This window comes from Cloacibacillus sp. An23 (assembly GCF_002159945.1).
GTDB lineage: Bacteria > Synergistota > Synergistia > Synergistales > Synergistaceae > Caccocola.
This window is the reverse complement of the sequence record NZ_NFJQ01000001.1, coordinates 1-57671: the sequence shown is the minus strand read 5'-3', so window position 1 is coordinate 57671 and position 57671 is coordinate 1. Positions and strand designations below refer to the sequence as shown.

Sequence of the window (57671 nt, the reverse complement as noted above, 5' to 3'; positions counted from 1 at the left end):
TGTGCCTGCCGCAGCACAGATACACGGAAATTTCCCAGATCGCTGCCAAAGCGGAGGCGGTCGGCTACATTATACCAGGTTTTGCGAAAAAGTATAATTATGTCGAGCTTGTCGACCAGGTGGCCGCCGAGCTTCCCTACATGAAATTCAAGATGATCGCGGGCGAGAACCAGGAAATCCCCGCGGGCTACCACTACATCAACGAACTGCTCAAGACGCCCGTCGAGGGCGAGGACGACGCGGAACTCCTCAGAAGCTACCTGCCCGACCCGCACGACGTCTGCATCCTTCTCCTCTCCGGAGGAACCACCGGAATACCCAAGCTTATCCCACGCGAATACAACGCCTACCGCTACGTCGCGGAGGAATCCAGCCGTGAGCTCGGATACAACATGTACACGGTGCAGCTCGCGGTCGCCCCGGTCGCGCACAACATGGTGCTCGCGGCCCCCGGAATCCAGGGCGCTTTCAGCTTCGGAGGAAAGGTCGTCATGTCCACCTCGCCGAAGACCGAGGACATCTGCAAGCTTATAGAAAAAGAAAGAATCACGCACGTCCCGATGGTTCCGGCTATGATCATCAATATGCTGAACTTCGAGGACAGGCCGAAGTACGACCTCTCTTCCTGGAAGATCGTCGTCAACGGCGGTTCGAAGATCGAGCCCGTCGTCGCGGCGCGCGTCTATCCTGAGCTCGGCTGCCGCCTCATCTCGCAGTTTGGTATGTCCGAGGGTACGATCACGCAGACGAGCCTCTTCGACGACGACGATGTGACTTACAACACGATAGGCCTCCCGGTCTCTCCCGCCGACGAGTGGAAGATAATAGATAAGGATGACGGACACGTCATCGCCGAAAGCGTACACGACGGCACCGCCCGCTGGAAGGGCGAGGCCGAGGTCCCCGGAGAACTGATCTTCCGCGGTCCGTACACGATACGCGGCTACTACAACGCGGCCGAGCATAACAAAAAGGCGTTCACCGAGGACGGCTTCTATCGTTCCGGCGACCTCGGCGCCATGCACGAAAGCGGGAAGGGCTTCGTGATAATGGGACGCATCAAGGACGCCATCAACCGCGGCGGAGAGAAGTTCAGCTGCGAAGAAGTCGAGAACCTCGTCCTGAAAAACGAGAAAGTCCACGACGCGGCGCTCGTCCCGATGCCCGATCCGGTGCTCGGCGAGAAGGCCTGCCTCTTCGTATCTCTCAGAGAGCCCGGGCTCACGATCACGCTTGAAGAGATAAACTCGTTCCTCGACGGCAAGCTCGCTAAGTTCAAGATGCCTGAGCGTCTCGAAGTCCGCGACGACCTGCCGCACACGAACATAGGCAAGGTCAAGAAAGAGGAGCTCCGCCAGGAAATCTACGCGATAATGGCGGAAGAGGAGAAGAACAAGCAGTAAAGACAGTCCTCCCGACTGTACGGCCACGGTGCGGAGACCGGGTGTTCTCCGCACCGATTATAAAAATTGGAGGTAGCTTTTATGCAGATATTAGAGCCTGTAAAATTTAGAAATCTCGAGCTGAGAAACCGCCTTGTCTGGCTGCCCGCGGTCACCTGCATGGCCGACGAAATAGGCTTCGTCACCGATCCCCTTATCGAGCGCCACGTCGCGCGCGCGAAGGGCGGCTTCGGACTCATCGACGTGGAAGCCTGCGGCGTCCTCGACAGAAAGAGCCCCCACCTTCTCCGCATATGCGACGACAAGTTCATCCCCGGACTTAAAGAGATGACCGACGCCGTCCACGCCGAGGGCTGCAAGATGACGCTCCAGCTCATCCACTACGTCAAGCAGTCGGTCCGTACAGGCTGGAAGCAGGCTATCGAAGACCTCTCCTATGAGGAAATAGACGAGATCAAAAAGCAGTTCGTAGACAGCACCGTCAGGGCCCGTAAGGCCGGATTCGACGGCGTCGAGCTCCACGTAGCGCACGGCTACACGCTTTCATCATTCATTTCGCTCCTCAACAAGCGCACCGACAAGTACGGACGCAACACCGAAGGCCGCTGCCGCATCGTCACCGAGATAATGGAAGACATCCGCAAGGAAGTCGGCGACGACTACTGCGTCGGCTGCCGCATCTCGGGCGAAGAGTTCGTCATCGGCGGCAACACGCTGAAGCAGACGACCGAGATAGCGAAGATATTCGCGCAGGCCGGAATGGACTTCATCAGTGTGTCGGCGGGCGGAAAGACCGAGGACGGCCCGTGGTACACCGGATACAGCGGAAGCCGCTGCATGGCGACCGCGAACCTGCCATACGGATGCCACGTCTATCTCTCGAGAGGCATCAAGAGGGCGCTGCGCGAGATCAACTCCGATATCCCCGTCATCGTCTCCGGCAAGATCAAAGACCTCCAGCACGGCGAAGAAGTATTCCAGGCCGGCGACGCCGACCTCATCGGAGTCTGCCGTCCGGCGCTCGCCGACCCGGACTGGATTAAGAAGCAGGTCGAAGGCCGCGAGAAGGAAATAATCAAGTGCGTCTACTGCAACGGCTGCCTCGAGCGCGACCAGCGCCACGAGATAGTCAACTGCGTCATCGCCGACAAGATCGCCGAGCGCAAGGCGGCGCAGCAGGCGAAGCAGGACTAGCGGCGCACAAAGGCGCTTTTACGGAAGCGCGGCAACGGGAGGTATGCCATGGATATTCTGGGCAAAGTAAATAAAGTACCTGGCGGTATAATGGTAGTACCTATGATCATAACCGCTGTCATAAACACCTTCGTGCCCGGCGTGCTCAAGATAGGCGGCCCGACGACGGGAGCCTTCAGCGGAGCCGGAGCGATGGCCTTTATCGGCGCGCTGCTCTTCACGGCGGGAAGCCAGGCGAAGTACAGCGACCTTCGCGCGATCTGCTCGCGCGGCGGCGTCCTTGTGGTGGTGCGCCTCGCCGTGGCCTACATCGGCTCGTGGCTGACGATAAAGTTCTTCGGCCTCGACGGCTTCTGCGGAGTCTCCGCGATGGCGATAACGATAGTCCTGGCGAACTGCAACCCCGGCGTCTACGCAGGGCTTATGCAGTCCTACGGCGACAACATCGACAAGGCCGCGATGGGCGTCATCAACCTCATAGCGGTCCCGGCGACGCCGCTCGTCATCCTCGGTATAGCCGACGGCACCGGCTTCGACTATATGAGCGCGATATCGACGCTCATTCCGTTCTCGCTCGGCATGATACTAGCCAACGCCGACGAGAAGATCAGGAAGATGTTCTCGACCGCGACGCCCGTCGTTCTTATGTTCGTCGGTGCGTGCCTCGGCGCGAGCATCAACATGAAGGCGATATTGAACGTCGGCATCGCTGAGGTTATCCTGATAGCGATACACCTCTTCATATTCATGCCGATCATGATAGCGACGGACAGGTTCATCCTGAAGCGTCCCGGATACGCTTCTGTGGCCGCGACCTGCCTCGGAGGTTTCGCCGTGGTCGCTCCGCGCGTCATCGGCGAGCGTCTGCCGCAGTATCAGCCTTATGTGGAAAGCGTTACGGCGCAGATGGCCGTGGTGCTGGTGTTCTCGATAATAGTCTTCCCGTACATAACGAAATGGATAGTCTCGAAGTACGGGAGCGGCGTGCAGGCCGCCCAGCAGGCGCCTGCGAAGTAAGAAGTTTTAATCGTCCCGCCGTCCTTCACGGGCGGCGGGAATTATGGGGCAGTTGGGGGGAAACTTATGAGTAAAGTGATTTCTTCGTCTGCGGCAATATCACTAATTAGAGATAATTCTGTGATAGGCATCGGCGGTTTCGGCGGATTTTCCGCGCCGGACGAGTTGCTGCGCGAGATGGCGAAATCATATCTTACGCATGGAACGCCCAAGGGGCTTCACGCCGTCTGCGGCGTATCGCCCGGCGACCTCACCGAGGACGGCTGGGGATTGAGCATAATAAAGGCTCCCGGGCTTCTTTCCTCCATCTACGCCTCGCATGTCGGCATGCCGCCCGCTATCGGGCGCGCCGTCAGCTCCAACGAGATAGCGGGCTACACGGTGCCGCTCGGAGTTTACGGGCATCTTCTGCGCGCGATGGCTGGTAAGACGCCCGGCGTTATAACGCGCATAGGACTTCACACCTTCTGCGATCCGCGCCTCGAAGGCTGCAGGGTCAATGAGCTTGCAAAAAATTCGGGACGCGAAGTCGTCTCGCTTATCAACATAGACGGAACGGAATATCTTCATTATAAGCCGTTCCGTATTGACGTCTGCATAATACGCGGTAGCTACGCCGACGAATACGGCAACGTTTCGCTGGAGGAGGAGGCGCTCTACAGCGAGCAGGCGGCGATGGCGGCGGCGGTGCATAACAACGGCGGCACCGTCATCGTGCAGGTCAAGGGGATATTCAAGCGCGGCGTCCTCGACCCGCGTCACGTGGCTATACCTGGCGCGCTCGTGGACTACGTAGTGCTCGCTAAGCCGGAGAACCACCCGCAGTGCTACGACGGCTCGCCGTTCCGCCCGGAACTTATCGGCGACGTGCGAGCGAGGCTCGACCTGCTCAAGCCGATGGCGCTCACGCCGCGCAAGATTTGCGGAAGGCGCGCCGCGTCCGAGATAAAGGGCGGCTCTTACATAAACCTCGGCATAGGGATGCCCGACAGCGTCGCGGACATAGCGAACGAAGAGGGGATAAGCCACCAGGTCACGTTCTCGATAGAGACAGGAGTCTGCGGAGGGCTGCCGGTGCGCGGCGTAGGCTTCGGCGCGGCGTTCAACCCGGAGGCGATCCTGTCGATAACGGATACTCTCGACATGTACGACGGCGGCGTGCTCGACGCCGCGATCCTGGGACTCGGCGAGGCCGACGAGGAGGGCAACGTCAACGTCTCCAAATTCGGCACGCGCTGCACTGGGCCAGGCGGCTTTATAGACATCACTCAAAGCACGAAAAAAATCTGCTTCATCGGAACCTTCACAGCGGGAAAGCTGGAATATAAGACCGGCGACGGCAGATTGGTCATAGAAAAGGACGCGGAAAAGACGAAATTCCGCAAAAAGGTCCAGCAGGTCACCTTCTCGGCGCGTTACGCGCGTGAGATGGGGCAGGAGGTGCTCTATATAACGGAGCGCGCGGTTTTCCGGCTCGGCGCGGACGGAGTGGAGCTGGTTGAAAGAGCTCCTGGCGTCGATGTGGAGCGCGACATCCTCGCGAGGATGGACTTCGCGCCGAAGATATCTCCGAAGCTGAAGCTGATGGACGAGCGGATATTCACAGACAAAAAGATGAGAATAAGCTTCATCGACGAATGAAGCCCGAATATACAAAAAGGCAGAAAGGGGAAACAGACAAATGTCGGAAGAGAAGAAACATACGACGCTGTCGGGGTACGAGCTTAAGCGCGTATACACAGAGGAAGATATAAAGGGAGAGGATCTCAAGGCCCAGCTCGGCGAGCCGGGGCACTATCCCTTCACGCGCGGCATCCGCGAGAATATGTACCGCGACGGCAAGCTCTGGACGATGGGGCAGTACGCGGGCTTCGCCTCCGCCGAGGAAGCCAACAAGCGCTTCCGCTACATCATAGAGCAGGGAGGCACAGGCTTCTCGGTCGCGCTCGACCTGCCGACGCAGATGGGCTACGATTCCGACGACCCGATGTCCGAGGGCGAAGTCGGCAAGGTCGGCGTCGCGATAGATTCGCTCGCCGACATTGAGGCGCTCTTCAAAGGCATCCCCTTTGAAAAGGTGCGCCAGATACGCACGACGGCGAACGCGAACTCCATAATCATGCTCGCCTTCTACGTCGCCTTCGCGAAGAAGAACGGCATCGACCCGAACTCGATAGGCTTCTTCCTCCAGAACGACATACTTAAGGAATATATGTGCCGCGGCACCTACATCTTCCCGCCCGCGGCAGGCGTCAAGCTTTCCGTCGACGTCCTTGAATACTGCGGCAAGCACCTGCCGCACTGGACGCCGATAGCGGTATCCGGCTACCACATCAGGGAAGCCGGGGCCACCGCCGCGATGGAGCTCGCCTTCACGCTGGCGGACATGATCGAGTACTACGACGCGGCGGTAAAGCGCGGAGTGGACATCGCCGCGGCCACGGCGAACAGCTACTTCTTCCTCGCCGCGCAGCTCGATTTCCTTGAGGAAGTCGCGAAGTACCGCGCCGCGCGCCGCCTCTACGCGCGCATCATGAAAGAGCGTTATCACGTTACCGACGAAGAGACGCAGCGCCTCAAGATATTCGCCTTCACGAGCGGCTCCGCGCTGACCGCTGAGCAGCCAATCAACAACGCCGTCCGCGTTACGATACAGACGATGGCGGCGGCCGCCGGCGGCATCCAGACCTTCCACGCGTCGTCCTACGACGAGGCCATCTCGCTGCCGACGCAGCAGGCCGTCACGCTCTCGCTGCGCACGCAGCAGATAGTCGGCTACGAGTCCGGCCTCACCGAGACCGTCGACCCGCTCGGCGGCTCCTACGCAGTCGAAGCTCTCACCAACGCGATAGAGAAGGACGTCCTCGAATTGCTCGACACGATAGAGAAGAAGGGCGGAGCGATGAAGTGCATCGAAGAGGGCTTCCAGCAGAGGATGCTCGCCGACAACGCCTACAAGTATCAGAAGGCCGTCGACAACAAAGAGCGCATCGTCGTCGGAGTCAACGAGTTCAAGGACGGCAAGCCCATTGAGCCCGCGCAGTTCACCGTCTCCGAAGAGGTCGCCATCAAGCAGACCGAAAAGCTCAACAAGCTCAAGGAAACGCGCGACAACGAGCGCGTCGCGAGAGCTCTCGCCGCCATCAAGAAGGCCGCTCAGAACGACGAGAACCTCGGCGACTACATGATAGAGGCCGTCGAAGCATACGCCACCATCGGAGAAATATGCGGCGTGCTCAAAGAAGTTTACGGCAAATACACGCCGATGAAGATTTACTAAAGGAGGAACCGTCATTATGAAAGTTTTGATAGCAAAACCCGGACTTGACGGACACGACCGCGGCGCGAAGGTCGTCGCGCGCGCATTCAAGGATGCCGGAGCCGAAGTCATCTACACGGGGCTCCAGGCGACGCCAGACGAAATAGCCGACATAGCGGAGAAGGAGCACGTAGACGTAGTCGGAGTGAGCCTGCTCTCCGGCGCTCACAACACGCTCATGCCGAAGGTCATAGACAAGGTGAAGGCCAAGGAAGGCATGGACAAGACCGTCTTCATCCTCGGCGGCATAATCCCGCAGCAGGACATACCGGCGCTGATGGAAAAAGGCGTCAGCGGGGTGTTCGGCCCCGGCACGCCGCTCGACGAAGTCGTAGACTTCACCTTCGAGCAGGTGGCTATGGCGAAGGCCGAAGAGCTCGCTGAAAACGCCGCGCAGGATATGACTAACAAAGCTTCCAACATCTAGTCGTATAAAGAATTATAAAAGGAGGAAAACAAATGAAAGGAATACTTGACGGAGTAAAAGTCCTCGGACTTGAGCAGCAGGTCGCAGGCCCGACCTGCACCATGATGCTCGCCGACCAGGGCGCGGAAGTGCTCAAGGTCGAGCGTCCGGGCATGGGAGACACGGCGCGCGAAATGGCGCCGCTGCTCAAAAACGACCACGGCGGAGTGCAGAGCGGATACTTCGCGCGCTTCAACCGCGGCAAAAAGAGCATCACGGTAGACATGCAGTCCCCCGACGGACAGGCCGTCCTCTGGGACCTCATCAAAGAGGCCGACATCGTTATAGAAAACATGAAGCCCGGACTCATGGACAAGCTCGGCTTCACCTATGACAAAATCAAGGAAGTCAACCCCGGCCTCATCTACGTCGCGATAAGCGGCTTCGGACGCTCCAAGAAATACGAAGGCCCCTACGCGAAGCGCCTCGCATACGACATAATAGCGCAGGCTATGGCCGGCCTCATGTACACCTGCGGAAGCGACCCGCAGGGCCCGCCGACCTGGCTCGGCTTCGCGCTCGGCGACTCCGGCACCGGCGTATACGCCGCTTACGCCGCGATGCTCGGCTACGTCAACAAGCTCCGCACCGGCAAAGGCGAATTTTTCGACGTCTCGATGTACGACTGCATGGTCGCGCTCGCCGAGCGTTCGCACAACGTCTACGCCTTCACCGGCAACGTCGTAACGAGAGGCCCGGACAAGCTAATCGCTCCGTGGGGCCCCTTCAAGTGCAAGGACGGCTACGTCGCCATCATCGTCCCGACTGAATCCATGTGGAAGAAATTCCTCACCGCCATCGACCACCTCGAGCTGCTTGAGAACCCCGAGATACAGTCCGGCCCGGGACGCGGCAAATACATGGAAACGCTCATCCGTCCCATCATCAACGAATGGCTCGCCGACAAGACGAAGGTCGAAGCCTGCGAGATATTCATGTCGCACGGGCTGCCCTGCGGACCGGTGCAGAGCTCCGAGGACGTGGCGCACGACGAACACACCAAGAAGCGCCAGATGATAGTCACTCTTCCCGACCCGATCATCGGCGAGATATCGATGGTCGGCTGCCCGATAAAGATGGAAGAGCACGAGCCGACCTACAAGCCGCTCCCGAACCTCGGCGCCGACACGGACGAAGTCCTCAAGAAGATCGGCTACAGCGACGAAAAGATAAAAGAGCTCCACGAGAAGAAAGCCATATAACCGAAGCTTTTTAAAAAGGGGATATTGAAAATGGAAAACGTAGTCATCGTATCCGCAGTCCGCACCCCGTTCGATAAATTCGGCGGAGTTATGAAAAACGAAAACACCGTAGCCCTCGGCTCCTTCGTGGTCAAAGAGGCTATGGAGCGCGCCGCGGTAGACCCCGCGGACGTCGAGGAGACCTACATAGGCATCAACATGCCGACGGCGAACCGCTCGATAGCGCGCCAGATATCCCTCGCTTCCGGCATGCCGCCCGAGGCGAACTCGACCACGGTCGACCGCGCCTGCTGCTCCTCGATGGTCGCCATCGCGATGGCGAAGCGCGCCATAGAGCTCGGCGACGCGAAGATAACCGTCGGCGGCGGTTCCGAGAACATGAGCAACGTCCCCTACTTCCTCGAAGACCTCCGCTGGGGCAAGCGCATGGGCGACGTCGTCCTCAAGGACATCATGATCGTCTCCTGCCCCTACACCGGCGAACCGCGCGCGAAGCAGGCCGGCGACGTCGCGCTCGAACTCGGCATTTCGAGAGAGATGCAGGACGAATGGGCCTACCGCAGCCAGATGTACTATCAGGAAGCCTTCAAGGCCGGCAAGTTCAAAGATGAGATAAAGCCCTACACCGTCCACACGAAGAAAGGCGACATAGTCATCACCGACGACCAGCAGCCGCGCCCCGACACGACGCTCGAAGGCCTTGCGAAGCTCAAGACCGTCAACCAGAGCCCGACCGTCACCGCGGGCAACGCCCCGGGACTCAACACCGGAGCCAGCGCCCTCGTCCTCATGGCCGAGAGCGAAGCAAAGCGCCGCGGCATCAAGCCGCTTGCGACGATAGTCTCCCACGCGCAGGCCTCGGGACATCCGAAGTACATCGCGACCATCCCCGCCTTCGCTGCGAAGAAAGCGCTCGACAAGGCCGGAATGACCATCGACCAGATGGACGTCATCGAAATCAATGAAGCCTTCGCCGTCATGCCGCTCGCCTCGACGATATACCTCGGCGACAGCGACCCAGCGAAGGTCGAAGCCATCCGCGCCAAGACCAACATCAACGGCGGAGCGATAGCGATCGGACACCCGACCGGAGCCACCGGCGGACGCCTCGTCATGACGATGGCCTACGAGCTCCAGCGCCGCGGCGGCGGATACGGACTCTGCACGATATGCGGCGGAGTCGGCGAAAGCGAAGCGTTCATAATCAGAGTGTAACTTCTCCATACACTCCACACATCCTGTGCGCCGGCCTCGCGCCGGTGCACAGCTTATAAGGGAGCAGCCCCGCGGCCAGCGCAGCCGGAGCGGGGCCGGAGAGAGCAATAGAGACCGAATCGTCTACAGCGAAGGAGGCCCGCACAGCTATGGAATTCCAGGACATACTGTACGAAAAATATAACGACAGGGCGAGAATCACTATAAACAGGCCCGACTGCATGAACATGTTCACCAACCGCACTCTGCACGAGATGATAACGGCTCTCCAGAGCGCGTGGACGGACAAGGAGGTCGGGGCGGTCATACTGACCGGGGCCGGTACGCGCGCCTTCACGATAGGCGGAACGCCCGCCGAGACCGACGCCGACGCCCTGCCCATCGAGAAACTGCCTATGCCGAGCCTTTTCACGCAGCTCCTGCACACGATACGCACGATACCGAAGCCCGTCATAGCGGCGGTCAACGGCTACGCGATAGGCGGCGGGCACGTGATCCAGGTCGTCTGCGACCTCACGATAGCCTCGTCCTCCGCGAAGTTCGGACAGGTCGGCCCGAAAGTCGGCACCTTCGACGCGGGATACGGCAGCGCTTACCTCGCCCGCATAGTCGGCGAGAAGAAGGCCCGTGAATTCTGGTATCTCTGCAAAAAATACACGGCCGAGGAATGCCTGCAGATGGGCCTCGTAAACGCCGTCGTCGAGCCCGACAAACTGATGGAAGAGACCGACAAATGGGTCGATACCATCGTCAAGCACAGCCCGACGGCCCTCGCCGCGCTCAAGGCGTCCTTCAACGCCGACAGCGCCTCGATATGGGGCATACAGTCGATGGCCGGCGTCGCGCTCGGCATGTACTTCGGCACGGACGAGGCGAAGGAATGCGGCAAAGCCTTCGCCGAAAAGCGCGACGCAGACGTCGCGCGGTTCCGTTAAAATAGAACACGGTATCGGCCTCGCGCCGGTTTTTTGATTTGAAAGGAGAGTCATAGAATGGCAATCGCAGCGGGAGACAGAACCCCGAAAACCCCTGACGAAAGAGGATTTCAGATAATAGACATACACGCGCATCCGTTCATCCGCGGAGGATACCCGCCGGCAATGAAAGCGATGCTCGCATCGAGAAAGTACACGCAGCCCCACTGGCGCGGCAAATCCGGCAACGCCACCCTCGAAGACCTCAAGGCAGAGTTCGACGAGACCGGGCCGGAGGTAATGGCGAACGACGCCAAGACCCACGGCGTCAAAATGCAGCCCGTCGCGTGGGACGCGACGAGCGGAATGGGCGAGCCTCCGACGAGCAACGAGTTCGTCTACAACCTCTGGCAGCAGTTCCCCGACTCCTTCTTCGGAGCGTGGGGCTCGGTAGACCCGTGGCAGGGACAGCAGGCCCTTCACGCCGCGGAGCACGCGCTCGTAGACCTTAAGCTCATAGGGCTCAAGTTCCAGCAGTGCACGCAGAAATTCCGCGTCAACGACCGCCGCTTCTTCCCGCTATGGGACCTCTGCCAGCAGCTCGGCGCCCCGGTGCAGTTCCACATCGGATACACCGGCATGGGCAGCGGCGCGCCCGGCGGCGACGGCCTCTACAGCATGACCTACTGCCAGCCGCTCGACGTCGATGAAGTCGCGGCCGAGTTCCCGCGCCTCAAGATAATCGCGCTCCACGTCGGAGAGCCGTGGCCCGAAGTCATCAACCACGTCGCCATGCACAAGACCAACGTCATGCGCGAGACCTCCGGCATGTGGCCCAAGTACTTCCCGCAGTGCATGCTCTACGAGATGAACCGCCGCCTGCAGGACAAATTCATCTTCGGCTCCGAGTGGGGAGTCTTCAAACTCAGCGAAATACTCAAAGAGTGGGAAGAGCTCGACCTGCGTCCGGGAATCATGGAAAAGGTCATGTACAAGAACGCACTGAACTTCCTCGGCGAACGCTTCGAGCAGTGCGGACTCGACCTCAGCCCGTGGAAAGGGTTAATGTAAGCTGAAAACCGGCTGAAACGATTTTGCGCGCCGCGCACCGTTGCTCGCGGCGCGCGCCCGGCCTGCCGGGGGGACCCTCCGGCGGCCGTCGTCTTTATATTTTATATGCTGATTTATAAATTTTACGGCGCGGAGCGCTCGCAACCTCTTCCGGTTCGCGTCCCGCCCATAGGGAGAGTGGACAATGAATAAAAGCCTTCAAACAATGCTCGATATGAAAGCGCACATCATGCTCCAGGGCGGGCAGGAAAGAATAAACAAACAGCACCTCAAGGGCAAGCTCACCGCGCGCGAGAGGATAGACCAGCTCTTCGACCCAGGCACATTCGTCGAATACAACATGTTCGTCAAACCGCGCGCGACGCGCTTCGGCATGGACAAAGTCGACGCGCCGGCGGACGGCATCGTCACGGGCCACGGCCTCATCAACGGACGCCGCGCCTTCGTATACTCGCAGGACGCCACCGTGCTCGGCGGCTCGATGGGCGAGATGCACGGCCTCAAGCTCGCGCGTATGCAGGAGCTCGCGCTTGAAGCTGGAGTCCCAATCATCGGCCTCAACGACTCGGGCGGCGGACGCCTTCAGGAAGGCCCCGGCGCGTCGGTCTACGGCACAGTCTTCTACAACAACGTCAACGCATCCGGCGTAATACCGCAGATATCAGCCATCATGGGAAGCTGCGCCGGCGGAGCCTGCTACTCGCCTGCTCTCACCGACTTCGTAATAATGGTGGACAAGACCAGCAAAGCCTTCATAACGGGCCCGAAAGTCATACAGCAGGTGACGGGCGAGGTCGTAGACCTTGAAACTCTCGGCGGAGCGGCGACGCACAGCACGAAGTCCGGCCTCTGCCAGCTCGTCGCGGTAGACGACTACGACTGCATATCGCAGATCAAATGCCTTCTCAGCTTCTTCCCGGACAACTGCTCGCAGCTTCCGCCCGTCGTGCCGTGCAGCGACGACGTGAACCGCAGAATAGAAGAGCTCAACGACATAATCCCAGAGAGCAAACGCAAATCCTACGACATGAAGAGCATCATATCGAAGATAGCCGACAACGGCTTCTTCTTTGAAATATCGCCGATGTACGCGCGCAACATAATCATAGGCTTCATCCGCATGGGCGGAATGCCGGTAGGCGTCGTCGCGAACCAGGCCGCCTGCATGGCCGGCTGCCTCGACATCAACGCCTCATGCAAGGCCGCGCGCTTCATCCGCACCTGCGACGCCTTCAACATCCCGCTTCTTTCGATAGTGGACGTTCCGGGCTACCTCCCCGGCGTACAGCAGGAACACGACGGCATAATACGCCACGGCGCGAAAATGCTCTTCGCGTGGGCGGAAGCGACCGTGCCCAAAATAATCATGCCGATAAGAAAATCCTACGGCGGCGCTACGCCGGCCATGTGCAGCATAGACATGCACGCCGACTTCGTAATGGCGTGGCCGACCTGCGAACGCGCCGTCGTCGGAGCCGACGCAGCCGTCGCGGTGCTCTACAAGAACGAGATAGAGCAGGCCGCGGATCCCGCCGCCGCGCGCGAGATGTATAAAAAAATGTACGAGGACGAGTTCCTCAACCCGTACCGCTCGGCCGAGCTCGGCAAATTCGAAGACGTCATAGAGCCCGCGGAGTCGAGAAAAAAAATAATACAGACGCTGCGCATGTTCTGGGGCATGAAAAAAGAACGCCCCGCGCGCAAGCACGCGAACGTCCCGCTCTAAAGCGGCGCTTCGCGAAAGCGCGGCGGACATTGCGCCGCGCTCCCAAAAAGACTAACTTCTTCACCAACCCCACCCCATCCTGTGCGCCGGAGCCGTTTCCGGCGCACAGCCATATCGGGGGGGCGAAAGGCAAGCGAAAGCGCGCCGTCGCGCGTGCGGCCTCAGCGCCGGACGCAGCGTGAGGATACGCATACACCGCGGCTTTCCCATTTTTCACGCACTCTCATTCGGAGTCTGCGGAGCCGCGCGGCATTCGCCGTCCTCCGCGCGCATGGGAGTTTTTGAGACGCCGCGCTCCGCGTCATGCGCGCAGCGGCGGCGGGTAAGCGCATGAAATCCCGCAGCGGCTTCGCCGGTTGTTGCGGCGCGGCGCGAAATGTGCTAATATTTGCCAGTTGGCGAACGTCAATGGGTTTCAAGCAGAGGAATGCGCCTCTCGCCCGTCGGTTCAGTTTACTGCCGGGCCCGCCCTGATGAGAAGATTCAGGCCCGAGTGCATTCTTATGCGCCCGGGCCTTTTTATTGTAAGGAATTTTAACGGGAGGTGTAATGCCATAGCAAACACGAAAGACGACGAACCGCGCGTAAATTCGGAGATCCGGTCTCCCGAGGTGCTTCTCATCGACGAGATGAACGCGAAGCGCGGAGTAGTCAGCATCCAGGAAGCTCTGAAATTGGCCGAGGCCGCCGAGCTCGACCTCGTCGAGGTCGCGCCGCAGGCGAAGCCGCCGGTATGCCGCATTATGAATTACGGCAAGTACCGTTTCCAGCAGCAGAAGCGCGACAAGGACGCCCGCAAGAAGCAGAAGAACCAGGTCGTCAAGGAAATCAAGATGCGTCCGAAGATAGACCTGCACGACTACGAGTTCAAGGTGAAGGCGATCAAGGCCTTCCTGCAGGACGGGCACAGAGTCAAGGTCTCGATTTTCTTCCGCGGGCGTGAGATGGCCTTCCTCGACAGGGGGCGCGACGTGCTGAACAAGGTGCTTGAGGCCGTCTCCGACTACGGCAAGATCGAGATGGAGCCGCGCATGGAAGGCGCTTATATGCGCATCATGATAGCTCCGGCCGCGGACGCGCAGACGAAGAAGCAGGCGCAGAAGAAGCTGCAGAAGCCGGCGGGCGATCAGTCCGATGCTCCGGCGCAGCCCGCGCAGGCGAAGCCGCAGAAGGTCAAGAAGAACGTCCTGCCCGATGCAGACCAGATATAAGAAATTGCCTCAAGTGGCAGAGAAATTAGAGGAGGAACCAAACAATGCCTAAACTGAAGACACATTCCGCTACGAAGAAACGTTTTAAGGTAACGGGCACCGGCAAGATAAGCTATAAGAAAAGCGGACGCGGACACCTTCTTTCGACGAAGAATTCGAAGCGCCTCCGCACGCTGAGGAAGAAGGGCATTCTCCTGCCGGGCATCGAGGCCCACGTCAGGAAGATGCTCCCCTACGCCTAGGCGCGGGGAAGCCGTTTATCTTAAAACAATTCTCAAGGAGTGACTTATAAATGCGAGTAAAGGGTTCAAGCGCCAGCCGCAATAAGCATAAGAAGCTGTTCAGCATCACAAAGGGATTCTGGGGACGCAAGAAGAACGTCTACCGCCGCGCGCGCGAGGCTTACCTGCACGCGCTGACGAGCGCCTTCGCGGGCCGCAAGAACAGAAAGCGCGACTTCCGCAAGATGTGGATCATCCGTATCAACGCGGCGGCGCGCGCCAACGGAATCGCCTACAGCGCGCTCATCAACGGCCTCAAGAAGGCGAACATCACGATCAACCGCAAGATGCTCGCCGACCTCGCGGTGAACGACGCTCCGGCTTTCACCCAGCTCGTGGAGAAGGCTCGGGCCGCTCTGTAGCATCCGTGGCCTTCGGGCCGGGGTTGTGCCGAATTGCAAATACACACCTCTTATAAAGTAGAGAGAGTTATCGTTTTAGGCTTCCTGCTGGTAATATTGGCGGGGGCCTTTCTCTTATGGCTCTCCAACAACTTTATCCACGGGCTGCCGCTCTCGCCGGTAGACGCTCTTTTCATGGCGACTTCGGCCGTATGCGTGACGGGGCTGAGCGTCCTTGATCTTTCAAAGGATACCGGGATAGTATCGCAGCTAGTGCTTCTCGCGCTGATTCAGATAGGCGGCCTCGGCATAATGACGGGCATGATGCTTCTGTCCATCGTCGTCGGGCGGCGCGTCGGGATAAAGGGTCGCATATTTTTCCTCGGCGGCCTCGGAGTTGACGGCCTCCAGGGCGCGGTGAAGCTTTTCTTCACCGTAATAAAGTACACCTTCGCGGTCGAAGGGATAGGCGCGCTCGTGCTTCTCGCGGGCTTTCTGCTCGACGGGCAGGGCGCGGCGCGTTCGCTCTATCTCGCGGTGTTCCACTCTGTCAGCTCGTTCTGCAACGCGGGCTTCTCTCCATGTCCGGGCGGGCTGCAAGGCTACCGCATGTCGATCATCGTGCCTGGGGCCGCGATGCTGCTGATAATCCTCGGAGGCATCGGCTTCCCCGTCGCGGCGGACTTCGCCGCATGCTGGAAGGAGCGCGGGCGCAGGCTCACGGTCTACTCTAAGCTCGTCGTCATCATGACTCTCGGGCTCGTCTTCGGCGGAGCCGCGCTTCTGCTGCTCTCCGACTGGAACGTCGCGCTGCGCGGGCTGCCGGCGTGGGCCAAGGTCTGGAACGCGCTGTTCGCGAGCGTGACGACGAGGACGGCGGGCTACGACACCGTCGCGCCTGGGACCTTCTCCGGGCTCGGTCAGGCGCTTATGATCGTGCTGATGCTGATAGGAGCGTCGCCGGCTTCGACCGGCGGCGGCGTCAAGACGACGACCTTCGGCGTGCTCGCCGTCTCCGTATGGAGCGAGCTGCACGGACGGTCTGAATCCACCTTCCTCAACAGGAGCATTTCGCCCGCGACGGAGCGCCGCTCGCTCTCTGTCGTCGCGGTCTACCTCATGACGATGCTCGCGGGGACGGTGCTTCTCACCTTTACGGAGAACATGCCGTGCTCGGCTCTGATTTTCGAGACGGCTTCGGCTCTCGCGACGACGGGGCTCAGCGTCGGCATCACGCCCGACCTCTCAACGCCGGGCAAGCTCATAGTCACGACTCTCATGTTCTGGGGGCGCGTAGGCCTCTACACATTCATTTCGACGCTCGTAGCCGTGGACGGCGGCTCGGAGATACGCTATCCCGAGACCCACGTCCCGATTGGATGACGAAAGGACGTTTTCTGAAATGAACGAAAAAGAAGAAAAGAGCTATCTGATAGTCGGGCTCGGACGCTTCGGCACCGCGCTCTGCGAAAAGCTCGCCTCTCTGGGGCAGAACGTCATCGGCGTAGACGATGCGGCCGCGCCCGTCGCCGAGATTGCAGACAAAATTTCCGTCGCGGCGCAGATGGACGTCACCGACGAAGCCTCTCTGATAAAGATAGGGGCGAAGGAGGTCGACGTCGCCGTCGTGACGATAGGCGAGGCCGTGGAGCCGAGCGTGCTCTGCACTTCGCTGCTCGTCGAGTTGGGAGTGCCGACGGTCATAGCCCGCGCATCGAACAGGCTGCACGCGCGCGTGCTCGAACGCGTCGGAGCGCACAAGGTCATATCGCCGGAGTACGACATGGGCGCGCGCATCGGCGAAGCTCTCGTCTACCCGTGGTACTCGTCGTTCACTCGCATCGGGGGCAGCGACTTCGTGATAGGCAAGATCCCACCGCTGCCTGAGATGATCGGGCGCAGCATGGCGGAGCTGAAATTCTCACAAAAATACAAAGTTATTGTTATACTTATGGAATATGACGGAAAGCAGCATATCCCCGACCCGATGCGCCCCATCGAGGAAGGCGACATGCTGTGGGTACAAGGTACGGTGGACGGCATCGACGCGCTGATTGGGCGTGATTCGTAGACGCGCCGGAGACTCAGGATAAAATCGCCCGGCGGCCTCAGCGCGCGCCGGGGCAGGAGGCATAAATATGCAGGAAAACGACGGTTCGAAGGCGCCGCAGTGCGGTGACGGCGGCCTTCTCGAAAGGCTGGAAAGGATAAAGGCGTCCGGGCTGGAAAGGATAGCGGAGAGCACGCAGCCCGAGCAGCTTCAGCTCGTGCGGGCGAATCTTCTCGGACGCAAGGGCGAGCTGACGGACATTCTGAAAAGCGTCGGACAGGCCGCGCCGGAGATGCGCAAGGCTCTCGGGCAGGCGGCGAACGAAGTGAAGCAGATTCTCTCGGACGCCGTGGAAAAGCGCGGCGCGGAGCTTCTCGACTCTCTCTCGGCGTTCGAGGGCGAGGCTGACATCACGGTGCCGGGCGTCATGCCGTTCAGCGGCGGGCTCCACCCGATCACGCAGATGTGCTACGACCTCAACGACGCCTTCCGCTCGCTCGGCTTTGAGATTTTCTCCGAGCCCGAGATCACGAGCGAGAAGTACGCTTTCGACAATCTCAACTTCGCGCCCGAGCACCCGGCGCGCGAGAGCATGGACACATACTGGCTCAAGGGGCACGACGAGGAGCGCGGAGCGAAGCGCCTCTGCCTGCGCCCGCATCTTACGGGAGCTTCCGTGCGCTACTTGATGGAGCACGGCGCGCCGGCGCGTTTCGTATACCCGGGGCGCGTTTACCGCAACGAGACGACCGACGCGCGCCACGAGAGAGCCTTCTTCCAGTACGAGGCGCTCATCGTGGACAAGGACTTCTCCTTCGCTTCGGGGCGCGTGCTCATCAAGACGATACTCGAAAAGGTTTTCGGACACGACGTAGACGTGCGTATGCGCGTAGGCTTCTTCCCGTTCGTCGAGCCGGGCTTCGAGATAGACATGAAGTGCCAGGTCTGCGGCGGCGCGGGCTGCAAGGTCTGCAAGCACGTCGGCTGGATAGAGGTCATGCCGGGCGGCACGCCGCACCCGAACGTGCTGCGCGCGGCGGGGCTCGACCCGGCGGTGTGGTCGGGCTTCTACATCAACATCGGACTCGACCGCCTCGTAATGATGCGCTACGGCGTGGACGACGTGCGCCTCTTCCACAGCGCCGACCTCCGCTTCCTTCAGCAGTTCAAGTAGGAGAATGAAATCATGAAGCTTTCTTTGAATTGGATAAAACGCTACGTCGACCTCCCCGAGGATCTGACGATGGAAAAGCTCGCCTACGACCTCACGATGTGCACCGTCGAGGTCGAGGACGCCGTGAATCTGGGCGAGAGCCTTTCCGGCCTCGTCGTCGGCAAAATACTGACCGTCGAAAAACACCCCGACGCCGACAAGCTGCGCGTCTGCACCGTGGACGTCGGCGATCCCGAGCCGTCGCTCATCGTCTGCGGCGGAGTGAACCTCGCGCCTGAACAGCTCGTCGCGGTCGCGAAGCCCGGCGCGTGGGTGCGCTGGCACGGCGAGGGCGACCCAGTCGAGATAAAGCCAGCTAAGCTGCGCGGCGTCATGAGCTACGGAATGATCTGTGCCTCGGGCGAGATCGGCCTCGCGGAGCTATTCCCGACTACGCAGCCGGCGGAGATAATGGACATCACCTCCTTCGGCGCGGCCCCCGGCACGCCGCTCGCCGACGCGCTCGGCCTGAACGACGTTATTCTCGAAATAGACAACAAGTCGATGACCAACCGCCCCGACCTCTGGGGCCACTACGGAATGGCGCGCGAGCTCGCGGCGATATACAAGCGCCCGCTGAAGCCCATAGAGCCCGCCGTCCTGCCCGAGATGAGCGAAGAGCTGAAGGTCGTCATTGAGGACGGCGAGCGCTGCACTCGCTACACAGGTTTCATCATCAAGGGGATAAAGAACGTCCCCTCGCCCTTCGAACTTCAGAGCATGCTCTGGCGCGTAGGGCAGAGGCCGATAAACCTTCCGGTAGACATCACAAACTATATAATGTTCGCGACCGGCCAGCCGTGCCACGGCTTCGACCGCAAGCACATCACGGGCGGCATCCACGTCCGCCGCGCCTACGAGGGCGAACAGCTCGTGCTGCTAGACGGCGAGGCGCTGACGCTCACGACGGAGGATCTAGTGATAGCCGACGAGAAGTCGCCGGTCGGCCTCGCCGGAGTCATGGGCGGCAAGCTTGACTCTATACTCGAGGACACGACCGAGCTTATCCTCGAAATAGCGAACTTCAGCCCGCTCGGCATACGCCGCACCTCGCAGCGCTTCGAGCTGCGCACCGACGCCTCGTCGCGCTACGAGAAGGGGCTCGACCCGCAGCGCATAGACGACGCGGCCTCCGTGGCGCTGGCCGCCTTCCGCGAATATTTCCCCGAGTCCGTAGTCACCGCGCACACCGACGTGTATCCGCGCCCGCTCGAATGCGCCGTCGTCGACGTAGACCTCGGTTTCCTGCGCAAGCGCCTCGGACGCGATCTTTCCGCCGCCGACGTCACCGCCATACTCGACACGCTCGGCTTCACGACTGAAGAGCTTGACGGCGTCCTTCGCGTCACGGCTCCGTCGTGGCGCTCGACCGGCGACATATCGCTGCCGGACGACATACTCGAGGAAGTTGCGCGCCTCATAGGCTACGAGAACTTCCCGTTCGTCGCGCCCACCGTCACGCTCGACCACGCGATAAACCAGCGCGGGCCGCAGCTCGAGCGCGCGATACGCGAATATCTCGCCTTCCGCTGCAACATGCAGGAGATATTCACCTACCCGTGGATAGAGGATTCCTACATAGAGGCGAGCGGAGCCGATACCTCGGCGATGCTCGAGCTTTCGACGCCGCCCGCGCCGGAGGAACGCCGTCTGCGCTCGACGCTCGTGCCTGGGCTTCTCAAGGCCGTCGTGACGAACCTTCGCTACTTCTCAGACTTCCGCATATTCGAGATGACGCAGGTGTTCTTCGACAGGAATTACCACAGCGTCAACTCCGAGGACGAGCTGCTGCCGGAGATGGCGCGCCATCTCGGCGCGGCCTTCGTCGGAAGCGACGCGCGCGCGCTGTTCCGCGAGGCGAAGGGCGCGCTCGAGTACATGCACCGCGCCGTGCAGATGGAGCCGCTGGGCTTCGTCCAGAGCGAAAAGCCGTCGTGGGCCGACGAAAAGCTCTGGGTCAACGTCACGCGCGGCGGCGAGGTGATAGGCTCGCTCGGTCTCGTCTCGCCGAAGTGCGCGAAGGCCGCGGGCGTCAAGCGCAGCCTCGTGACAATATTCGAGCTGGACGTGGAGAAGCTCGTGCCGCTCGCCTCGCGCCAGAACGAGTTCGTCCATCTGCCCGAGTACCCGCTCTCCGACTTCGACCTCTCGATAATCTTCGACGACGAGGTCGCGTGGAGCGACATCGAGGCGATAGCGCGCAAGGCAGACCTTGTGCGCGACGTGCGCTTCATAGACGAATACCGCGGCAAGCAGGTCGGCGATGGCAAGAAGTCCGTCTCGTTCAGAGTCTGGGTCGGCTCGGACAAGGGCACGCTCACCTCTGAGCAGATAGACAATGTAGCCAGACAAGTGACCAAAAAGATAAACAAAAAATTCGGCGGAGACGTGCGCGGAGCGCAATAGTCTGCTAGACTTATGCGGGGAGGGCTTCCTCCTTCCCCGAACGCCTTAGCGGCGCGAAGAACACGGAGGTGTTTTGCAATGATGGAACAGTTTGAGAAATTCAACGAGGCCCTCGACCGCCTCGAAGCGATACTGACGGAAATGAAGAACGACAACGAAGCTCTCCGCCGCGAGAACGCCGAGCTCAAAGGCGTGATAGAGGACAGGGACCTCGAGATACTCCAGCTCCAGGAGGACGCGGAGAAGGCGGCCGCCGCCGCGAAGGCCGAAAAGGACGAGATCGGCAGCACGCTCGACAGCCTGCTGGGACGCATGGGACGCCTCGCCGCGCAGCCTAAGGAGGCTCCCGCGGAGGAGCAGTAACGCGCATTAGCGTCCGCGCATCCCTCTTATGGATGAACTGAACGAGATAAAATCGCTCGGCGACGGAAGGTACTCCTTCTGGGTCGGGCGGCAGAAATATACTCTCTCGACGAAGCTTGAGCCGGCGCGCTTCTGCCGCATCGCGGAAGGCGTCAGCTCGCTCGTCGCGGGATTCCCTCCGAATCTGAGCCAGGACGAACGTCTCGTCCTCGCGCTGATGGCGCTCGCCTTCCGCCTCGAGGACGTAGGGGAGCGCGTCGAGGGGCTTTGCTCGGAGTTCGGCGGAGGGGCGGATAAGGCTTGAGCGTCGCCGGATTCAGCTACTGGGATATATTCTTCGCCGTCCTCGGACTCTACTTCGTAGTCCGGGGACTTTTCCGAGGCTTTGTCGGCGAGGTCGTCTCGCTCGCGGGCTTCATCGCGGCCTTTTATTTTTCATTTCATTACTCCAAGGGATTCGGCGGCTTCATAGAGTCCGCCGCCGGCGTTAATCCTTACGTCGCGCAGGCGGTCGCCGGCGTTGTGATATGGCTCTCGGTCTCTATGCTCGCCTCGGTCGTCCGCATGGTCTTAAAAAGCGTCATACGCGCCGTCAGCCTCGGCGGCCTCGACAAGCTGCTCGGGCTTTTTTCGGGCGTGCTCAAGACCGTCGTCGTCATATTCGCGATAATGACGGCCGGCATACTGCTCGCCCCGGTCGCGAATCCGACGTGGATGTCGGACAGCGACGTGCTGCGCTACGCGGGACGGAGCTGGCCCCAGTTCCGCTCCATGCTCATCGGCCTCGGCCTTCTGCCGGACGACACGGCGCTGCCCGACGGCACTCTGGAAGAGATACTTCGTCCGTACCGGAGCGGCGGCGAATGGCCCGAGGGGTACAACTACGATTACGACTACAATCACGGCGGCGGCCAGGCGCCGGGGGAGGCTTCGCCGAATTACGAGGAGGGGCTTCCGACGGAGTTCGGAACGAGCGGCGCGTAACGCTGCGCACGCGCGCCTATTTTCTCATAAATTTACAGGACGGACATGTATATAGAACAAGCAGCCTACAACAGCCTTGAAATATCTAAGATAACGGCTCTGGTGGCGCGCCGCTGCCGCAGCGAAATCGGCGCGCTCGTCGCGGAGAACACAGCGCCCGCCTCGGATATGGGCGAGCTCTCCAAGCGCCGCGAGCTTTTCGGCGACGTGGAGAGTTACCGCGGACGCAAGGGCGACCTTCCGTGGGCCGACGGCCTCGTCTCGGTCGCCTTCATGCTCGAATTCGCCGAGGAGAACGGCCTTTTGTCAGGCGAGGAGCTCGTCAAGATAAGGCTCATGCTCACGCTCGCGGGGCGTATGCGCGAGGAACTTTCCGAAAACCGTGAGGAATACCCGTCGTTTTCGATACTTCTGCGAAACATGCGCGACTTCGCCGAAGAGACGGAGATGCTCTCCGTCATAGACGACGAGGGGCACCTATACGACTACGCCTCGGAGAAGCTGGCCGCAGTGCGCCGTGAAATGCGCGGGCTGAAGGAGACTCTGCGCCGCCGCGGGCACGCGCTGCTCAACGACCCGTCGATAGCCTCGATGCTCCAGGAGCGTGTGCTCACGCTGCGCAACGGACGGCACGCATTCCTCGTGCGCCAGGACGCCATATCGCAGTTTCCCGGCGCCGTCATCGAACGCTCCGGCTCGGGCAGCAGCGTCTACATGGAGCCGCACAGCCTCATGAGCCTCAACAACGAATACAGCCGCCTCTACGGCGAAGAGATGCTCGAAGAGACGCGCATATTCCGTGAATTCACGGCGCGCCTCATAAAACGCAAAAAAGGCATACTCGACACCGAGAACGTCCTCGGGACGATAGACCTCTTCTACGCCCTCTCAGAAATGACGCGCCTTTACAAATGGCGTATGCCGGAGCTGTCGAAGCGCACGGAGTTCTCCTTCGTCCGCGCGCGCCACCCTCTGCTCGGCGACAGGTCCGTGCCTATAGACATCAGGTGCGGCGGCAAATTCCGCATACTCGTCATAACGGGGCCGAACACGGGCGGCAAGACCGTCGCGCTCAAAACCGCGGGCGTATGCGTCTACTTCGGCTGGCTCGGCTTCCCCGTGCCCGCAGGCGAAGGCTCCGTGCTCGGCGACATAGGCGAGCTGTTCGCGGACATCGGCGACGAGCAGAGCATAGAGCAGAGTCTTTCGACCTTCAGCGCGCACATCACCCACGTCACCGGCATACTCGACAGGGTTACGCAGCGCTCGCTCGTCATGATGGACGAGCTAGGCGCGGGCACCGACCCCGAGGAAGGCGCGGCGCTCGGCATCGCGCTGCTCGACTGGCTGCGCGAACGCGGCGCGCTCGTGCTCGCGACTACTCACCACAACCCGATAAAACGCTACGCCCTCGCCGCCGACGGCGTCGAGACGGCGAGCGTCGAATTCGACGCGGCGACGCTCTCGCCGACCTACAGGATACTGATAGGAATCCCGGGGCGCAGCAACGCGCTGCTCATAGCCGGAAAGCTCGGCATGAAGAAAGAAATAATCCGCCGCGCCGAAGAGGCGATAAACGGGCGCGAAGTCTCGATGGAAGACCTCATAGGCGAACTGCACGAAAAACGCGCGGCGCTCGAGCGCGAGGCGCGCGAGGTAGAGCGTTCGCGCCAGAAGCTCGCGGCGCTCGAAAAGGACTACGAATCGAAGATAAAGGCGATAGAGGAAAAGCGCGACGCGCTCATAGCCAAGGCCGACAAAAAAGCGCTCTCGATAGTACGCAACGCCGAGGACTCGGCGCGCGCCCTCATCAAGAACATGGCGAACGCCGAGGCGGAAGCGCAGGCGCGCCGCGAGCTTGAGAAAAAGCGCAGCCACTTCCAGAAAATAGAAAAATCCGCGATAAAGCGCGAAGAAAAGAAAGAAACGGCGGAATCCGTCGTCGCGACGGGGCAGGAGCTAAAGGCCGGCGACACTGTGCAGCTCATCGGCACGAGCAAGAGCGCGACCGTCATCGAAGTCTCCGGCAAAAAAGCGCGCGTCCGCGCCGGTATAGCCGAGGTCGAAGTGCCTCTGACGAAGCTCAAGGTCATAACGCGCAAAGCCGCGCCGCCGCAGCCGACGGTGCAGATAAAGGTCAGCCGCCCCGTCGGCGTGCCGTCTTCGATTATGGTGCGCGGCATGACGATAGACGAGGCTATGCCGATGGTCGAGCAGTACCTAGACCAGGCCTACTGCGCCGGATACGACGCGGTGACCGTCATCCACGGACGCGGGCAGGGCATACTGCGCCGCGAAGTGCAGGAACTCTGCAAACGCCTCCCCTACGTCGCCGAACACAACCTCGGCGGCCCCGGCGAAGGCGGCTACGGCGTCACGGTGGTGAAGTTCCGCCGCTGAGCGCGCGGTTTTTACGATTAAGTATTCTTTTTGTAATGACGACGGACAGTATCATACTGTCCGTCGTCATTACAATAGGAAGGAATTCGTCTGCATACTCGCGGGGTATCCCGACGAGATGTACGCGATGCTCGACATGAACCCGGGGATGCGCGGGCGCGTGCAGTTCTACATAGATTTCCCTGACTACAGCGCCGGCGAGATGCTCGATATATTCGACTCTATGTGCCGCGCGGACGGGTACGCCGTAAGCGGCGGCGCGCGAGCCGCGCTCGCGGGATTCTTTGAAAAGCTGACGCACGAGGAGGACTTCGCCAACGGCAGGACGGTGCGCCGCGTCTTCGAGCAGATACGCATCAAGCAGGCCGTTCGCAGCGAGCAAATGGATGTCGAAGAAGAGGACGTGCGCGCTGTGATCGATGTAATGCCGCTCCGGGGGACTCCGCAGGTCAGGACGATAGGCTTTCTCGACGTGGCGTAAAGTCCGCCTCGCGCCCGCGGCCCCGGCGGAGCCGTCCGGGCGGCGTGTTTACGATGAGGCGCGGCGGTCCTTCCTCTGCACGGCGCGGTACATCGCGACGCAGACGGAGGCCACGGCTACGTCCATCATCGGCTGCACCGCCATTATGCCGTACATCGGCCATACCGCGTTCATCAGGACCATCAGCGGGATGTCTATAGGCCCTTTGCGCAGGAAGGAAAGAACGAGCGCCGGCTTTCCGCGTCCAGTCGCCTGGAAGAAGGCTATGATGAGCGATATTATCGACAGGAACGGGATGGAGACGCAGTGCAGCCGCAGGAAGACCGAGCCGGCTGAAACGGCGTCTCCGTCTTCCATGAAGAGGCGTACCAGGAAGGCCGGGACTGACTCGCACATGGCGAGGTAGGAGAGAGTGACGGCGAGCGAACAGAGCCCCGCGAAGTAAGTGCAGCGCCACAGCCGCTTGTAGTTCCCCGCCGCGTAGTTGTAGGCCAGCAGCGGAATGACGCCGCTGCATATCCCCTGCACGATGTAGGTCGGCACCTGGTCTATTTTCTTGACGATGCCGACCGCAGAGAGAGCGCCGGCCGCGTAGGCCGACATCAGATAATTCAGCACGATGTTGGAAAGCGTGTTCATCACCAACTGTATCGAGGCGGGCAGGCCGACGAAGAAAATCTCCCCCGCAGTGCTCCCAGTGAGCCGCACGTGGCGCGGCGACAGAGAGATTATATTCTCCTCGCGCGGGCGCAGCAGATAATACAGAAGATAGAGCATCGCTATGAGATTCGAGAGCGCCGTCGCCATAGCCGCGCCCTTCATCGCGAGGCCGAGTCCCCAGTCGTAGATGAATATCGGGTCGAGCGCGACGTTCAGCACGCCGCCGAGGCTCACGCCGAAGCTCGCGCGGCGCGACTGTCCTTCCGCGCGGATCAGGTGCGCGAGCACCATGTTCATAATAGTCGGCAGGCCGCCGACGGTCACCGTCCAGAAAAGATAGGCGCTCGCATGAGGCAGGGAATTTTCGTCGGCTCCGAGCGTGGAGAGCAGCGGCTCGCGCCAGACGAAGACCGCGAGAGAATATAGCAGCGACGCGGCCGCCGCGAGCCACGCCGCCGAAGCCCCGGCTTTTTTCGCCATTTCGTAGTCGCGCCGCCCGAGCGAACGCTATAGCAGGCTCGCGCCGCCTATGCCGAAAAGGTTCGCGACCGCGGAAAGCATCAGAAACGCCGGGAAGACGAGCGTCACCGCCGCCATCATTCCGGTGTCATTGAGCTGCCCGATGTACCACGTGTCCGCGATGTTGTAGACTATCGCGATTATCTGGCTGACGACCGTAGGCACCGCGAGAGCCGCGACGGCCCTCGGCACCGGCATCGTCTCGAAGATTTCTATTTCCCTTTCGCTGAGCCGGCTTTTCATCTTTCGCTAAAACATGCCTCTGCGCGCCGAAACCATGTAGACCGCCGCCGCGAGCGGCACGGCGAGCGCGAGCGCCGGATAGAAAAGAGAGAGCGGCGCGTGTCCGAAAAGCAGACCGCCGCAGACCGGGCCGAGCATCATGCCGAGGTCGAAGCCGATGTAATAGGTGCTGTTTGCGAGCCCGCGGTGTTCCGGCCCCGCGGCGAGCATCGCGGCGGACTGGCAGACGGAGCTCATTATGCCGTAGCTTCCCGCCATGAAGGCCGCGGCGAGAAGAAGCAGCGCGTCGCTTTGCATCAGAGAAAGACAGATGATAGCCGCGAGCGTGCAGAGCGAGGCCCCGGTCTGGAACACCCTGAACGGAAGCTTGTCGAACAGGCTCTTGAGGCAGAGGCGCAGCACGAGCAGCACCGCCGCGTAGAACGGAAAAAACAGGCCGACCGAGACGTGGAGGCCGCGCGCCTCCGTATAGCCGACTATGAAGGACTGCGTGGCGCAGTACGGTATCGCGAAAAGCATAATGATAAGCGCCGCCGGCACGACTCTCGGATAGATGAAGCTGAAGCCGCGGCTCCTCCTGCTTTCTGCCGCGCGTTCCTTCTTCGACGGCTCGCCGCCCTTCTTGATGAGCATTATGACGAAAGAGCTGACGAGTGCGGAAAGCATTGCCACGCCAAACGCGGCGCGGTAGCCGAAAAGCCTGTAGGTGAAGATCCCGAGCGCCGGAGCCAGCGCCATTGCGAGCGCGTTCATCGCGCCGTAGAGCCCCATGCCGGAGCCGATCTTGTCGCGCGGAAGCAGATTCGACATCCACGTCGCCATGCAGACGGAGCAGCAGGCGAAGCCAATGCCGTGTATCACGCGGAAAGCCGCGACCGCGCGCGGCCCGAGCGCGAGCATATAGCCGAGACAGGCCGCCGCCATCATCCACGTCCCCGCTATCGAGAGGCGGCTTTTGCTCACGACGTCCGCGAGATTGCCGGCGAACGGGCGGCAGAAGAGCGAGCAGAGATTCATCATGCCGCCGATAAGCCCCATCAGAGCCGCCGAAGCGCCCAGCGAGCCGGAAAACCCGGTAATTATAGGTGTTACCAGCATCGGGCACGAAAAATAAAAAAAGCTCGCCGTCAAAATCAGAAGAACATCCTTAGAATAAAGCTTGCCGTCGGCCATCCGCCGCGTCCCCCCAAAACCGCCGTCCGGTTTAGGCGTTTTTTCCGAACTCGCGGAGCATGTGTTATGTTATAGTATTCAATCGCCGCTTTGTCAAAGAACGTGCGCGCCGCGTCTCAGCACGGCGTCATTGACTTGTCCCGGAAAGCATAATATCCTGTACCGGAACACGAATCTATATGAGGGAGAGTGTCTGCAATGGAAACAAGAGAATATTCCGCCGGCATAGCCGACGCGGTTAAAAGCTTCCTAGAGGGAGAAAAATGGAACTTCGATTTCGACGAAGAAAAAGGAGTGTTTACCTTCGGGCTGAACCTCGACGGCAAAATCAAAGAGGCTAAATACTTCATCACTGTGGACGTCGACGACTACACCGTGTACGCACGCTCCCCGATCGGCGCGGATAAAAACGACGAAAAAATGATGACGACGATGGCCGATTTCGTGTGCCGCGCCAACTACGGACTGAAAAACGGCAACTTCGAGTTCGACATGCGCGACGGCGAGATACGCTACAAAAGCTTCGTGGACTGCGAGAGCATGATCCCCAACCAGGACGTGATAAGAAACAGCATATACTGCCCGGCCTCGATGCTCGAGCGCTACGGCGCGGGCATAGTGGACATAATATGCATAAACGCCACCGCCGAAGACGCGATAGCGAAGTGCGAGGATTAAAGATTCTGAAAAAATCAAGTAAACGGCGCGCAGGTAAATCTTCGTGCCGTTTACGCAATGGAGGAATTACAAAAGGTACCGTTGTTGTTGGTTAGATATGATGTAGTTGTACCCGTGTAGCTTTGCTGGGGCTTTATAGATAAGGGAAGGACGTGCGGAACTTGAAATTACTTCAGAAAAAAGATCCATCCATCCATCCATCCATCCATTCGAAGGTAATACTACTGTAAACTTGGCTCTCACTATTTACGATCCAGACGGGACTTACGCGCGTCACGCAGGCGTTGTTATCGCCTCTGTCCTTCAGAACACGAGCGCGCATGTGTTTTTTCATGTGCTGCACGACGAAACGCTGACGGAATGTAATAAAATAAAATTGGAGGAAACATGCGCCGCCAATTCGCCTTCTGCGCGTGCTGATATCCGTTTTATCGATATATCCAACCACTTCAATAGGTGTCTGACTCCTGATATAGACGATGCTTGTTTAAGATTTACCCGCGGCTCTCTATACCGTTTATGTATGCACGAGATGTTGACGGATATAAGAAAAGTTCTATATCTAGACTGTGATGTAGTTGTAACTTTGGATATCTCTGAACTTTGGCACGAATTCGCGGAAGACGATGAACACAGCGTGTGCGGGGTTTGCTGGGAAAAAGTTCATTCACTCCCTGACATAACGATCCCTAAAAGTGATATAAAAACGGACTCACGTGGACTGAACTACGAACGCTATATCAATTCAGGTGTCTTAGTCGTAAATCTTGATAACATGCGCTCAAAATACGGAAAAGATTTAACAATGGCAAAAAACGCCATAGCATACATTAAGCGCTATAGTCCAAAGACTCCGGATCAGGATTTCATAAACGCGGAATTTATAGGGGATATTTTGTATGTGGATAGAAAATATAATTTCGCGCCTGACAGGGTATACGATGATTTATTTTCACTCAGGCGAATCTGGCATTTTTACCTCAAAGGCAAACCGTGGCAAATGGTGACGGTCAGCAACGCCGATATGCTGTATTGGCATTATCTTCTGTTCACTCCGTGGAAAGAGGAGATCGTTGAATCTTTTTATAAAGCTGCGGTCAATGACAGATACTACCACAGACATTCCTGCGACTGCATACGCAGACTTTGGCGACAGTTCACGGACAACATCAGAAATATCAAAAAGATTACCAAATAACGCTAGGCGCCTCGCAAGCATCGATATATACCTGGTGCTATGCAGGTACGAAACAAGCGCCCGGACGCGAAATAATGGTTATCCGTCTTTTTCCCTTGCCGCGTCCGGCTTTTTTGGCGTTTACATTACCGTTACATTTCGTACACACATCGTTAACCGCTCGGGAATATACTTCCAAGTACACTATTTATAGGAGGAGTACCTATGAAGAAAGTACTTAGCGCATTAGTTGCAACATTGGTTCTCGGAGCGGCCTCGGCGGCGATGGCGGCTCCTATCGTAATGGACGGTTCAACGACGGTCCTTCCCTTCGGGCAGGCTGCCGTCGAGCAGTATATGAAAGAGCATCAGGGCGTGCAGTTCTCGGTCTCCGGCACCGGCACCGGCAACGGCTTCAAGTCCCTCGCCGACGGCGCGGCGCAGATAGCCAACGCTTCGCGCTTCATCAAGGATTCTGAAGTCCAGAACTGCATCAGCAAGAAGGTCTACCCCGTTCCCTTCGCGGTCGCGCTTGACTGCATCGTTCCCATCGTCCACAAGGACAACAAGGTCGCCGACCTCACGAAGGCCCAGCTGAAGGACATCTTCTCCGGCAAAATCACCAACTGGAAGGAAGTCGGCGGAGCCGACGCCCCGATAGTGGTAGTCGGACGCGACACCAGCTCCGGCACCTACGGCACGTGGCAGGAAATGATCATGGACGCCGGCGAGAAGACCCGCGTGACGGCGAAGGCCCAGGTCACGGCTTCCAGCGGCGCTATGCTCGCCACCGTCAGCAAGAACCCGAACGCCATCGGCTACGAAGGCATGGGCTACGTCAACAACACCGTCAAGGGGCTTAAGGTCGAAGGCGTCGCCGCGAGCGCCGCGACCGCGCGCAACGGGCAGTATCCGCTTTCCCGCTTCCTCTACATGTTCACCAACGGCTGGCCGCAGGGCGAAGTCCTGAACTTCCTTATGTATATGCAGAGCGACGCCGGACAGAAGATAGTCAACAGCACCGGTTACGTCTCGCTCCGCGAAGTAAAGTAGCAAGGTTCTGAAGGAAGAAGGCGGACAGCCCTTATGAACAGCAGCGCAAACAAAACGGCGTCCATAGCCTCGCAGGGGTTCGGGGGCAGAGGAGACAGGATAATGTCGCGCGTAGTCTTCTGCGTGGCGGTGACTGGAATCGTCGTCCTGATCTTCATCCTCGGGTTCCTGGTGGCGAACGGGCTGCCCGTCCTTGAATCTACGTCGCTGGGGGAGATGTTCTTCTCGAAGGACTGGTACCCGACGGAAGAACCCCCGGCGCTGGGAATGGCGGCCCTGATAGCGGGAACGCTCGCGGCCACCGTCCTCTCGAGCGTGATGGCGATCCCGGTCTCCATCGCGCTCGCGATTTTCTCCGCGGAGATAGCGCCGCGCAAGGTTCGCCAGTTTTTCAAAGTTCTCTTTGAAATGCTCGGCTTCCTGCCGTCGATAGTCCTCGGATTTATCGGCATGATGATAATAGCTCCTTGGATGCAGGTGGCTATAGGCATCCCGAGCGGGCTGAATCTGCTCAACTCTTCGATTTTGCTGGGGTTCCTTATAATTCCTTCGGTAGCCTCGCTTTCTGACGAGGCGCTCGCCGCGGTGCCGGGCGAGCTGCGCGACGCCTCTTACGCGCTCGGCGCGACGAGGCTCGAGACGATTTTCAAGGTCGTTTTCCCGAGCGCGCTCCCGGGAATAATCGCCGCGACTCTGCTCGGCGTGATGAGGGCTCTCGGCGAGACGATGGTCGTCCTTATGGCGGCGGGCGGCGCGGCTATACTGCCCACTATGTTCACCGACCCGATACGCCCGCTCACTTCGACGATAGCGGCGGAGATGGGCGAGACGCCGGTGGGAAGCACGCATTATCACGCGCTTTTTTTCGCCGGACTGATACTTCTGATAATGACTTTGGCTATAAACCTAGCTTCGTTATATATAGAAAAAAGAGGTGAAAAGAGATGAACCGTACATACGGACGCAGGGTTCTCGACAGGCTCTCGACGGCTCTTTTCTGCCTCGTGGCGTTCGCGCTCGTCGCGGTCATCGGAGCCGTGGCGCTCTATCTGCTCAAGAAGGGCGCGGGGACTCTCTCGATAGAATTTCTGACGCAGCCGCCGCGCGACGGAATGATGGCGGGCGGCATACTGACGCCGCTCATCGGCACGATGCAGCTCGTCGTCGTCTCGATGGGGGTGGCTCTCCCGGTCGGCGTAATCACGGGGCTTTACTTCGCCGAATATGCGAAGGATACCTGGTTCGTGCGCCTCATGCGCATCTCGATAAGGTCGCTGGCGGGGGTGCCGTCGGTCATCTTCGGCCTCTTCGGGCTCTCGCTCTTCGTCGTGTTCCTCCGGTTCGGCTCGTGCCTGCTTTCGGCGGGGCTGACGCTCGCCTGCCTCTCTCTGCCGCTGGTGGTGACTGTCGCTGAGCAGGCTTTCCTCGCGGTGCCGCAGGATTACCGCGACGCCTCGTACGCGCTGGGCGCGACGAAGGCCCAGACGATTTTCAAAGTCGTCCTTCCTTCGGCCGCTTCGACGATAATAACTGGCGCGATACTCGCGATAGGCCGCGTGGCCGGCGAGACTGCGCCGATAATGTTCACGGGTGCGGCCTACTTCGCGCCGAATATAGCGAAGAGCCTCTTCAGCCAGGTCATGGCGCTCCCGTACCATATATACGTCCTCGCCACGTCGGCGACTGACCCGGCGGCGGCGGAGCCGATCGAATACGGCGCGATACTCGTGCTCATAGGGCTGGTAATGGGGACCAGCGCGGCGGGAGTCATAGCCCGCGCGCGGCTGGCGGAAAGGAACGGCAGATAAATGGAAGGTAAAGAGAACATACGAGTCGAAGTCCGCGACCGCGGCGCGGCGGGCGAAGCGGAGAAGGCCCCCTTCGTCACAAAGATCAAGACGGAGCACGTGAATCTCTATTACGGCGACCGCCAGGTGCTGAAGGACATAACTTTCGACATGGGCGAGAACAAGGTGACGGCCTTCATAGGGCCCTCCGGCTGCGGAAAGAGCAGCTATCTGAGATGCCTCAACAGGATGAACGACTTTATTTCGTCGGCGCGCGTCGAGGGGACGATAAACATCGACGGCGAGAACATCCTCGACCCGGGCACGGACGTCATAGCGCTGCGGCGCAAGGTGGGGATGGTCTTCCAGAAGCCGAACCCCTTCCCGATGTCGATATACGACAACATCGCCTACGGTCCGCGCCTCAACGGCATAAAGGACAAGAGCAGGCTTGACGAGATAGTCGAAAAAAGCCTCTCCGGCGCGGCGCTCTGGGACGAAGTGAAGGACAAGCTCAAAACCCCCGGCACGGGGCTCTCAGGCGGACAGCAGCAGCGTCTCTGCATAGCGCGCGCGATAGCGACGCAGCCCGACGTGCTGCTGATGGACGAGCCGACCTCGGCGCTCGACCCAATGTCCACGCTGAGGGTCGAAGAGCTCGTCAACGAGCTGAAGAAGGACTACACCGTCGTCATAGTCACGCACAACATGCAGCAGGCGGCGCGCATATCGGACTACACGGCCTTCTTCCTTCTCGGCGATTTGATAGAATATGACGTAACCGCGAAGATGTTCACCTCGCCGCACGACAAGCGCACGGAAGACTACATCTCGGGAAGATTCGGTTAACAGCTGCATATAGATTGGAGCGGAGCACGGATGACTACTATAAACACACGCAAAAGGCTGGATGAGGACCTCTCGGCCCTGAAGAACATGATATACCGTATGGGAGGCATGGCGGCGGAATCCGTCGAGCAGGCCGTCTGGGCTCTCAAGAACAACGACGCCGGGCTCGCGCAGAAGGTCATAGACGACGGCGACACGATAGACGAGCTCGAGGAAAAGGTTGACGCGGGCTGCATGGAGTTCGCGGCGCGCTACCAGCCGCTCGGCGAGGACCTGCGTTCGGTCGTCAGTATAATGCACATAGCTGTGGACATCGAGCGCATCGGCGACTACGGCGAGAACATCGCTAAGGCCGCGCTCGCGCTATCGAAGATGCCGCAGCTCAAGCCGCTGATAGACATCCCTCGCATGGTCGAGATTTTGAAGAAGATGCTCTCCATATCTATGGAGGCGCTCGACAAGCACGACGGCGAATCGGTGCTGAACGTATTCCCTCTTGACGACGACATGGACGACCTCGACAAGCAGATCATACGCGAGCTGCTGCTCCTCATAATGGAGAAGCCGGAGCGCATAGAACAGTCGCTCGCGCTGATGAGCGTCTCGCGCATCCTCGAGCGCGCGGGGGATCACGCGACGAACGTCGCGGAGAGGATCGCCTATATGTACACGGGGCATTCCGTAAAGGCTTCGGACTACCGCCGCAAGAGGCAGATGTAGAGCCATGGCACAGAAAATCCTCGTCGTAGACGACGAAGAGAGCCTCGCGCAGTTCGTCTGCCGCGCGCTCAGGCAGCAGGGGTACAAGACCGTCTGCGCCTACGACGGCGACAACGCGCTTTCGCTGATATACGAGGAGATGCCCGACCTCGTCGTGCTCGACCTCATGCTTCCTCTCATGGACGGCTGGGAGATTTGCCGCCGCGTGAAGTCCGACGACGAGACGCGCCACATCCCTATACTTATGCTGACGGCGCGCAGTTCAGCCGAGGACGTCGTGCAGGGGCTCGACCTCGGAGCGGACGACTATATGCGGAAGCCTTTCCCGCTCGACGAGCTCCTGGCGCGCGTGCGCGTGCTTCTGCGCCGCTCGCAGGGGCCGGCCGACAACAAGAAGATAATAGAAGACAGAGACTTCAAGCTCGACACGGCTGAGAAAGAGGTCTGGCTGCGCGGCAGCATGATAGACCTCAGCCCGACGGAGTATTCCATACTCGAGGTGCTGGCGCGCCGTATGGGGCACACTGTCTCTCGCGACGAGCTTCTCCGCAAGATATGGGGGCTCGGAAGCTGCGATACGCGCACCGTGGACGTCCACATGTCGCGGCTGCGCCGCAAGCTCGACGACGGAAAGAAGCCGACCCTCTCGGCGCAGACGCTGCGCGGGCGCGGCTACAGGCTGACGTGGGAGGAGGGCGAATAGCATGCGCTTCCTCCGTTCTCTCGCCATGAAGAGGAAAATCGCTCTTCTTATGGCCTTCGCCGTGTGCGTGATAGGGGCGGCGGCCTGCCTCATAATCTACAATACTGAGCGCAGCAGCGACATCGCCGACGCGCGCGGGACGCTCGGACGTTATCTCGGCTTCGCCGTATCTTCCGCAGAGTCGGAAGGGATGCCTGGACTGCGCAGCGCCGCGGCGGTATGGGAAGAGCTGTATCCCGGCGGGCGCATCACGGTGATAGGCTCCGACGGCGAAGTGCTTCTCGACAACAAAGCCGACGCCGGGGAGCTTGAGAACCATTACACGCGCGGCGAGGTCATAAGCGCATTTGAGACCGGCGAGGGCTTCGAGCTGCGCTACAGCAGCACGCTCCGCTCGTGGCAGGTCTACAGCGCGCGCAGGGCCGGGCTGCCTGGCGGCGGAGTCTGCGTCGTGCGCCTGTCGTACCCGGTCGCTGGGCTTTCCGCTATAATGCAGAACGCGAGCGCGCCGTTCATCAAATACTTTATACCGGCGCTCGTCCTCATATCGCTCTGCACCTATCTCGTGCTGCGTTCGATAATGACTCCGCTCCACACGCTGAGCGAGGCCGCGGCGCAGATAGCGCGCGGCGAGAAAGCGCGCTTCCCGATAACGGAGGACGACGAGATACAGTCGCTTTCCAACACTCTCAACAATATGCAGGACTCCCTCGCGAGCACGATACACGAGGCGCAGGAGCGCAAGGAGGAGCTCGCGCAGCTCGTCGGCGCCCTGCCGGTCGGCGTCATACTTATCGACGACGAGAAGCGCATCCGCTATATCAACCGCGAAGCCTCGCGCATATGCCGCGGAAACGGCGGCGAGCTTCCGGCGCGCGGGTCGTCGGTGGAGGTCATACTGCCGGCTGGCGAACTATATCAAATGCTGGACGAGCCTGACGGCAAACGCGACGTCACCGTGATGCGCGGCGGAAGGGTGGAGGTAGAGGCGACGACGCTTGTGCTCCCGCGCGGACGCATGATAGTATTGCAGGACCTCACGGAAAAGCTCCGCCTTGAAGAGGCGAGGCGCGACTTCTTCATCGACGCGGGCCATGAGTTCCAGACGCCGCTCACGATAATAAGGACCGGGCTCGAGCTTATGAGGAGCGCGCCGCAGATGAAATCGCCTGAGCGCGCCGAGGACCTTGAAACGATAGACAGTATGCTGCGCCAGCAGGAGAGGATGAGCCGCCTTGTGGACGACATGCTTCTGCTCGTCCGTCTCGACGCGGACGCCGCGCCGGAGCTTCCGACACTCGGCGATGTGAATCTGAAGGAGCTTATATCCGACGTGCGCGACGAGATAGCCGTTCTGCCGCGCAAAAAGGATATAAAAATAGAGATAGACGCGCCGGACGGCGCGGAAGTCAAGGGCGTCTACGGAGATCTGCGCCGCGCCCTGCTGAACCTCATGGAGAACGCGCACAAGTACATAGGCCTTGGAAACGGGGACTCCGGCATGATAAAGGTATCGGTGGAGGACGGCGGCGGCTCGTGGCGTATAGTGGTAGACGACGACGGCCCCGGCATACACGACAAGGACAAAGACATAATATTCGAGCGCTTCCGCCGCGGCGACGGCCACCGCGCGCGCGGCAGCGGCAAGAAAAACGGAGGCTACGGCCTCGGCCTCTCTATCTCGCGCAGGATAGCGGAGCGCCACGGCGGAAAGCTGGAGCTCGGCGAAAGCAGGCTCGGCGGCGCGGCCTTCGTGATAACGCTTCCGAAAGAATAGCTAGATAATAAATTCTATCAAAGACGCGGCCTCGCCGCTCTCGCCCGTGAAGGAGTCGATGAGCTGCGGGCCGCGTATTATATAGAGGCGCAGCGCGAGCGCATCGCGTTCCGCGCTTATCAGGAAAATGTCGGTGCGGCACAGCCCGCGCTTCCATCCGCGCGGGGACGACGCGGAGGCCGCCGCGACCGCCGCGCCTTCTGCCTCCGCGCGGCTCAGCTTCACGGGGGCCGTTTTTATGCCGGCCGGCAGCCCGGAGTATTCCGCCGGGACTATCTCTTCCTCGATTATCTCGGCGGCTCCGCTCGAAGCGTTGACGAGCGCCGTGACGGGCTTTATCTTCAGCCGCGTGAAGACTCCGCGTTCCGCGATGTTCGCCGGCAGCGCGTAGAACGGCACGGCGGCGAGTTTGTCTCCGGGCTCGGGCATTACTTTCAAGGGAAGAAATTTTCTGACGGGAACGTCCACGTGCGGCGGCCTCCTTCCGCCTGCGGGCGGACAAAGATAAAGCGCCCTTTGCAGGAGTTCCAGCGCTCCCATGGCACCCGCAGGATTCCGCTTATCGCTGCTTCCTTCCGGACCTGACGAGGTTCACGGGCCTGCGCCGCATGGGACTGGAACCCCTGTAAAAGGCGCTCCTGCGGCGCGCGAAACGCCGCGACGTTAGAATTATATCCGATTTCGCGCGATTGTCAAAATCTTCAGCCCGCCGCGCCGCGCGGGGGAAAAATAAATCGCAAAGGCGGCGCGATTGTGATATGCTTGACTGGCGGGCGGCGACTGTAAGGCCGCCGCGCACGAAAGGGTGAGACGATGGACGGACTTGCGTCGCTTATAACTTCCAATCCCGTGGTATTCTGGCTGATAGTGGCGATACTCGCCGGAGTGATAGAGGCCTCGACGGCCGGGCTCTTCTCCGTCTGGTTCGCGATAGGGGCGCTCGTCACGATGCTGCCAGCGTGGCTCGGAGTCTCCTTCAACGCGCAGATAGCCGTGTTCATTGCCGCGAGCGCGCTTGCGCTCGTATTCACGCGGCCCTTCTTCAAGCGCGTGCTGCGCGTGGCGAACACGCCGACGAACGCGGACATGCTCATAGGAGAGAAGGCCGCCGTGACGGCGGAGATCGACAACATCGCGGAACACGGGCGCGTACTCGCCGGCGGCCTCGACTGGGAGGCCCGCAGCGCCGACGGCTCGAAAATAGAAAAGGGCGCGATCGTGAAGATACTCGAACTTCGCGGCGTGACTCTCATAGTCGAAAAAACAACGAAAGAGAAACAGGAGGAAAAGTAAATGCTTTCGACGATATTTCTTTTGTTCATAGTGTTCCTGCTCGTGATGGTGGTCTTCGCGAACGTGCGCATCGTTCCGCAGGCCAACGTCTACGTAATCGAGCGTCTCGGCACATATCTCTGCACGTGGGGCGCGGGGCTGCACATAAAGGTCCCATTCATCGACAGGATAGCCAACAAGGTCTCCGTAAAGGAGCAGGTCGTCGATTTCGCGCCGCAGTCGGTCATCACGAAGGACAACGTCACGATGAAGATAGACACGGTCGTCTTCTTCCAGGTCACCGACGCGAAGATGCTCACCTACGGCGTAGAGTTTCCGCTCGCCGCGATAGAGAACCTCACCGCGACGACGCTGCGCAACATCATCGGTTCGATGGAGCTCGACCATACGCTCACATCGCGCGACCACATAAATTCGACGATAACTCTGACGCTCGACAAAGCGACCGACAAGTGGGGAATTAAGATAAACCGCGTCGAGGTCAAGAACATCGAGCCTCCGAAGGAGATAATGGCGGCGATGGAGCGCCAGATGAAGGCCGAACGCGAGAAACGCGAATCGATACTGCTCGCGGAAGGCGAAAAGCAGAGCAAGATACTCATAGCCGAAGGCGAAAAAGAATCCGCGATACTTCGCGCCGACGCAGTGCGCGAACAGAAGATACGCGAAGCGGAGGGCGAGGCCGAGGCTATCCGCACCGTGCAGCAGGCCGTCGCCGACGGCATAAGGATGCTCAACGAGGCCGCGCCGACGCGTGAGGTCATAGCGCTGCGCAGCCTCGAGTCATTCGAGAAGGCCGCGGACGGGCAGGCCACGAAGATAATCATCCCGTCGGAGATACAGGGCGTTGCGGGGCTCGCCGCGTCGCTGAAGGAGCTCGTCATTCCTGACGGTTCGGAGAAGGCGCGCGGCTCTGATAAATCCGCGCAAAAGCCGGGAAGCGCGTCCGCGTTTCCGAACGGAGGCGGAGCCGCCGGCGCCCAGCCGGCTTGCGGCGGAACGGCGAAATAGCGAAGCGGGGCGTAACGCCCCGCTTTTTGGCAGAATTTTATAAATGAAGTACCACATAGGGCTCATCTCCAAACTTCTCGGGCTTTCGGCGGGCGGCATACGCCTTTATGAAAAGGGCGGCATAGTACGCTCACGGCGCGAGGGAGAGGGCGGATACCGCTTCTACGAAAGGCCGGACATCGTCTCGCTGATGCTTGCGATGTCCTACCGAGGCTGCGGCTTTTCGCTCAGAGAGGCGGAAGAGCTCGTCAACACCGACGACCCTGAGATAGTCGCCGCGAGCCTGCGGCGCCGCGAAGAGAAGCTCGAAGCCGAAATCCGCCGCAAGGAGATGATACTCGCCCGGCTGCGCGAAAACCGCGAAATGATAGAGCGAGCCCCATCGGAGCTCGGGCGCGTCGAATACCGCGTCCGCCCGGCGCTCTACCGTCTCGAATTTATGCGCGGCGGAGATTTGACCCTTCGCCCGGAAGATTTCCCGCTTTTCAGAAAATGGCGGGAGCTGTCGCCGTTCGTCTTCCCGCTGCTGCTCGGGAGCTGGGAGCGGTTCGTCAGCGAGGGACGCGACGAAAACGCCACGGGGCTCGGGCTGACTGAGGACGACGCGAAGATGCTCGGAGCGGAAAAGCTCGCCAAGCGCGGCGAGTATTACCCGGCGTGCCGCTGCCTGCGCGCGGTCGTGCGCGTCGAGGGGCTCTTCCCATTTCTTCCGGCCTCCTATCTGGAGCCTTTCAGGGAATATGCAGAGCGCGAACGGCTCAAGGTGACGGGCGACCCTCTATGGCGCACGTTTCTGTCCATAAACAGGAACGGCGGCGGTATGAGATACCGCGAGGTATGGCTGCCGGCCGCCGCGCGGTCTTGACCTTACACCGGGTGTAGACTTTACACTTTCGCGCGTGGGGGGAAGTCCTATGAAAAACGCGAAAGGAGCCGCGAGGCTTTTTCTGCAGTTCCTTAAATTCGGCTGCTTTACATTCGGCGGCGGCCTCAACATCGTCGCTCAGATGCAGCATGTCTACGTCGAAGAAGAGAAGAAAATATCGAACGTCGAGCTGCTCGACCTGACGAGCGTCGCGCGCAGCCTTCCCGGCCTCTTCGTCGGGAACGTCGCGTTCCTCTACGGCTACCGCGACTCTGGATATCCGGGCGCATTCGCGGCGCTGCTCGGCATGGTAATACCTCCGATGATAGTGCTATCCGTCATAACATACTTTTACAAGGAATTCCGCAGCCAGGAGACCGTCATGGCCGGGATGACCGGCGTGCGCGCCGCCGTCGTGCCGATAATGGCGAGCGCGATACTCGGACTGCTGCGCGGCGCGTTCCCCATGCGAATCTGCTACGCCGTGTCTGCCGCGGCGCTAGCCCTTTATCTTTTCTTCCACGTCAACTGCGTCTGGCTCGTCGTCGGAGGCGCGGCGGCCGGGCTCGTAATCAGCCGCTTCACGAAGGGAGGCCGCGGCGATGGTGCTGCTTAGCCTGTTCTGGAGCTTCGTTAAGATCGGCTTCACGAGCTTCGGCGGCCTTTCGATGATTCCGCTGATAACGAGCGAAATGCTCAGCCACGGATGGATGACCGCCGGCGAGGTGACGGATATAATCGCGATAGCGGAGATGACGCCCGGGCCGCTCGGCATAAACTGCGCTACCTTCGCCGGAATACACGCAGCGGGCATCCCTGGCGCCGTGGCCGCTTCGCTCGGCGTGCTCAGCCCGACATTTACGATAACGGCGCTCGCGGCCTTCTTCTACGGATTTTTCAAGGAAAGCAGGGGAATGTCGCGCGCGATGGTCGGCGTGCGCCCCGCCTGCATCGGCATGATAGTCGGCGTTACGCTCCAGCTCGCGCTCGCCAACTACGGCTCGGCCGGGGACGGGCTTATCCCGTCGCTCGCGATATCGGCGCTTGACGCTGCGTTGCTCATAAAATGGAAGGTCAGCGTTCCGAAGGTGATCTGCCTGAGCGCCGCTCTCGGCGTGCTGCTGTTCTGAAAGCGGGGCGAAAGCTTCGCCAGTCGGAACGCGCGGAAAATATCTTTTGCTGAAAAAAATTCGTATGCTCTAGAAAAAAGTTCCTATCATGGTTCACAAAAACCGATTTATAGAATATAATGTAGCCACAACGAACGTTCGCGTCTCCTGACGGGTAATTGTGGAGCACCACAGTGGAGGCGCGGAACTTTATAAAGCCGACCGTCTGGGCAGCATCCTTCCGAATGCCGCCCATTTTTTTGTCTTTTGAAATGGGCGCGGCGGAGATGTTTTTACAAAACATTCAGGAGGAAAGCTGTAATGTACGATGAATGGAAAGGTTTCAACGGCGGAGAGTGGCAGGACGCGATAGACGTGCGGGACTTCATTCAGAAGAATTACGTCCCGTATCGCGGCGGCGGGGAATTTCTGAGCGGGCCGACCGAGAGGACGAAGAAACTCGCGAAGAGGGCGGAGCGGCTCTTCGAGCTCGAACGCGAATTCGGCGGAGTGCTCGACATAGACACGCAGACTGTGACTTCGCTCACGAACTACGGCCCCGGCTACATCGACAAAGATTCCGAAATAATAGTCGGCCTTCAGACGGACAGGCCGCTGCGGCGCGGCGTCAACCCCTTCGGCGGCATCACGATGACGCGAAAGGCATGCGAGGCCTACGGCTACAAACTCTCGGACAAGGTCGAAAAGGAGTTCCAGTATAGGACGACGCACAACGACGGCGTCTTCCGCGTCTACTCCGACGAGATAAAGACCGCGCGCCACTTCGGCATAATCACGGGGCTGCCGGATTCCTACGGGCGCGGGCGCATCATAGGCGACTACAGGCGCGCCGCGCTCTACGGCGTAGACAAACTTATCGAAGAGAAAAAGAAGGACAAGGCGCGCGTTGCGGACTCTCCAGTCATGCTGCAGGACCAGATCCGGCTGCTCGAAGAGCTCTATCAGCAGATAAATTTCCTCGGCAAGCTGAAGGAGATGGCGGCGCTCTACGGATACGACATCTCGCGCCCAGCCTCGTGCGCGCGCGAGGCCGTGCAGTGGCTCTACTTCGCATACCTCGGCGCGATAAAAGAGCAGAACGGCGCGGCGATGTCGCTCGGCCGCGTATCGACCTTCCTCGACATATATTTCGAGCGCGACATGGCGCGCGGCGTCCTCGACGAGAGCGGCGCGCAGGAGATAATAGACGACTTCGTGCTTAAGCTGCGCATGGCGCGCCACCTGCGCACGCCGGAGTACAACGACCTCTTCGCGGGCGACCCGATGTGGATAACGGAGGCGCTCGGAGGAGTGGGCGAGGACGGACGCACGCTCGTCACAAAGAGCACGTACAGGATGCTGAACACCCTCTATAATCTCGGCCCCTCCGCAGAGCCGAACCTTACCGTGCTCTGGTCGGAGGCGCTGCCGGAGCCATTCAAACTCTTCACTGCGAAGGTCTCCTGCGACACTGACTCCATACAGTATGAAAACGACGACCTCATGCGCCCGATATACGGCGACGACTACGCGATAGCCTGTTGCGTATCCGCGATGCGCGTCGGCAAGGAGATGCAGTTCTTCGGCGCGCGCGCCAACCTCGCGAAGCTGCTGCTGATGAGCCTGAACGGCGGGCGCGACGAAAAAAGCGGCGCTCTGGTCGGGCCGGAGCGCGAGCCGTACCGCGGAGAGGTGCTCGAATACGGCGAAGTGCTGGAGCGCATGGACTTCTACCGCGCGTGGCTCGCGCGCACATACGTCAAGGCGATGAACATGATCCACTACATGCACGACAAATACGCCTATGAAAAAACGCAGATGGCGCTGCACGACACGGATGTCCACAGATACATGGCCTTCGGCGCGGCGGGGCTCTCCGTGCTCGCCGACTCGCTCTCCGCGATAAAATACGCGAAGGTGCGCCCAGTCAGGAACTCCGACGGCCTCATCACGGACTTCATAACCGAGGGTGAATATCCCGCCTACGGCAACGACGACGACCGCGTTGACTCGATAGCGCGCGAACAGATAGAGCTGTTTCTGGACGAGCTGAAAAAGAACCCGACATACCGCGGCGCGGAACACACGCTCTCGGTGCTGACGATAACATCGAACGTCGTCTATGGCAGGAAGACCGGCGCGACGCCCGACGGACGCAAGGCCGGAGAGCCTTTTGCGCCGGGCGCGAACCCGATGCACAACCGCGACAAAAACGGAGCCCTCGCCTCGCTCAACTCCGTGGCGAAACTCTCCTACGCCTCGTGCCGCGACGGAATATCCAACACATTCTCGATAGTTCCCGAAGCTCTGGGCCACTCCGACGAAGAGCGCCGCGCGAACATGGTAGCCGTCCTCGACGGCTATTTCGCGCAGGGGGCGCACCATCTGAACGTAAACGTGCTCGACAGGCGTACTCTGCGCGAGGCGATGGATTTCCCGGAAAAATATCCGAACCTCACGATCCGCGTCTCCGGCTACGCCGTGAACTTCCACAAGCTCTCTCGCGCTCAGCAGGAAGAGGTGGTCTCGCGCACCTTCCACGGCGTGCTCTGATATGAAGGGGCGCGTCGCCGGATTCCAGAGCATGGGCGCGGTAGACGGGCCGGGGCTGCGCTGCGTAGTATTCGCGCAGGGCTGCCCTCTGCGCTGCGCATACTGCCACAATCCCGAGACATGGCCCTTCGCCGGCGGCGAGGAACGCGGGACCGACGAGCTCGTCGCGAAGATAGGGAGGATGCGCCCCTACATAAAAAACGGCGGCGTCACCCTCTCGGGCGGCGAGCCGCTCGCGCAGCCGGAATTCGCCGCCGGGCTGCTCGCCGCGCTGCGCGCCCGCGGCTTCCACACCGCGCTAGATACCTCGGGCTGCCGCGGCGCCGATGAAGCTGCGGCGGAGGTGCTGCGCCATACGGATCTGGCGATATGCGACGTGAAATTCACGGACGAAGGACTCTTCCGCAAATACTGCGGCGGCGAGCTCCCGCGCACGCTTGATTTCCTCGCGCTGACGGCGGAGATGCGCGTGCCGCTCTGGGTGCGTCAGGTGATCGTCCCCGGCCTCAACGACGGGCCGGACGACGTCAGCGCCCTCGCGCGTCTCGCGCGCGGCTTTCCGAATCTTGAAAAAATCGAGCTTCTGCCGTTCCGCAAGCTCTGCGCGGCGAAATACGAAAAACTCGGCCTCAAATTCCCGCTCGCCGAAGTGCCGGAATGCGCGGCGGAAAAGCTCGCGAAGCTGCAAAAAATCGCGGACGACGCAGACGCCGCGCCGTAACCGGCCCGCAGCAGTAAAATTACGAATCGCCGGCGAATCGCTCAGAACGCCGCGGCTTGCGAGCCTATCAAAAAATTTCAGCGCCCCCTCGGCGTTTGACTAAATTTGCTCAAACGGGTATAATGCGCGCACGAGGTGAGAGAAGTGGCGGAGGACAAGACTGTCGCGCAAAACCGGAAGGCGAGGCACGAATATTTCATTATAGACTCGTTCGAGACCGGCATAGTCTTGTCCGGCACGGAGATAAAATCCGTGCGCGAAGGGCGCGTAAACCTCAAAGACGGATTCGCCTCCGTCGAGAACGGCGAGCTGTGGCTCTACAACGTCCACATATCGCCCTACGACAAGGGTACGATCTACAACAAAGATCCGCTGCGCCCGCGCAAACTTCTCGTCCACAAGACGGACATCCGCCGCCTTGTGGAAAAGACGCGCGAAAAAGGCTTCACTCTCGTACCGCTCAAGATGTACCTCAAAGAGGGCAGATGGGCGAAAATCGAGCTTGCCATGGCGAAAGGCAAGCAGCTCCATGACAAGCGCGACAGCGCCGCCGAACGCGACGCGGCTCGCGCAATAGACAGAGCGGTCCGCCGCAAAGTTCGCGGCGAATACTAGCGCGCGCAAGACGAACGCGCTGCTCACAACTCAATCCTCCGGGGACGACAGGTTTCGACAGCAGGCGGAGGGTCGGGGGGAGCGTGCCGAGGATGGGGAAGCCTCGTTAATCCGGCTCCGAAAAAATAATTGTCGAAGACAATTACGCACTCGCTGCTTAACTTTAAGTAGCGCGCTCTACGGGACTTCCGCCGTCGGGTCCCGATAGGGCGTCACAAAGACGGCTGGGACTGCGGCAGCGCCTTTCGGCCTCAGCCCGAGATCACAGGAAAAGCTAGGGAACGAGTATCCTGTCTACGGGAGCCTCCGCCCCGAATCCTAAAGCATAGACTACGCACGTAGCGCCCTCCAGATTGTCCTCTGTTGGACCGGGGTTCGATTCCCCGCGTCTCCACCAGAAAGCTATTTCAAGCCCCCTCACGGGGGCTTGATTCGTTTTTTAAGCCTTCTCAAAAGTCCGACGAATGCCGTATAATACTGGAAAATTCGTGTTTCCGGCTTTGCCGTGGTCGTTTTTGTAGTGCTGAAAGGCTGGGAAGGTTGATGCTGACTGAAATCGCGGCGTGCGGCCTGAAGCCGAGGGCGCAGCGTTTTATGAAGGCCGCACTAGTCAACAAAAATTTGCACTGCCAAGCACTGCTAAACTGATTCTATACCTCAAGGGGCTGGCTAGGGCTGTACAGTGGACTGAGATAACGGAAACGGTTTAGGATCATGCTGGAAGAGGCGGGCAGCTTTGGATATTGAAGTTCATAGGAGCTTGAAAGAGCGCAGCGCTGCAAGGCGAATATGTTTTTTGAAGAATGGAACGTATGCGGGCCTTGCGGCCGCGAGGCGCTCTGAAAATGCGCGTGAATCGCAAAGCAGCCATATAAAAAACAAAAGGCCCGGCATTGCACCGGGCTTTTTCTCTTCTTTCCTTTTGTCTATGCGTCGTGCTCCTTTATCCACGCGAGCAGGTCTTCGTACTGCGCTTCATCCGCCGCGAGCTTCAGGAATATGCCGGACAGCTCCTGCTGGGTGTACCGCAGCTCGACTCCGTTGACGGCGAGGAAGACGAGCATTGCGTGCGCCGCTATGCGTTTGTTGCCATCTATGAAGGCGTGGTTTTTGACGAGGCCGTATCCGAGGCGCGCCGCCTTCTGTACGAGAGTCGGATATAGCTCCTCGGAGCCGAAAGAGGCGAATGGCGCGACGAGGGCCGACTCAAGCAGTCCATCGTCGCGCAGCCCCGACTGCCCGCCGGTCTCGGCTATGAGGTGGTCGTGCAGGGCGAGTATCTGTTTCTTGCTTAGCGTCTTCACCTGGCGAGCACCTCGTACGCCTCGCGGTTCTGTTCTATCAGGCGTTTTGAGATGCTCATTATGTCCTCGTCGGCGGCCTCCTGCGCCTCTTCCGCTTTGCTGAACTCTATGACGATGTAGCGCGGCACGTTGTTTTTCAGGATGACCGCCGCGCCTTTTTCTTCGACCATTCTCGTGACCTTGGAGAAATTCTGATTCGCTTCGGTTATGGAAATAAGATTATCGGTATTTACCATCATGGCGTTCACATCCTTTTCAAGAAATATTATAGCTCAAAATAGGAGAAATATAACCTATATAAGGGGCGTAACGTGAAAACAATCTGCATAGACGGAGGATGCGGCGGCAAAGACCCCGGGCCTGCGCCGGCGGCGACCGCGAGAATGACATCGCACTTGCCGCGGCTCTCATAACCAGCTCGCCGCTCACGGATTGCGAGGCCGTCTGCACACGCACGGAGACGTGTACGTCGGACTGCCGGGGCGCGCACTTATTGCCGGTCATGCAGAGGCCGGCTTGTTTGTGAGCGTGTATTGCAGCTCTGCGCCGTATCAAAAAACGTATAGGCGCGATACCCGCTTGTCGTACGTTTCGGAGCGGGGCGCGCTTCCGACGTTCTTTCCCGGCTATCTGCTATAATAGCCCTATGAAGAACGTGAATCTTACTCCGTCTAATAAAATGGCTCTTTCGGCGCTGATTGCGGCGCTTTATGCCGGACTGACTATGGCGCTTGCGCCGGTTTCATTCGGGCCGGTGCAGTTTCGCGCCGCTGAGGCCCTGGCGCTTCTGCCGTTTTTTATACCGGAGGCTGTGCCAGGGCTTTTCGTGGGCTGTCTGCTGTCGAATATGCTCGGCGGCATGGGCCTTGCTGATGTCGCGTTCGGCAGCGCGGCTACGCTAGCCGCGGCGTGGATGACTTCGCGGATGCCGAACGTGTGGCTTGCTGCTGTGCCGCCGGTTGCAGTCAACGCCGCCGTCGTCGGCGTCTATCTTGCGTTTCTTACGGAGACGCCTGTCGCGCTCTCCGTCTTGTATATCGCGCTCAGCCAGTCCGCCGTATGCTTCGGCATAGGCGTGCCGCTCGCGCTGTATGTGAACCGTTCGCATGTGCTGGACGGATTTCGCCGCGGCGCGGACGGGCGGCGCTGATTTCTGATTTCGATTTTCCGATTTCCGAGGAGGTTTGACATGAATATACGCGAACGGTGGGAGGAAGTCGAGCGCTCGATTTTGTCCCCTTCGGCCTGTCTGTCCGCGAACAGCCGCGGGCGCGAGAGGGCGGAGGAGCCGTGCGAGATACGCACCTGTTTTCAGCGCGACAGGGACAGGATCATCCACTGCAAATCTTTCCGACGGCTCAAGTACAAGACTCAGGTCCTGCTGCTGCCGGAGGGGGATCATTACCGCACCCGTCTGACGCACACGCTCGAGGTCTCACAGATAGCGCGAACTATTTCGCGCGCGCTGCGGCTCAACGAGGATCTGACGGAGGCGATAGCTCTGGGACACGACCTCGGGCATACTCCGTTCGGGCATATGGGCGAGCGCGTGCTCGACAAGCTGGCGCGCGAGAACGGCCTTCCCGGTTTCCACCACGCGGCGCAGAGCCTGCGCGTCGTGGATTGTCTTGAAAAGGACGGGCACGGCCTGAATCTTACGTGGGAGGTGCGAATGGGCATACTTCAGCATTCGAAGGGGCAGGTCGACGTGCGCTCCGGCTACGGGCTGACGAACCCGTCGAGTATGGAGGCGTGGGTCGTGCGCGTGTCGGATTCCCTGGCTTATCTGAATCACGATATCGACGACGCGCTGCGTGCCGGGCTTCTCGAAACGGACGGGCTGCCGGATGATATGCGCGGGCTGATAACAATGCGCAATTCGCGCCGCATCGACGGAATGATCAAGGATGTCGTCGGGAACAGCGGCGAGGGGACGATAGCCTTCAGCACGGACATGCTCGGCCGTATAGAGAAGCTGCGGAGTTTTCTGTATGAACGGGTTTACGCGCGGACGAACGCCATTATCGAGGAGTCGCGCGTGGATCATGTGATAACCGCGCTTTTTAACAGGCGCATGGAGGGCAACGGCGGCTCGGCGCAGGAGGCGGTCGATATGATTTCCGGCATGACGGACCGTTTCGCGCTGCATATGTTCCAGAAATGTTTCGTGCCGAGGCCGTGGCCGAAGGTAGACGGACTTTAAGGAGTTTTGAGATGATAAAATTCGCGTTCATAATAATGGGAGATTTCAATCCGTCGGAGGACAGGGCGCGCATTCACGGCGGCGCGGCGCAGATGATCGGCGTTTCGTCGGTCGGCGAGGCCTGCCGCGAGGCTGCGGCTCTGGCAAGAGACGGCGTCGGCTGCATAGAGCTATGCGGCGCGTTCAAGGCTGAAGACGCGAGGCGCGTCATTGAGGCCACGGGGAATAATATCCCGATCGGCTACGTCACGCACCTTCCTGAGCAGGACGATATTTTCGCAAAAGTTTTTGGAAACGGCGACGGCGTCTAACGCTTCGTTATGAACGCCGCTGCGGTTCTGCGCAAATATATAATACCGCTCATCGTAGCGGCAGTTGCGCTTTCCGTCTATATGCGCTCTGGCGGCGAGGCCGCTAAAATATCGCGCGTAACGGGCGCCTCCGCCCGCGGATACGAAATCGTTAGGAGCGAAGATACGCACGGCGGATGCCACGGCGACGGTCACACTTTTATCATTGCGGCCTTCGACGGCGGCGCGGCGCGCGAGCTTTCTGCGCTGCTTGAAAAAAACAGCGAATGGAAGCCGCTGCCTCTTGGCAGGACCTTGACTGCGCTGGCATACGGCCTGCGCGAAGGGGCGAATCAGTTCGGCCCGTACGTGACAGGGCGCGGCGGCGGAGCTTTGCTGCCGAAGATAGGACGCGGATATTATTTCTTCAAAGACCGGCGCTCGGAGGCTGCCTCAGACGGCGGCGAAGGAATTCTCTCTCGTGCGTCGCTGAACTTCACGCTCGCGGTTTTCGACACGGAGAGGAACAGGCTTTACTATTACGAGCTTGACACATAGCCCCTCGCGGCCGCGCGCCTACTTCGCGCGTGACCTGCTGAAACTCCGGCGGCTGTGATTTGCCGTCCATGTAATAGGTTCGGCGGCATGGCGTCATATATACCTTAGGTTCTGTCCGCGCGCGGAGGCGTCCGGCTTCCATGGCTGGCGGGACGTCTTTTTGCTCAAATTAACCGGCTGCAAACGACGCGCGTTGAATGAAAGATGCCCCTGTGCCGGGAAACGCCTGGCAATCCGCGCCACATAGCACGGCAAGCCTTTCTTTTCCCCGCGTCCGCAGCCGGCCTGTCTATATGCGGGAGCCCCGCGCGGCTTATTGTCTGTGCGCGGGGCTCCACTTGTCTTTCTGTTATATTATCCCGTACTGCTTAAGCAGCTCCTGGTATCTCTTATCGACTTCGTCCTGAGTTTCGTATTTTCTCTTTTCGTATGGCTTCTTTTCCGTGGCGCTCGGGACCTTTGACGGCTCTGACTTCTTCGGCTTCTGCGTAGGCGTGACGGGCGGCGCCGGCTCCGCGGGCGTTTCCGCCGCTCCAGGCTGCGGCTGCGCCGCCGGTGCGCCGCCGAGGTGAAGCGCGTAGCGGTTGACGTCGGTCTCTTCGTCTATCGGGGCGAGCAGCAGCACTGGAGCGTTGGCGTCAGCCAAGGCTTCGGCGATAGTCCCTCCGTGCCACGGGCATAGGGACGACGGAGCGTGCCCAAGCGGAAGCAGCAGGTCCGCCGCCTCGCAGCCCGGCGCGGCGAGGAAGCCTGTAGCCCTGCATACGCGGACGGCCTCCACCTCAGCGTCGGATGGGATAGAGAAAGTAGACGGCAGCGCGAGCGTGTTGACCGCGTATTCGACGAAGCTTTTCCACACCGGCAGGGCTGCGGCGGCTCCTGTCGAGCGGCCTCCGAGCGGTTTATGGTCGTCGTTGCCTACGTAGACCACGACTACGAGCCCGGGCACGCCGCCGACGAACCATGCGTCGGTCCATTCGTTTGTAGTTCCGGTTTTGCCGAAGGTCTCATGGTCGGCAATTTTGGCGCGTGCGCCTGTGCCCCACGAGGTGACCTGCTGCAGCATGGAGCGCATCGTGACGGCGACGGTGGGCGTCACGGCCGGCGTGAGCTGGGGGCCGTTCTGTTCGAGCGTTTCTCCGCGCTGCGAGAGTATTTCCTTTATCGCGTACGGCTTGACCTGGTAGCCGTTGTTCGCGAAAGCCGAATATGCGACCGACATCTCAAGCGGCGTCAGGCTGGCCGTCCCCAGCGCCACCGACAGGTCGTCGGGCAGGTGCGGCGTCGTGATGCCTATGCGCCGCGCGAGGTCGGTTATGTGGCGCACGCCGCTTATCTGCGCCAGGCGTACGGCGGAGGTGTTTATAGAGCGGGCGAGCGCCTTCATCAGTGTGACCTCGCCGTCGTACTTGTTCGATGTGTAGTTGCCTGGAGCCCAGCCGTTTGGGAAGAGCAGCGGCGCGTCCAGCACGTGGTCCACGCCCCTGTATCCCTGCTCAAGCGCGGACGCGTAGACTATAGGCTTGAACGACGAACCCGGCTGGCGGAAAGCCTGCGTCGCCCTGTTGAACTTGCTCTTGTTGAAGTCGCGTCCGCCGACGAGCGCAAGTATCTCGCCTGTGTTCGGGTCTATCGCGACCAGCGCGCCCTCATGCTTCATCGACGAAACTATCTCCTCGCCCTTCGCCTGGAGGTCTCTGTCTATCGTCGTGTGGACGCTCAGCCCGCCGCGGTATATCCTGTCGGCCCCGTAGGACGGCAGCAGGTGGCTGAAAAGTATGTAGGATACGAAATACGGCGCGTCTTCAAGCGTTATTGGATTGCCCACGCGCTCTGTCTGCGCCAGCTTCGGCTCTTTGTTTATGTTGGCGTCGTAATCGCCCTTCGATATCCAGTCGAGGTCGAGCATACGGCGGAGGACGTAGGACTTCCTAGCCTGCGAGTTGCCCTTGTGGCGGTACGGCGAATATTTCTCGGGAGCGGCGACCAGTCCTGCTAGCGTCGCCGACTCGTTTATGTCGAGCTTCGCCGGCGGCTTCGCGAAATATTCCCGAGACGCCGCCTCTATACCGTAGGTTCCGTGCCCCATATATATCGTGTTGAGGTACATCTCGAGGAGCTGGTCTTTTGTATATATGCGTTCGAGGCGTATGGCGAGGACCATCTCGCGCGCCTTGCGTATTATCGTTTTTTCGTTGGACAGGAACAGATTGCGCGCAAGCTGCTGCGTTATCGTGCTCGCGCCCTGCTTCGCTTCTCCGTGGAAAATGTCTATGACCAGAGCGCGCGCTATCGCTATTGGGCGGATGCCGGCGTGCTCGTAAAATTTGTCGTCCTCCGCCGCGAGTATCGCCTTCACCATCCACGGCGAGACGTTCTGAAGCTTCACCCACGTGCGGTTTTCCTGGAAAAGCTGCGTGATAAGCCGTCCCTTGCGGTCGTAGACCTTCGTAGCGAGGCTCGGCTCGTGCGCGAGTATCTCCGGCGTCGTCGGCAGCGATTCCGTTATTTCCCTGAGGAAGAGCAGCGCAGCCACGGCTATCACAGCCGCGGCTACCGCGGCTGTCAGCATGAACGATGCGAAGAGCTTTGAAGCTAAGGATTTTTTCTTTTTGGGTTTTTTATTCGACAGGGAAAAATCCTTGTCGCTTTTCTGAGTTCGGGACATTCGATACCTCCGATATGCTTCTGCATATACCGGCATTATATCACATGGCGCGCGCACGGTCGGCGCGGCGCGGAGGTCAAGAAAAAAGGGCGCCCCCAAAAGGACGCCCCTTGACGTATTTTTGTATTACGCGCTACTTCTTGCCGAGGTTCTTCGTAAGGCCGAATGTCCTCGCGAGCATGAAGAGAATGACGAGGATGCCGACGTAGCCGTTGATTCCGTAGATGATGTTGACTATCTTGCGGAAGGGGAGCATGAGCGCTACGAAACATGCTACCGCGCCGAGGCCCGCCGTGAGGGCGTAGAACTTCGTCGTCTTTTCCTGCGCGAATCTCGCGGAGACAGTCCAGAGGAGCGGAACCGCCGTCGTGAATATACCGGCGAGGATTACGACGGAGAATATCGAGGCGAGAGGCGGCCAGAGCTTTTCGGCGAGGATGAGCGATGGAATGTCGGAAGCGTAGAGAGACTCAAACTGCGTAAGAAGACCGAAGGCGAGGACGAGAGCGCCGGCAACAAATCCGGCCGCGCCGAGCGTCGCCCCCATGACGGCTTCCTTCTTGCTGTTGGCCTTCGTTCCCATAGCCGCGCAGAAAGCGGCGAGCCAGAGGAGACAGAATCCGACATAGGAGAAGCCGGACATGAACCAGTTGCTGCCGACTCGGATGAACTTTTCGGGGTCGAGCGAGCCGGAGTCGATAAGCGCGACGCCCTGGGCGATGCCGCCTGGGTTCGTGATGATTGCCGCGGCTCCGACGCCGAGCGCGATAAGGACGATCAGCGGGCCGATGGAGCCGATGACGTCAACAATCTTGCCAAGCCCGAGAATAACGACTCCTACCGAAACTACGAGCATGAAAATGGCGCCGTATGCAGGGGGGAGCTGATAGTACTGGTTGAATGTTCCGCCCGCGCCGCCGAGCATGACTATGTACGACATATAAATAAACGCGATTGAGAAATAATCGTAGAAGCCGCCGATATACTTGCCGCAGTAGTAGCGGTATATATCGTTCGTGTTCGGGAAATGCTCGTCATACCCAGCGCACATGAAGCTGGAGCAGAGATAGACGAAGCAGATAAGAACGAACCCTCCCACAAGCAGCCCCTGGTACCCATATCCTGCGAAATACTGGAGGACTTCCTGACCGGTGGCGAAACCGGCGCCGATCAAGAACGCGATGACTGCGCCCGCGAACTTGACGACATTGACCCAACTGACTTTGTTGTTGTCCATTGCAGCACGACCTTTCACAGTGTGAATTTTGTAACATCCTTACCTTATCACATTTTGGGCGCATAGTAAAAAGGTTAATCCGGAACAGCGAAATTATTAGTCTTGCATACAAAAGACACGCGGGAAAGCGAGTTGTAAATTTATGCTTAAATCTAAAAGTTATTTCGCGGAATAAATCGTCACGAAATCCACCGCGTCGGGGCATACTCGCAGGCGCGGAAGCGGCCGGCGGCGTTCGGGCGCGCCCGGCGTTTTCACGCCGTAGACATAAAAAAGCGGGACGCGAAAACGCGCCCCGCCGCTTGTTCCGCGGCCTCGCTTAGCCGCCGCTTATGTTGTGTATGACCTGTACGTCCGCTCCGTCAGGGATTTTCGCCTCCGCGTAGCGGCCTTTGTCTATGACGTTGTCGTTGACCCAGACGGAGAGCATCTTGAATTTGAAATTTTTCTCCTTCAGGACGTCGCTCACCGTGAGCCCTTCTCTCCACGGAAACTTGTCCCCGTTGACGGTTATCATGCGGCACTCTCCTTTTTACGCTTCGAATTCGTCCTCCGGCCTCAGATGCTTCTTCAGAAGCTCGACGACGTCCGGGTAGTCTATGCCGAGACGTTTCACCGTCGCGAGCGTCGGGATTCCGTTCTTGTTCCATCCGCGGCGCTTGTAGACCGCCATCTTGAGCATCTTCCACTGCTCGCGGCGGTGCTGCTGGAGCAGCGCAATCTTCTCCTTCACGGTGAGCCCCGCTATATCGACGCCGAACTCGCTGAGCTTCTCGTCGAAATATTCGGGACGCGCGTTCCATTCGTCCTCCCAGACGGGGCCGAGGCCGCGGTCCGGCGCTTCATGGTACTTCGCCGTGCCTTTGCCCATGCGCAGGTTGAAAATGCGCTCGAAGTTGTAGACTTTCTCAGACTGCTCTATGAGCCCCTCCTGCGTCAGGTGCTTGCCGGTGATCGCCTCGAAAATGTCGAGGTAGTTCTGAAGGTGCTCCGGAACCTTCGCCGCTTCGATGCCCTTGTACTTCATGCCGTTGTCGGCCGGCTCGATATCGTTCCACGGAAGTTTGCAGAGGCCCTGCAGCGAGAACCAGAGGCGGAAGTTCGGGAAGAAGAAGAGCGCCTCGGCCTTGTCCTCGTATGTCGGAAGCTGCTTGTTCACCATGTCCATGAAGATGAGCCACGCTTCGTCGTGCTGCGGCCCTTTGAGCGTGAGGAAGTAGCCGCCCCACTGCGCGATGGATTCCTGGCAGCGGTATTCAGACGCTTCGAGCCCCTGGCATACCATGCCTATCTTCATCATCGTGTCCATGTCGGCGCCGTATTCCTTCGCGAAGAACTCGCGCGACGTCTCGATGCCCTTGCCGCAGGCTATTGCGAACTCGTCCGCGCCGCGCGCGATGCGGTGGATGAGCTCCATAATGTCGGCCTTGCGCCCGAAGTTGAGGTCGAGGCCGTGAGTCTGCTCCTTGTTGATGAGCCCGAGCTCGTAGCACTCGCATACGAAGGCGAGCCCGGTGCCGAGTGAAATAGTATCGAGGCCGTAATGGTCGGCGTAGAAGTTCGCCTCTATCGTCCACAGCGGGTCGAAAATCCCGAGGTTAGAGCCGAGGCCGGCGGCCGTCTCATACTCCGGCCCGTCGACGATGACCTCTTTGCCCTTCCACGGCCCAGTCTGGAGCGGGAAGTGGTCGACCGCCTTCGCGCACGCGAGCGAGCATCCGTACCAGCAGCCGTCCGCCATGCCCTGCGTGAAGAGCTTCGTGTAGGAGTCTGAGCTGATGTTGTCGATGTCCTTATGGCTGCCGAACTTGTAGTTGTTTATCGGGAGCAGGTCGTAGGCGTCCATGATCTCGGTGAGGTGGGCCGTGCCGACGGAACGCATCTTGCACTGCTTGTCGTCGAGGTCGTGGATGCGCTTGTGAAGGCTCGCGCCCGCGCGCTGAATGGCCTTGATATCTACAGGGTCGTTTTCAAGCCCCGTAAAATGCGTGCGCTTTACGACTAGCGCCGCGACGTTCTTGTCGCACAGCACGGTGCCACCGCCGCCGCGTCCGGCCTGCTTGAGGCGCACCGCCTTGCGGCGTACGTCGTAGAAGCTGAAATTCATCCCCGCCCAGTAGCTCGTGCGGGCCGCCATGCCGGTAGATACGACGGAGATGGTGCGCTTGTCCGCCTCGTCCTTAGCGAAATACTCGTGAAGATCCTCCGAAATCGCGTAGGCGTTCGGATCCTCGAGCGTGGACTCGTAAATCGTGACCTTATGATTGTCGCCGTCGATGAAAATGACGACCGGCCTGTCGGCCTTGCCCTGAAGCTCCATCGCGTCGAAGCCCGCGAATTTCAAGAACGGAGCGAAATATCCCCCCGCGTTGCTGTTATAGGTCTGCTTCGTTGCGGGCGAGAGAAACACCGAATAGCACTTTCCCGCGCCGGGATACTGCGTGATGCCGCAGAACGGGCCGCCCGCGATGACGAGCTCGTTCTCTGGGTCGTCCCACTTCGTGTCCTCCGTCACTGCGTCCCAGAGCAGCTTCAGACCGAAGCCGCGTCCGCCAGTGAATTTTTCAATCATATCCTCGGAGACCGGGCGCTTCTCAAATTTATAATTCCCGTCCTTATTGCCGAGGCCGATGTAAAGAGTTTCCTTTGAATAACCGTGGTGTATCTTCGCCGGCTCGTAAGACCATTCGGCGAGAACCTTCATCGGAGCGTTAGCCATCTGTCGATCTCCTCCTTCTACGCCTTAGCGGGCACGTTTACTATCTCTAGCGCCCCCGTCGGGCACTTTCTGGCGCAAATGCCGCAGGCTATGCACTTAAACGGCTCGGTCTGCTTGTCGCCGTCGAAGAACATGCTGGCCGACGGACAGAAGCCGACGCACATGAGGCATGAAGTGCACTTCTCCTTGCGCACCTGCACGACTCCGTTGGCGTCGCGCTCGAGCGCCTGCGTCGGGCACACGCCGATGCACGCGCCGCACTGCGTGCAGATGTTGATATTAGCGAAACCGGCCATGTTGTCGATCTTCACTCTTGAAAGCTCTCGTGAATTTTCCTTGAAGTATGCAGTTGAGCATGCTTCCATGCACACACCGCACTGAACGCATTTTTCAGCGTTCACCTGCATGATCCTCACACAAATCCCCTCCGCTTTATTCAGTTTTTTAAGGCCGCGGCGCCTGTGCGCCGTAACCTTCCCCAATGTAAAAATTCTAGCATAAATATAAGCCTGGCGGCTCCGCGCGCCGCTGTTTTGTTTTATTTTGTCTAAGCAAAAATGAGCAAAACAATAACATCTAAAAAGACACCGGCAAATGCCGCGACTTTAGCACAGCCCCTTGTCAAAAAGCCCCATTGCTGATAAAATCTCTTCCGTTAAGGCGTCAGGGTGGCGGAACTGGTAGACGCGCTAGATTCAGGATCTAGTGGGCATTAGCCCATAGGGGTTCAATTCCCCTCCTTGACACCAAGATTGTTTATTGGCTTATGTCAAGATAGGTCAACTTTAAGCATAGAGATGCAACTCAACAAGTAATAGCCCGGGTTTTCCGGGCTTTTTTGTTTTTTACATCTATCAACATCAGCCAACTTTTTACAGCCCTTTACAACGCCATTAGTGATGAATCAGTGACGAAAAAATAGCTATTGTTTAGTCGTTGAAAACCTACTATTGTAGCATTGAACAATAAGAGCAACGTTAGTCAGTTTTCTGGCGTTGTATAGAAAGGGCGAAAAATTAGTGACGAAAATATGGACAGATACGGCGATAGCGAAAATAGTTCCGAAAAATAAACGATTTACGAAGCAAATTGATACAAATTTATTTATTTATATTGAGCCTACAGGTTCAAGGGGATGGCGTGTGAGATATACCCCGGCGGCAGGCCAGAAACAGAAGATGAAGAAAATTGGCATATTTAACCCAAACAAGCCGGAACACATGACGCTTATCGCCGCAAAAGAGCAGGCCGTGTTAATACGCGGAGCAGTGCGCGAAGAAAAGAGTATAGAGCAAGTCACAAAGACATTTCGGGATATTGCCGAGGAATGGCTAGAGGATTATACAGGGGCGCGCAGAAACAGCACTGTAGAATCAACAGAATATCGTTATAAAAACTATATAGAAAAGGCGCCGTTTTACACAAAGCGCATAGCCAACGTTAATACACAGAAATGTGGAACTGGTTGGCGGGATGACCGCATGAGCTGGCGCTCTTATTCGCGCCGATGCAGGAGAACAATGCCGCAGCTTTTTCCTACAGAAGAGGTCAAAATCATGATGAGATGGCAGAAATATGGCGCTGCCGGTGTTTGTAATAAGCAGCGATACCTTCAACAACTGGTTGATTGAGAGAAATTGCCGCGTATACATTGCGAAGCCTCTCACTTCCACAACTTCCGTCTTATTTGAAGCTCATGCCTGAATGATATTGTGTATAACTATAAAATTTAATAGCACACCAAAGATAATATAAATTGATTAAATTATAACTTAAAATCAATATATGTCCTGCAATATATGAATGGCGCAAAAGGTGTACCTTTTTCGCCACCCAACGCCGCTTTATAAAACGCGCCTAAATACATTAAACAACAGCCCAAAACATCGCTTGGCTTCTCCATATTATTACAACACCTTCTGTAAAAGT

55 protein-coding genes, 1 tRNA gene, 2 other RNA genes, 1 pseudogene and 1 riboswitch (1 of these 60 running past the window's edge) are annotated in these 57671 nt (G+C 59.3%); of the genes and pseudogenes, 47 read left to right on the top strand and 12 right to left on the bottom strand.

The window, feature by feature from the left end:
- The 23 genes from B5F39_RS00295 to B5F39_RS00185 all read left to right on the top strand — a co-directional run.
- Positions 1-1403: the 3' portion of an AMP-binding protein gene (locus B5F39_RS00295; protein ID WP_087362844.1), read on the top strand. It extends 310 nt beyond the left edge of the window; only the last 1403 of its 1713 coding nucleotides appear in the window; its start codon lies off the left edge, out of view; the stop codon is at positions 1401-1403.
- A gap of 81 nt (positions 1404-1484) precedes the next feature.
- Positions 1485-2597 (top strand): NADH:flavin oxidoreductase, encoded by a 1113-nt coding sequence (locus tag B5F39_RS00290; protein ID WP_087362843.1) that lies wholly within the window; start codon positions 1485-1487, stop codon positions 2595-2597.
- A gap of 48 nt (positions 2598-2645) precedes the next feature.
- Positions 2646-3614, top strand: coding sequence for a 2-keto-3-deoxygluconate permease (locus B5F39_RS00285; RefSeq protein ID WP_087362842.1), 969 nt, complete (start codon positions 2646-2648; stop codon positions 3612-3614).
- Positions 3615-3680: 66 nt separating this feature from the next.
- Positions 3681-5255: a CoA-transferase gene (locus tag B5F39_RS00280; protein ID WP_087362841.1), complete on the top strand. Its 1575-nt coding sequence runs from the start codon at positions 3681-3683 to the stop codon at positions 5253-5255.
- A gap of 40 nt (positions 5256-5295) precedes the next feature.
- Positions 5296-6894, top strand: coding sequence for a methylmalonyl-CoA mutase family protein (locus tag B5F39_RS00275; protein ID WP_087362840.1), 1599 nt, complete (start codon positions 5296-5298; stop codon positions 6892-6894).
- Positions 6895-6910: 16 nt separating this feature from the next.
- Positions 6911-7360, top strand: coding sequence for a cobalamin B12-binding domain-containing protein (locus B5F39_RS00270; RefSeq protein ID WP_087362839.1), 450 nt, complete (start codon positions 6911-6913; stop codon positions 7358-7360).
- 32 nt (positions 7361-7392) lie between these two features.
- Positions 7393-8601 (top strand): CoA transferase, encoded by a 1209-nt coding sequence (locus B5F39_RS00265; RefSeq protein ID WP_087362838.1) that lies wholly within the window; start codon positions 7393-7395, stop codon positions 8599-8601.
- A 30-nt stretch (positions 8602-8631) separates the two neighbouring features.
- Positions 8632-9816, top strand: coding sequence for a thiolase family protein (locus B5F39_RS00260; protein WP_204244995.1), 1185 nt, complete (start codon positions 8632-8634; stop codon positions 9814-9816).
- Between the two features lie 149 nt (positions 9817-9965).
- Positions 9966-10751 carry an enoyl-CoA hydratase-related protein gene (locus B5F39_RS00255; RefSeq protein ID WP_087362836.1) on the top strand — a complete coding sequence of 262 codons (786 nt, stop codon included), beginning with the start codon at positions 9966-9968 and terminating at the stop codon, positions 10749-10751.
- A gap of 57 nt (positions 10752-10808) precedes the next feature.
- The gene (locus B5F39_RS00250) at positions 10809-11801 is read left to right on the top strand and encodes an amidohydrolase family protein (RefSeq protein WP_087362835.1); all 993 of its coding nucleotides are present in this window, start codon (positions 10809-10811) and stop codon (positions 11799-11801) included.
- Positions 11802-12006: 205 nt separating this feature from the next.
- Positions 12007-13527 (top strand): acyl-CoA carboxylase subunit beta, encoded by a 1521-nt coding sequence (locus tag B5F39_RS00245; RefSeq protein ID WP_239390984.1) that lies wholly within the window; start codon positions 12007-12009, stop codon positions 13525-13527.
- Between the two features lie 521 nt (positions 13528-14048).
- Complete coding sequence (gene infC, locus B5F39_RS00240; protein ID WP_343217564.1) at positions 14049-14738, top strand: translation initiation factor IF-3; 690 nt, start codon at positions 14049-14051, stop codon at positions 14736-14738.
- Positions 14739-14782: 44 nt separating this feature from the next.
- On the top strand, positions 14783-14980 hold the full coding sequence (gene rpmI / locus B5F39_RS00235; RefSeq protein ID WP_087362832.1) for a 50S ribosomal protein L35: 198 nt from the start codon (positions 14783-14785) through the stop codon (positions 14978-14980).
- A gap of 50 nt (positions 14981-15030) precedes the next feature.
- The gene (gene rplT / locus B5F39_RS00230; protein WP_087362831.1) at positions 15031-15381 is read left to right on the top strand and encodes a 50S ribosomal protein L20; all 351 of its coding nucleotides are present in this window, start codon (positions 15031-15033) and stop codon (positions 15379-15381) included.
- A 96-nt stretch (positions 15382-15477) separates the two neighbouring features.
- The gene (locus B5F39_RS00225; protein ID WP_239390980.1) at positions 15478-16743 is read left to right on the top strand and encodes a potassium transporter TrkG; all 1266 of its coding nucleotides are present in this window, start codon (positions 15478-15480) and stop codon (positions 16741-16743) included.
- A gap of 19 nt (positions 16744-16762) precedes the next feature.
- The gene (locus B5F39_RS00220; RefSeq protein ID WP_087363137.1) at positions 16763-17431 is read left to right on the top strand and encodes a TrkA family potassium uptake protein; all 669 of its coding nucleotides are present in this window, start codon (positions 16763-16765) and stop codon (positions 17429-17431) included.
- 67 nt (positions 17432-17498) lie between these two features.
- Positions 17499-18584, top strand: coding sequence for a phenylalanine--tRNA ligase subunit alpha (locus tag B5F39_RS00215; protein WP_204244994.1), 1086 nt, complete (start codon positions 17499-17501; stop codon positions 18582-18584).
- A gap of 12 nt (positions 18585-18596) precedes the next feature.
- Positions 18597-21029 (top strand): phenylalanine--tRNA ligase subunit beta, encoded by a 2433-nt coding sequence (gene pheT, locus B5F39_RS00210; protein ID WP_087362829.1) that lies wholly within the window; start codon positions 18597-18599, stop codon positions 21027-21029.
- A 78-nt stretch (positions 21030-21107) separates the two neighbouring features.
- On the top strand, positions 21108-21392 hold the full coding sequence (locus tag B5F39_RS00205; protein ID WP_087362828.1) for a hypothetical protein: 285 nt from the start codon (positions 21108-21110) through the stop codon (positions 21390-21392).
- 28 nt (positions 21393-21420) lie between these two features.
- Entirely contained in the window at positions 21421-21696 is a 276-nt protein-coding gene (locus B5F39_RS00200) for a hypothetical protein (RefSeq protein WP_087362827.1), read from the top strand.
- Positions 21693-22376 (top strand): CvpA family protein, encoded by a 684-nt coding sequence (locus B5F39_RS00195; RefSeq protein WP_087362826.1) that lies wholly within the window; start codon positions 21693-21695, stop codon positions 22374-22376. Before B5F39_RS00200 ends, B5F39_RS00195 begins: the two co-directional genes overlap by 4 nt.
- A 45-nt stretch (positions 22377-22421) precedes the next feature.
- Positions 22422-24776 carry a Smr/MutS family protein gene (locus tag B5F39_RS00190; protein WP_087362825.1) on the top strand — a complete coding sequence of 785 codons (2355 nt, stop codon included), beginning with the start codon at positions 22422-22424 and terminating at the stop codon, positions 24774-24776.
- A 118-nt stretch (positions 24777-24894) separates the two neighbouring features.
- Complete coding sequence (locus B5F39_RS00185) at positions 24895-25257, top strand: hypothetical protein (protein WP_087362824.1); 363 nt, start codon at positions 24895-24897, stop codon at positions 25255-25257.
- Between the two features lie 48 nt (positions 25258-25305).
- Here the strand turns inward: B5F39_RS00185 and B5F39_RS00180 are convergent.
- The 3 genes and pseudogenes from B5F39_RS00180 to B5F39_RS00170 form a co-directional block, all read right to left on the bottom strand.
- Positions 25306-26409: pseudogene (locus B5F39_RS00180) on the bottom strand (MATE family efflux transporter); the annotation flags it as partial.
- Between the two features lie 15 nt (positions 26410-26424).
- Complete coding sequence (locus B5F39_RS00175; RefSeq protein ID WP_087362822.1) at positions 26425-26679, bottom strand: hypothetical protein; 255 nt, start codon at positions 26677-26679, stop codon at positions 26425-26427.
- Positions 26680-26685: 6 nt separating this feature from the next.
- Positions 26686-27852 carry an MFS transporter gene (locus B5F39_RS00170; protein WP_087362821.1) on the bottom strand — a complete coding sequence of 389 codons (1167 nt, stop codon included), beginning with the start codon at positions 27850-27852 and terminating at the stop codon, positions 26686-26688.
- Between the two features lie 198 nt (positions 27853-28050).
- Between B5F39_RS00170 and B5F39_RS00165 the strand changes: the two genes are divergently transcribed.
- The 9 genes from B5F39_RS00165 (at position 28051) to B5F39_RS00125 (ending at position 36596) form a co-directional block, all read left to right on the top strand.
- Positions 28051-28530 (top strand): hypothetical protein, encoded by a 480-nt coding sequence (locus B5F39_RS00165; RefSeq protein WP_087362820.1) that lies wholly within the window; start codon positions 28051-28053, stop codon positions 28528-28530.
- Between the two features lie 232 nt (positions 28531-28762).
- Positions 28763-29728, top strand: coding sequence for a glycosyltransferase (locus tag B5F39_RS00160; protein ID WP_158095875.1), 966 nt, complete (start codon positions 28763-28765; stop codon positions 29726-29728).
- A 204-nt stretch (positions 29729-29932) separates the two neighbouring features.
- Positions 29933-30760, top strand: coding sequence for a PstS family phosphate ABC transporter substrate-binding protein (locus tag B5F39_RS00155; protein ID WP_087362818.1), 828 nt, complete (start codon positions 29933-29935; stop codon positions 30758-30760).
- Positions 30761-30793: 33 nt separating this feature from the next.
- Entirely contained in the window at positions 30794-31708 is a 915-nt protein-coding gene (gene pstC / locus B5F39_RS00150) for a phosphate ABC transporter permease subunit PstC (RefSeq protein ID WP_087362817.1), read from the top strand.
- A complete protein-coding gene (gene pstA, locus B5F39_RS00145; RefSeq protein ID WP_087362816.1) occupies positions 31705-32568 on the top strand; it encodes a phosphate ABC transporter permease PstA in 864 nt (287 codons plus the stop codon). Before pstC ends, pstA begins: the two co-directional genes overlap by 4 nt.
- A complete protein-coding gene (gene pstB / locus B5F39_RS00140) occupies positions 32569-33396 on the top strand; it encodes a phosphate ABC transporter ATP-binding protein PstB (RefSeq protein ID WP_239390978.1) in 828 nt (275 codons plus the stop codon). It begins immediately after the preceding gene.
- 30 nt (positions 33397-33426) lie between these two features.
- On the top strand, positions 33427-34116 hold the full coding sequence (gene phoU / locus B5F39_RS00135) for a phosphate signaling complex protein PhoU (RefSeq protein WP_087362815.1): 690 nt from the start codon (positions 33427-33429) through the stop codon (positions 34114-34116).
- A gap of 4 nt (positions 34117-34120) precedes the next feature.
- Positions 34121-34819, top strand: coding sequence for a response regulator transcription factor (locus B5F39_RS00130; RefSeq protein WP_087362814.1), 699 nt, complete (start codon positions 34121-34123; stop codon positions 34817-34819).
- Between the two features lie 25 nt (positions 34820-34844).
- Complete coding sequence (locus tag B5F39_RS00125; protein ID WP_158095874.1) at positions 34845-36596, top strand: ATP-binding protein; 1752 nt, start codon at positions 34845-34847, stop codon at positions 36594-36596.
- Here the strand turns inward: B5F39_RS00125 and B5F39_RS00120 are convergent, their stop codons facing one another.
- Positions 36597-37064: a hypothetical protein gene (locus B5F39_RS00120; RefSeq protein ID WP_087362812.1), complete on the bottom strand. Its 468-nt coding sequence runs from the start codon at positions 37062-37064 to the stop codon at positions 36597-36599.
- A gap of 53 nt (positions 37065-37117) precedes the next feature.
- Positions 37118-37217, bottom strand: an RNA gene (ffs, locus tag B5F39_RS00115) — signal recognition particle sRNA small type.
- A 192-nt stretch (positions 37218-37409) separates the two neighbouring features.
- Between ffs and B5F39_RS00110 the strand changes: the two genes are divergently transcribed.
- From B5F39_RS00110 to ssrA, 9 genes are all read left to right on the top strand, one after another.
- Positions 37410-37889 (top strand): NfeD family protein, encoded by a 480-nt coding sequence (locus B5F39_RS00110; RefSeq protein WP_087362811.1) that lies wholly within the window; start codon positions 37410-37412, stop codon positions 37887-37889.
- A complete protein-coding gene (locus tag B5F39_RS00105) occupies positions 37890-38900 on the top strand; it encodes an SPFH domain-containing protein (protein WP_087362810.1) in 1011 nt (336 codons plus the stop codon).
- Positions 38901-38943: 43 nt separating this feature from the next.
- Positions 38944-39765 (top strand): MerR family transcriptional regulator, encoded by an 822-nt coding sequence (locus tag B5F39_RS00100; protein WP_087362809.1) that lies wholly within the window; start codon positions 38944-38946, stop codon positions 39763-39765.
- 49 nt (positions 39766-39814) lie between these two features.
- Complete coding sequence (locus B5F39_RS00095) at positions 39815-40381, top strand: chromate transporter (protein WP_087362808.1); 567 nt, start codon at positions 39815-39817, stop codon at positions 40379-40381.
- A complete protein-coding gene (locus tag B5F39_RS00090; protein ID WP_087362807.1) occupies positions 40368-40895 on the top strand; it encodes a chromate transporter in 528 nt (175 codons plus the stop codon). Before B5F39_RS00095 ends, B5F39_RS00090 begins: the two co-directional genes overlap by 14 nt.
- A gap of 133 nt (positions 40896-41028) precedes the next feature.
- Positions 41029-41113, top strand: a riboswitch (ZMP/ZTP riboswitch).
- Positions 41114-41195: 82 nt separating this feature from the next.
- Positions 41196-43427 (top strand): formate C-acetyltransferase, encoded by a 2232-nt coding sequence (gene pflB / locus B5F39_RS00085; RefSeq protein WP_087362806.1) that lies wholly within the window; start codon positions 41196-41198, stop codon positions 43425-43427.
- A 1-nt stretch (position 43428) separates the two neighbouring features.
- A complete protein-coding gene (gene pflA / locus B5F39_RS00080; protein WP_087362805.1) occupies positions 43429-44148 on the top strand; it encodes a pyruvate formate-lyase-activating protein in 720 nt (239 codons plus the stop codon).
- Between the two features lie 144 nt (positions 44149-44292).
- Positions 44293-44763 (top strand): SsrA-binding protein SmpB, encoded by a 471-nt coding sequence (gene smpB, locus B5F39_RS00075; protein ID WP_087362804.1) that lies wholly within the window; start codon positions 44293-44295, stop codon positions 44761-44763.
- Positions 44764-44803: 40 nt separating this feature from the next.
- Positions 44804-45160, top strand: a transfer-messenger RNA (tmRNA) gene (gene ssrA, locus B5F39_RS00070).
- Positions 45161-45689: 529 nt separating this feature from the next.
- Here ssrA and B5F39_RS00065 read toward each other — a convergent pair.
- Together B5F39_RS00065 and B5F39_RS00060 are read right to left on the bottom strand one after the other, a co-directional pair.
- Positions 45690-46067: a type II toxin-antitoxin system death-on-curing family toxin gene (locus B5F39_RS00065; protein ID WP_087362803.1), complete on the bottom strand. Its 378-nt coding sequence runs from the start codon at positions 46065-46067 to the stop codon at positions 45690-45692.
- A complete protein-coding gene (locus B5F39_RS00060) occupies positions 46064-46306 on the bottom strand; it encodes a type II toxin-antitoxin system Phd/YefM family antitoxin (RefSeq protein ID WP_087362802.1) in 243 nt (80 codons plus the stop codon). The genes B5F39_RS00065 and B5F39_RS00060 overlap by 4 nt, the downstream gene beginning before the upstream one ends.
- Positions 46307-46746: 440 nt before the next feature.
- Here B5F39_RS00060 and B5F39_RS00055 point away from each other — a divergent pair, with 440 nt between their 5' ends.
- From B5F39_RS00055 to B5F39_RS00040, 4 genes are read left to right on the top strand one after another with little or no spacing between them, the layout of a single operon-like run.
- Entirely contained in the window at positions 46747-47217 is a 471-nt protein-coding gene (locus B5F39_RS00055) for a QueT transporter family protein (RefSeq protein ID WP_087362801.1), read from the top strand.
- A gap of 39 nt (positions 47218-47256) precedes the next feature.
- On the top strand, positions 47257-48270 hold the full coding sequence (locus B5F39_RS00050; RefSeq protein ID WP_087362800.1) for a deoxyguanosinetriphosphate triphosphohydrolase: 1014 nt from the start codon (positions 47257-47259) through the stop codon (positions 48268-48270).
- Between the two features lie 11 nt (positions 48271-48281).
- On the top strand, positions 48282-48581 hold the full coding sequence (locus B5F39_RS00045) for a DUF6506 family protein (protein ID WP_239390976.1): 300 nt from the start codon (positions 48282-48284) through the stop codon (positions 48579-48581).
- Between the two features lie 9 nt (positions 48582-48590).
- Positions 48591-49118 (top strand): hypothetical protein, encoded by a 528-nt coding sequence (locus tag B5F39_RS00040; RefSeq protein WP_087362799.1) that lies wholly within the window; start codon positions 48591-48593, stop codon positions 49116-49118.
- Positions 49119-49467: 349 nt separating this feature from the next.
- Here B5F39_RS00040 and B5F39_RS00035 read toward each other — a convergent pair whose 3' ends face one another.
- The 5 genes from B5F39_RS00035 to B5F39_RS00015 form a co-directional block, all read right to left on the bottom strand.
- Positions 49468-51786 carry a PBP1A family penicillin-binding protein gene (locus tag B5F39_RS00035; RefSeq protein WP_087362798.1) on the bottom strand — a complete coding sequence of 773 codons (2319 nt, stop codon included), beginning with the start codon at positions 51784-51786 and terminating at the stop codon, positions 49468-49470.
- A gap of 133 nt (positions 51787-51919) precedes the next feature.
- Positions 51920-53023 (bottom strand): hypothetical protein, encoded by a 1104-nt coding sequence (locus tag B5F39_RS00030; RefSeq protein WP_087362797.1) that lies wholly within the window; start codon positions 53021-53023, stop codon positions 51920-51922.
- Positions 53024-53342: 319 nt separating this feature from the next.
- Positions 53343-53540: a sulfur carrier protein ThiS gene (thiS, locus tag B5F39_RS00025; RefSeq protein ID WP_087362796.1), complete on the bottom strand. Its 198-nt coding sequence runs from the start codon at positions 53538-53540 to the stop codon at positions 53343-53345.
- Positions 53541-53555: 15 nt separating this feature from the next.
- On the bottom strand, positions 53556-55742 hold the full coding sequence (locus B5F39_RS00020; protein ID WP_087362795.1) for an aldehyde ferredoxin oxidoreductase C-terminal domain-containing protein: 2187 nt from the start codon (positions 55740-55742) through the stop codon (positions 53556-53558).
- 17 nt (positions 55743-55759) lie between these two features.
- The gene (locus tag B5F39_RS00015) at positions 55760-56149 is read right to left on the bottom strand and encodes a 4Fe-4S binding protein (RefSeq protein ID WP_239391008.1); all 390 of its coding nucleotides are present in this window, start codon (positions 56147-56149) and stop codon (positions 55760-55762) included.
- A 255-nt stretch (positions 56150-56404) separates the two neighbouring features.
- Here B5F39_RS00015 and B5F39_RS00010 point away from each other — a divergent pair.
- Positions 56405-56491 (top strand) — tRNA-Leu (locus B5F39_RS00010).
- A 270-nt stretch (positions 56492-56761) separates the two neighbouring features.
- Positions 56762-57373 (top strand): Arm DNA-binding domain-containing protein, encoded by a 612-nt coding sequence (locus B5F39_RS00005; RefSeq protein ID WP_143330600.1) that lies wholly within the window; start codon positions 56762-56764, stop codon positions 57371-57373.
- Positions 57374-57671 lie beyond the last annotated feature (298 nt).

What these genes read in the sequence shown, in the direction of transcription:
- B5F39_RS00290 (WP_087362843.1), top strand. Translation starts at nt 1,485, where the DNA reads ATGCAGATATTAGAGCCTGTAAAATTTAGAAATCTCGAGCTGAGAAAC.
- B5F39_RS00285 (WP_087362842.1), top strand. Translation starts at nt 2,646, where the DNA reads ATGGATATTCTGGGCAAAGTAAATAAAGTACCTGGCGGTATAATGGTA.
- B5F39_RS00280 (WP_087362841.1), top strand. Translation starts at nt 3,681, where the DNA reads ATGAGTAAAGTGATTTCTTCGTCTGCGGCAATATCACTAATTAGAGAT.
- B5F39_RS00275 (WP_087362840.1), top strand. Translation starts at nt 5,296, where the DNA reads ATGTCGGAAGAGAAGAAACATACGACGCTGTCGGGGTACGAGCTTAAG.
- B5F39_RS00270 (WP_087362839.1), top strand. Translation starts at nt 6,911, where the DNA reads ATGAAAGTTTTGATAGCAAAACCCGGACTTGACGGACACGACCGCGGC.
- B5F39_RS00265 (WP_087362838.1), top strand. Translation starts at nt 7,393, where the DNA reads ATGAAAGGAATACTTGACGGAGTAAAAGTCCTCGGACTTGAGCAGCAG.
- B5F39_RS00260 (WP_204244995.1), top strand. Translation starts at nt 8,632, where the DNA reads ATGGAAAACGTAGTCATCGTATCCGCAGTCCGCACCCCGTTCGATAAA.
- B5F39_RS00255 (WP_087362836.1), top strand. Translation starts at nt 9,966, where the DNA reads ATGGAATTCCAGGACATACTGTACGAAAAATATAACGACAGGGCGAGA.
- B5F39_RS00250 (WP_087362835.1), top strand. Translation starts at nt 10,809, where the DNA reads ATGGCAATCGCAGCGGGAGACAGAACCCCGAAAACCCCTGACGAAAGA.
- B5F39_RS00245 (WP_239390984.1), top strand. Translation starts at nt 12,007, where the DNA reads ATGCTCGATATGAAAGCGCACATCATGCTCCAGGGCGGGCAGGAAAGA.
- rpmI (WP_087362832.1), top strand. Translation starts at nt 14,783, where the DNA reads ATGCCTAAACTGAAGACACATTCCGCTACGAAGAAACGTTTTAAGGTA.
- rplT (WP_087362831.1), top strand. Translation starts at nt 15,031, where the DNA reads ATGCGAGTAAAGGGTTCAAGCGCCAGCCGCAATAAGCATAAGAAGCTG.
- B5F39_RS00220 (WP_087363137.1), top strand. Translation starts at nt 16,763, where the DNA reads ATGAACGAAAAAGAAGAAAAGAGCTATCTGATAGTCGGGCTCGGACGC.
- B5F39_RS00215 (WP_204244994.1), top strand. Translation starts at nt 17,499, where the DNA reads ATGCAGGAAAACGACGGTTCGAAGGCGCCGCAGTGCGGTGACGGCGGC.
- pheT (WP_087362829.1), top strand. Translation starts at nt 18,597, where the DNA reads ATGAAGCTTTCTTTGAATTGGATAAAACGCTACGTCGACCTCCCCGAG.
- B5F39_RS00205 (WP_087362828.1), top strand. Translation starts at nt 21,108, where the DNA reads ATGATGGAACAGTTTGAGAAATTCAACGAGGCCCTCGACCGCCTCGAA.
- B5F39_RS00200 (WP_087362827.1), top strand. Translation starts at nt 21,421, where the DNA reads ATGGATGAACTGAACGAGATAAAATCGCTCGGCGACGGAAGGTACTCC.
- B5F39_RS00190 (WP_087362825.1), top strand. Translation starts at nt 22,422, where the DNA reads ATGTATATAGAACAAGCAGCCTACAACAGCCTTGAAATATCTAAGATA.
- B5F39_RS00185 (WP_087362824.1), top strand. Translation starts at nt 24,895, where the DNA reads ATGTACGCGATGCTCGACATGAACCCGGGGATGCGCGGGCGCGTGCAG.
- B5F39_RS00175 (WP_087362822.1), bottom strand. Translation starts at nt 26,679, where the DNA reads ATGAAAAGCCGGCTCAGCGAAAGGGAAATAGAAATCTTCGAGACGATG.
- B5F39_RS00170 (WP_087362821.1), bottom strand. Translation starts at nt 27,852, where the DNA reads ATGGCCGACGGCAAGCTTTATTCTAAGGATGTTCTTCTGATTTTGACG.
- B5F39_RS00165 (WP_087362820.1), top strand. Translation starts at nt 28,051, where the DNA reads ATGGAAACAAGAGAATATTCCGCCGGCATAGCCGACGCGGTTAAAAGC.
- B5F39_RS00155 (WP_087362818.1), top strand. Translation starts at nt 29,933, where the DNA reads ATGAAGAAAGTACTTAGCGCATTAGTTGCAACATTGGTTCTCGGAGCG.
- pstC (WP_087362817.1), top strand. Translation starts at nt 30,794, where the DNA reads ATGAACAGCAGCGCAAACAAAACGGCGTCCATAGCCTCGCAGGGGTTC.
- pstA (WP_087362816.1), top strand. Translation starts at nt 31,705, where the DNA reads ATGAACCGTACATACGGACGCAGGGTTCTCGACAGGCTCTCGACGGCT.
- pstB (WP_239390978.1), top strand. Translation starts at nt 32,569, where the DNA reads ATGGAAGGTAAAGAGAACATACGAGTCGAAGTCCGCGACCGCGGCGCG.
- phoU (WP_087362815.1), top strand. Translation starts at nt 33,427, where the DNA reads ATGACTACTATAAACACACGCAAAAGGCTGGATGAGGACCTCTCGGCC.
- B5F39_RS00130 (WP_087362814.1), top strand. Translation starts at nt 34,121, where the DNA reads ATGGCACAGAAAATCCTCGTCGTAGACGACGAAGAGAGCCTCGCGCAG.
- B5F39_RS00125 (WP_158095874.1), top strand. Translation starts at nt 34,845, where the DNA reads ATGAAGAGGAAAATCGCTCTTCTTATGGCCTTCGCCGTGTGCGTGATA.
- B5F39_RS00110 (WP_087362811.1), top strand. Translation starts at nt 37,410, where the DNA reads ATGGACGGACTTGCGTCGCTTATAACTTCCAATCCCGTGGTATTCTGG.
- B5F39_RS00105 (WP_087362810.1), top strand. Translation starts at nt 37,890, where the DNA reads ATGCTTTCGACGATATTTCTTTTGTTCATAGTGTTCCTGCTCGTGATG.
- B5F39_RS00100 (WP_087362809.1), top strand. Translation starts at nt 38,944, where the DNA reads ATGAAGTACCACATAGGGCTCATCTCCAAACTTCTCGGGCTTTCGGCG.
- B5F39_RS00095 (WP_087362808.1), top strand. Translation starts at nt 39,815, where the DNA reads ATGAAAAACGCGAAAGGAGCCGCGAGGCTTTTTCTGCAGTTCCTTAAA.
- B5F39_RS00090 (WP_087362807.1), top strand. Translation starts at nt 40,368, where the DNA reads ATGGTGCTGCTTAGCCTGTTCTGGAGCTTCGTTAAGATCGGCTTCACG.
- pflB (WP_087362806.1), top strand. Translation starts at nt 41,196, where the DNA reads ATGTACGATGAATGGAAAGGTTTCAACGGCGGAGAGTGGCAGGACGCG.
- pflA (WP_087362805.1), top strand. Translation starts at nt 43,429, where the DNA reads ATGAAGGGGCGCGTCGCCGGATTCCAGAGCATGGGCGCGGTAGACGGG.
- B5F39_RS00060 (WP_087362802.1), bottom strand. Translation starts at nt 46,306, where the DNA reads ATGATGGTAAATACCGATAATCTTATTTCCATAACCGAAGCGAATCAG.
- B5F39_RS00055 (WP_087362801.1), top strand. Translation starts at nt 46,747, where the DNA reads ATGGCTCTTTCGGCGCTGATTGCGGCGCTTTATGCCGGACTGACTATG.
- B5F39_RS00050 (WP_087362800.1), top strand. Translation starts at nt 47,257, where the DNA reads ATGAATATACGCGAACGGTGGGAGGAAGTCGAGCGCTCGATTTTGTCC.
- B5F39_RS00045 (WP_239390976.1), top strand. Translation starts at nt 48,282, where the DNA reads ATGATAAAATTCGCGTTCATAATAATGGGAGATTTCAATCCGTCGGAG.
- B5F39_RS00040 (WP_087362799.1), top strand. Translation starts at nt 48,591, where the DNA reads ATGAACGCCGCTGCGGTTCTGCGCAAATATATAATACCGCTCATCGTA.
- B5F39_RS00035 (WP_087362798.1), bottom strand. Translation starts at nt 51,786, where the DNA reads ATGTCCCGAACTCAGAAAAGCGACAAGGATTTTTCCCTGTCGAATAAA.
- B5F39_RS00030 (WP_087362797.1), bottom strand. Translation starts at nt 53,023, where the DNA reads ATGGACAACAACAAAGTCAGTTGGGTCAATGTCGTCAAGTTCGCGGGC.
- thiS (WP_087362796.1), bottom strand. Translation starts at nt 53,540, where the DNA reads ATGATAACCGTCAACGGGGACAAGTTTCCGTGGAGAGAAGGGCTCACG.
- B5F39_RS00020 (WP_087362795.1), bottom strand. Translation starts at nt 55,742, where the DNA reads ATGGCTAACGCTCCGATGAAGGTTCTCGCCGAATGGTCTTACGAGCCG.
- B5F39_RS00015 (WP_239391008.1), bottom strand. Translation starts at nt 56,149, where the DNA reads ATGCAGGTGAACGCTGAAAAATGCGTTCAGTGCGGTGTGTGCATGGAA.